Source organism: Lysobacter yangpyeongensis (genome assembly GCF_042655745.1).
Classification (GTDB): Bacteria; Pseudomonadota; Gammaproteobacteria; order Xanthomonadales; family Xanthomonadaceae; genus Agrilutibacter; species Agrilutibacter yangpyeongensis.
In genome coordinates this window covers 1,370,467-1,426,602 of record NZ_JBHSNM010000001.1, presented here as the reverse complement: position 1 = coordinate 1,426,602, position 56,136 = coordinate 1,370,467, and the positions used below count along the sequence as shown (strand labels likewise).

Annotated in this window: 51 protein-coding genes and 2 tRNA genes (2 of these 53 cut by a window edge); 32 read left to right on the top strand and 21 right to left on the bottom strand. The window is 66.3% G+C overall.

The features are described 5' to 3' along the window. Positions 1-785, top strand: the 3' portion of a protein-coding gene (locus ACFPN1_RS06145) for an alpha/beta hydrolase family protein (protein ID WP_386753824.1). It extends 1,210 nt beyond the left edge of the window; only the last 785 of its 1,995 coding nucleotides appear in the window; its start codon lies off the left edge, out of view; its stop codon occupies positions 783-785. Between the two features lie 148 nt (positions 786-933). Beyond that, positions 934-2,922, top strand: a complete 1,989-nt coding sequence (locus ACFPN1_RS06140) for an alpha/beta hydrolase family protein (RefSeq protein WP_386753822.1) — start codon at positions 934-936, stop codon at positions 2,920-2,922. A 129-nt stretch (positions 2,923-3,051) separates the two neighbouring features. On the opposite strand, the gene ACFPN1_RS06135 is transcribed toward ACFPN1_RS06140, so the two are convergent. Next, a complete protein-coding gene (locus ACFPN1_RS06135; RefSeq protein ID WP_386753820.1) occupies positions 3,052-5,052 on the bottom strand; it encodes a peptide MFS transporter in 2,001 nt (666 codons plus the stop codon). Between the two features lie 132 nt (positions 5,053-5,184). Here ACFPN1_RS06135 and ACFPN1_RS06130 point away from each other — a divergent pair, with 132 nt between their 5' ends. Together ACFPN1_RS06130 and ACFPN1_RS06125 are read left to right on the top strand one after the other, a co-directional pair. Continuing rightward, on the top strand, positions 5,185-7,176 hold the full coding sequence (locus tag ACFPN1_RS06130) for an OPT family oligopeptide transporter (protein WP_386753818.1): 1,992 nt from the start codon (positions 5,185-5,187) through the stop codon (positions 7,174-7,176). Positions 7,177-7,273: 97 nt separating this feature from the next. Beyond that, the gene (locus ACFPN1_RS06125) at positions 7,274-9,349 is read left to right on the top strand and encodes a S9 family peptidase (RefSeq protein WP_386753816.1); all 2,076 of its coding nucleotides are present in this window, start codon (positions 7,274-7,276) and stop codon (positions 9,347-9,349) included. 69 nt (positions 9,350-9,418) lie between these two features. Here the strand turns inward: ACFPN1_RS06125 and ACFPN1_RS06120 are convergent, their stop codons facing one another. The 3 genes from ACFPN1_RS06120 to ACFPN1_RS06110 form a co-directional block, all read right to left on the bottom strand. Beyond that, entirely contained in the window at positions 9,419-9,877 is a 459-nt protein-coding gene (locus ACFPN1_RS06120; RefSeq protein ID WP_386753815.1) for a hypothetical protein, read from the bottom strand. Positions 9,878-10,069: 192 nt separating this feature from the next. Beyond that, positions 10,070-11,233 carry a Tle-like phospholipase domain-containing protein gene (locus ACFPN1_RS06115; RefSeq protein ID WP_386753813.1) on the bottom strand — a complete coding sequence of 388 codons (1,164 nt, stop codon included), beginning with the start codon at positions 11,231-11,233 and terminating at the stop codon, positions 10,070-10,072. A 27-nt stretch (positions 11,234-11,260) separates the two neighbouring features. After that, positions 11,261-11,923 carry an ankyrin repeat domain-containing protein gene (locus tag ACFPN1_RS06110; RefSeq protein WP_386753811.1) on the bottom strand — a complete coding sequence of 221 codons (663 nt, stop codon included), beginning with the start codon at positions 11,921-11,923 and terminating at the stop codon, positions 11,261-11,263. 199 nt (positions 11,924-12,122) lie between these two features. Here ACFPN1_RS06110 and ACFPN1_RS06105 point away from each other — a divergent pair, with 199 nt between their 5' ends. Then, positions 12,123-12,299, top strand: a complete 177-nt coding sequence (locus ACFPN1_RS06105) for a hypothetical protein (RefSeq protein WP_386753810.1) — start codon at positions 12,123-12,125, stop codon at positions 12,297-12,299. Between the two features lie 16 nt (positions 12,300-12,315). Here ACFPN1_RS06105 and ACFPN1_RS06100 read toward each other — a convergent pair whose 3' ends face one another. From ACFPN1_RS06100 to ACFPN1_RS06080, 5 genes are all read right to left on the bottom strand, one after another. Then, a complete protein-coding gene (locus ACFPN1_RS06100; RefSeq protein ID WP_386753808.1) occupies positions 12,316-12,522 on the bottom strand; it encodes a YbdD/YjiX family protein in 207 nt (68 codons plus the stop codon). After that, positions 12,519-14,591: a carbon starvation CstA family protein gene (locus ACFPN1_RS06095; protein WP_386753806.1), complete on the bottom strand. Its 2,073-nt coding sequence runs from the start codon at positions 14,589-14,591 to the stop codon at positions 12,519-12,521. The genes ACFPN1_RS06100 and ACFPN1_RS06095 overlap by 4 nt, the downstream gene beginning before the upstream one ends. Before the next feature lie 104 nt (positions 14,592-14,695). Beyond that, a complete protein-coding gene (corA, locus tag ACFPN1_RS06090; RefSeq protein ID WP_386753805.1) occupies positions 14,696-15,688 on the bottom strand; it encodes a magnesium/cobalt transporter CorA in 993 nt (330 codons plus the stop codon). 54 nt (positions 15,689-15,742) lie between these two features. Further along, on the bottom strand, positions 15,743-17,014 hold the full coding sequence (locus ACFPN1_RS06085) for a lipoprotein N-acyltransferase Lnb domain-containing protein (RefSeq protein ID WP_386753804.1): 1,272 nt from the start codon (positions 17,012-17,014) through the stop codon (positions 15,743-15,745). Further along, complete coding sequence (locus tag ACFPN1_RS06080) at positions 17,007-17,870, bottom strand: HlyC/CorC family transporter (protein WP_386753802.1); 864 nt, start codon at positions 17,868-17,870, stop codon at positions 17,007-17,009. The genes ACFPN1_RS06085 and ACFPN1_RS06080 overlap by 8 nt, the downstream gene beginning before the upstream one ends. Positions 17,871-18,031: 161 nt before the next feature. Between ACFPN1_RS06080 and ACFPN1_RS06075 the strand changes: the two genes are divergently transcribed. After that, positions 18,032-18,676, top strand: a complete 645-nt coding sequence (locus ACFPN1_RS06075) for a DNA-binding protein (protein WP_386753801.1) — start codon at positions 18,032-18,034, stop codon at positions 18,674-18,676. Between the two features lie 120 nt (positions 18,677-18,796). Here the strand turns inward: ACFPN1_RS06075 and ybeY are convergent, their stop codons facing one another. After that, a complete protein-coding gene (ybeY, locus tag ACFPN1_RS06070) occupies positions 18,797-19,279 on the bottom strand; it encodes an rRNA maturation RNase YbeY (protein WP_386753799.1) in 483 nt (160 codons plus the stop codon). 43 nt (positions 19,280-19,322) lie between these two features. Then, positions 19,323-20,309 carry a PhoH family protein gene (locus ACFPN1_RS06065; protein ID WP_386753797.1) on the bottom strand — a complete coding sequence of 329 codons (987 nt, stop codon included), beginning with the start codon at positions 20,307-20,309 and terminating at the stop codon, positions 19,323-19,325. A 338-nt stretch (positions 20,310-20,647) separates the two neighbouring features. On the opposite strand from ACFPN1_RS06065, the gene ACFPN1_RS06060 reads away from it, so the two are divergent. The 5 genes from ACFPN1_RS06060 to ACFPN1_RS06040 all read left to right on the top strand — a co-directional run bounded on the left by ACFPN1_RS06060 (position 20,648) and on the right by ACFPN1_RS06040 (position 26,107). Next, positions 20,648-21,358, top strand: coding sequence for a TetR/AcrR family transcriptional regulator (locus ACFPN1_RS06060; protein WP_386753796.1), 711 nt, complete (start codon positions 20,648-20,650; stop codon positions 21,356-21,358). Beyond that, positions 21,355-22,305 (top strand): HlyD family secretion protein, encoded by a 951-nt coding sequence (locus tag ACFPN1_RS06055; protein ID WP_386753794.1) that lies wholly within the window; start codon positions 21,355-21,357, stop codon positions 22,303-22,305. The genes ACFPN1_RS06060 and ACFPN1_RS06055 overlap by 4 nt, the downstream gene beginning before the upstream one ends. 20 nt (positions 22,306-22,325) lie before the next feature. Continuing rightward, a complete protein-coding gene (locus ACFPN1_RS06050; RefSeq protein WP_386754058.1) occupies positions 22,326-23,255 on the top strand; it encodes an ABC transporter ATP-binding protein in 930 nt (309 codons plus the stop codon). After that, positions 23,252-24,361 carry an ABC transporter permease gene (locus ACFPN1_RS06045; RefSeq protein ID WP_386753792.1) on the top strand — a complete coding sequence of 370 codons (1,110 nt, stop codon included), beginning with the start codon at positions 23,252-23,254 and terminating at the stop codon, positions 24,359-24,361. The genes ACFPN1_RS06050 and ACFPN1_RS06045 overlap by 4 nt, the downstream gene beginning before the upstream one ends. Before the next feature lie 81 nt (positions 24,362-24,442). Then, positions 24,443-26,107, top strand: a complete 1,665-nt coding sequence (locus tag ACFPN1_RS06040; RefSeq protein WP_386753790.1) for an amidohydrolase — start codon at positions 24,443-24,445, stop codon at positions 26,105-26,107. 280 nt (positions 26,108-26,387) lie between these two features. On the opposite strand, the gene ACFPN1_RS06035 is transcribed toward ACFPN1_RS06040, so the two are convergent. Further along, positions 26,388-27,848, bottom strand: a complete 1,461-nt coding sequence (locus tag ACFPN1_RS06035; protein WP_386753788.1) for a MiaB/RimO family radical SAM methylthiotransferase — start codon at positions 27,846-27,848, stop codon at positions 26,388-26,390. A 165-nt stretch (positions 27,849-28,013) separates the two neighbouring features. On the opposite strand from ACFPN1_RS06035, the gene ACFPN1_RS06030 reads away from it, so the two are divergent. The 6 genes from ACFPN1_RS06030 (at position 28,014) to ACFPN1_RS06005 (ending at position 33,101) form a co-directional block, all read left to right on the top strand. Then, entirely contained in the window at positions 28,014-28,931 is a 918-nt protein-coding gene (locus ACFPN1_RS06030) for a lytic transglycosylase domain-containing protein (RefSeq protein WP_386753786.1), read from the top strand. A 152-nt stretch (positions 28,932-29,083) separates the two neighbouring features. Then, complete coding sequence (gene petA, locus ACFPN1_RS06025; protein WP_386753784.1) at positions 29,084-29,698, top strand: ubiquinol-cytochrome c reductase iron-sulfur subunit; 615 nt, start codon at positions 29,084-29,086, stop codon at positions 29,696-29,698. Between the two features lie 4 nt (positions 29,699-29,702). Continuing rightward, the gene (locus tag ACFPN1_RS06020; protein ID WP_386753782.1) at positions 29,703-30,974 is read left to right on the top strand and encodes a cytochrome b; all 1,272 of its coding nucleotides are present in this window, start codon (positions 29,703-29,705) and stop codon (positions 30,972-30,974) included. Next, positions 30,967-31,719: a cytochrome c1 gene (locus ACFPN1_RS06015; RefSeq protein WP_386753780.1), complete on the top strand. Its 753-nt coding sequence runs from the start codon at positions 30,967-30,969 to the stop codon at positions 31,717-31,719. The genes ACFPN1_RS06020 and ACFPN1_RS06015 overlap by 8 nt, the downstream gene beginning before the upstream one ends. A 175-nt stretch (positions 31,720-31,894) precedes the next feature. Next, the gene (locus ACFPN1_RS06010) at positions 31,895-32,530 is read left to right on the top strand and encodes a glutathione S-transferase N-terminal domain-containing protein (RefSeq protein ID WP_386753778.1); all 636 of its coding nucleotides are present in this window, start codon (positions 31,895-31,897) and stop codon (positions 32,528-32,530) included. A gap of 73 nt (positions 32,531-32,603) precedes the next feature. Then, a complete protein-coding gene (locus ACFPN1_RS06005; RefSeq protein ID WP_386753776.1) occupies positions 32,604-33,101 on the top strand; it encodes a ClpXP protease specificity-enhancing factor in 498 nt (165 codons plus the stop codon). Positions 33,102-33,166: 65 nt separating this feature from the next. On the opposite strand, the gene ACFPN1_RS06000 is transcribed toward ACFPN1_RS06005, so the two are convergent. Further along, positions 33,167-33,499, bottom strand: coding sequence for a DUF3301 domain-containing protein (locus ACFPN1_RS06000; RefSeq protein ID WP_386753774.1), 333 nt, complete (start codon positions 33,497-33,499; stop codon positions 33,167-33,169). Between the two features lie 22 nt (positions 33,500-33,521). Here ACFPN1_RS06000 and ACFPN1_RS05995 point away from each other — a divergent pair, with 22 nt between their 5' ends. After that, positions 33,522-34,355, top strand: coding sequence for an FHA domain-containing protein (locus ACFPN1_RS05995; RefSeq protein ID WP_386753772.1), 834 nt, complete (start codon positions 33,522-33,524; stop codon positions 34,353-34,355). 67 nt (positions 34,356-34,422) lie between these two features. Here ACFPN1_RS05995 and nadC read toward each other — a convergent pair whose 3' ends face one another. Together nadC and ACFPN1_RS05985 are read right to left on the bottom strand one after the other, a co-directional pair. Further along, entirely contained in the window at positions 34,423-35,310 is an 888-nt protein-coding gene (gene nadC / locus ACFPN1_RS05990) for a carboxylating nicotinate-nucleotide diphosphorylase (RefSeq protein ID WP_386753770.1), read from the bottom strand. Beyond that, entirely contained in the window at positions 35,307-35,576 is a 270-nt protein-coding gene (locus ACFPN1_RS05985) for a Trm112 family protein (protein WP_386753768.1), read from the bottom strand. Before ACFPN1_RS05985 ends, nadC begins: the two co-directional genes overlap by 4 nt. Before the next feature lie 57 nt (positions 35,577-35,633). Between ACFPN1_RS05985 and purE the strand changes: the two genes are divergently transcribed. Together purE and ACFPN1_RS05975 are read left to right on the top strand one after the other, a co-directional pair. Next, positions 35,634-36,137: a 5-(carboxyamino)imidazole ribonucleotide mutase gene (gene purE / locus ACFPN1_RS05980; protein ID WP_386754057.1), complete on the top strand. Its 504-nt coding sequence runs from the start codon at positions 35,634-35,636 to the stop codon at positions 36,135-36,137. A 4-nt stretch (positions 36,138-36,141) separates the two neighbouring features. Further along, the gene (locus ACFPN1_RS05975) at positions 36,142-37,284 is read left to right on the top strand and encodes a 5-(carboxyamino)imidazole ribonucleotide synthase (RefSeq protein ID WP_386753766.1); all 1,143 of its coding nucleotides are present in this window, start codon (positions 36,142-36,144) and stop codon (positions 37,282-37,284) included. 34 nt (positions 37,285-37,318) lie between these two features. Here the strand turns inward: ACFPN1_RS05975 and ACFPN1_RS05970 are convergent, their stop codons facing one another. Beyond that, positions 37,319-37,825, bottom strand: coding sequence for a CcdC protein domain-containing protein (locus tag ACFPN1_RS05970; RefSeq protein ID WP_386753765.1), 507 nt, complete (start codon positions 37,823-37,825; stop codon positions 37,319-37,321). Positions 37,826-37,949: 124 nt separating this feature from the next. Then, on the bottom strand, positions 37,950-38,528 hold the full coding sequence (gene sodB / locus ACFPN1_RS05965; RefSeq protein ID WP_386753764.1) for a superoxide dismutase [Fe]: 579 nt from the start codon (positions 38,526-38,528) through the stop codon (positions 37,950-37,952). Between the two features lie 176 nt (positions 38,529-38,704). Here sodB and grxD point away from each other — a divergent pair, with 176 nt between their 5' ends. From grxD to ppnN, 5 genes are all read left to right on the top strand, one after another. Beyond that, positions 38,705-39,025 carry a Grx4 family monothiol glutaredoxin gene (gene grxD / locus ACFPN1_RS05960; protein WP_386753763.1) on the top strand — a complete coding sequence of 107 codons (321 nt, stop codon included), beginning with the start codon at positions 38,705-38,707 and terminating at the stop codon, positions 39,023-39,025. Further along, a complete protein-coding gene (locus ACFPN1_RS05955; protein WP_386753762.1) occupies positions 39,022-39,765 on the top strand; it encodes an SDR family NAD(P)-dependent oxidoreductase in 744 nt (247 codons plus the stop codon). The genes grxD and ACFPN1_RS05955 overlap by 4 nt, the downstream gene beginning before the upstream one ends. An 11-nt stretch (positions 39,766-39,776) precedes the next feature. Then, complete coding sequence (locus ACFPN1_RS05950) at positions 39,777-40,376, top strand: MarC family protein (RefSeq protein WP_386753761.1); 600 nt, start codon at positions 39,777-39,779, stop codon at positions 40,374-40,376. Positions 40,377-40,579: 203 nt separating this feature from the next. Further along, positions 40,580-43,759, top strand: a complete 3,180-nt coding sequence (locus tag ACFPN1_RS05945) for a TonB-dependent receptor (protein WP_386753760.1) — start codon at positions 40,580-40,582, stop codon at positions 43,757-43,759. Positions 43,760-43,872: 113 nt separating this feature from the next. Next, positions 43,873-45,264 carry a nucleotide 5'-monophosphate nucleosidase PpnN gene (gene ppnN, locus ACFPN1_RS05940; RefSeq protein WP_386753759.1) on the top strand — a complete coding sequence of 464 codons (1,392 nt, stop codon included), beginning with the start codon at positions 43,873-43,875 and terminating at the stop codon, positions 45,262-45,264. Between the two features lie 52 nt (positions 45,265-45,316). Here ppnN and ACFPN1_RS05935 read toward each other — a convergent pair whose 3' ends face one another. After that, the gene (locus ACFPN1_RS05935) at positions 45,317-45,718 is read right to left on the bottom strand and encodes a type IV pilin protein (RefSeq protein WP_386753757.1); all 402 of its coding nucleotides are present in this window, start codon (positions 45,716-45,718) and stop codon (positions 45,317-45,319) included. Between the two features lie 160 nt (positions 45,719-45,878). On the opposite strand from ACFPN1_RS05935, the gene ACFPN1_RS05930 reads away from it, so the two are divergent. The 5 genes from ACFPN1_RS05930 to ACFPN1_RS05910 all read left to right on the top strand — a co-directional run bounded on the left by ACFPN1_RS05930 (position 45,879) and on the right by ACFPN1_RS05910 (position 51,289). Further along, a complete protein-coding gene (locus ACFPN1_RS05930) occupies positions 45,879-46,448 on the top strand; it encodes a GspH/FimT family pseudopilin (protein ID WP_386753755.1) in 570 nt (189 codons plus the stop codon). Then, a complete protein-coding gene (locus ACFPN1_RS05925; RefSeq protein WP_386753754.1) occupies positions 46,442-47,035 on the top strand; it encodes a PilW family protein in 594 nt (197 codons plus the stop codon). Before ACFPN1_RS05930 ends, ACFPN1_RS05925 begins: the two co-directional genes overlap by 7 nt. 19 nt (positions 47,036-47,054) lie before the next feature. Next, positions 47,055-48,734, top strand: a complete 1,680-nt coding sequence (locus ACFPN1_RS05920) for a hypothetical protein (RefSeq protein WP_386753753.1) — start codon at positions 47,055-47,057, stop codon at positions 48,732-48,734. A gap of 13 nt (positions 48,735-48,747) precedes the next feature. Continuing rightward, the gene (locus tag ACFPN1_RS05915) at positions 48,748-51,150 is read left to right on the top strand and encodes a type IV pilus modification PilV family protein (RefSeq protein WP_386753752.1); all 2,403 of its coding nucleotides are present in this window, start codon (positions 48,748-48,750) and stop codon (positions 51,148-51,150) included. Positions 51,151-51,212: 62 nt separating this feature from the next. Continuing rightward, positions 51,213-51,289 (top strand) — tRNA-Asn (locus tag ACFPN1_RS05910). A 63-nt stretch (positions 51,290-51,352) separates the two neighbouring features. Here the strand turns inward: ACFPN1_RS05910 and ACFPN1_RS05905 are convergent. Next, positions 51,353-51,895, bottom strand: coding sequence for a GspH/FimT family protein (locus ACFPN1_RS05905; protein WP_386753750.1), 543 nt, complete (start codon positions 51,893-51,895; stop codon positions 51,353-51,355). A gap of 154 nt (positions 51,896-52,049) precedes the next feature. On the opposite strand from ACFPN1_RS05905, the gene uvrB reads away from it, so the two are divergent. Further along, the gene (uvrB, locus tag ACFPN1_RS05900; protein WP_386753748.1) at positions 52,050-54,080 is read left to right on the top strand and encodes an excinuclease ABC subunit UvrB; all 2,031 of its coding nucleotides are present in this window, start codon (positions 52,050-52,052) and stop codon (positions 54,078-54,080) included. Between the two features lie 218 nt (positions 54,081-54,298). Next, positions 54,299-54,373: transfer RNA gene (locus tag ACFPN1_RS05895), tRNA-Val, on the top strand. Positions 54,374-54,498: 125 nt separating this feature from the next. On the opposite strand, the gene ACFPN1_RS05890 is transcribed toward ACFPN1_RS05895, so the two are convergent. Continuing rightward, positions 54,499-55,800 (bottom strand): dicarboxylate/amino acid:cation symporter, encoded by a 1,302-nt coding sequence (locus ACFPN1_RS05890; RefSeq protein WP_386753746.1) that lies wholly within the window; start codon positions 55,798-55,800, stop codon positions 54,499-54,501. Between the two features lie 26 nt (positions 55,801-55,826). Next, positions 55,827-56,136 carry the 3' portion of a hypothetical protein gene (locus ACFPN1_RS05885; protein WP_386753745.1) on the bottom strand. It continues 134 nt past the right edge of the window, so only the last 310 of its 444 coding nucleotides appear in the window; its start codon lies beyond the right edge, outside the window; it ends in the stop codon at positions 55,827-55,829.

Sequence of the window (56,136 nt, the reverse complement as noted above, 5' to 3'; positions counted from 1 at the left end):
TCCTGCACGGTTACCTGACCGTTCCAAAGGGCGCCAGCGGCAAGAAGATGCCGTTGATCGTCATGCCGCATGGCGGTCCGTTCGGGATCCAGGATGTCTGGGGCTTCGATTCCGAAGTGCAGATGCTCGCAGCTGCCGGTTATGCGGTGATGCAGGTGAACTATCGCGGTTCGGCCGGCTACGGCGCCGCATTCACCCACGCCGGTGCCCGCGAGTGGGGCCTGAAGATGCAGGACGATCTGACCGATGCCACGCACTGGGCCATTTCCGAAGGAATTGCCGAGTCAGGCCGCATCTGCATTTACGGCGGCAGCTATGGCGGCTATGCGTCGCTGATGGGCGTCGCCAAGGAGCCGTCGCTCTACAAGTGCGCGGTCGGCTACGTCGGCGTCTACGATCTGCCCACGATGCACACCGAAGGCGACATCCAGCGTCGCGGTTCCGGCGAAACCTATGTCCGCGAATGGATTGGCGAAAAGGATGCGCTCGCGGCGACGTCCCCGAACCGGCTTGCCCAGTCCATCAAGGTTCCCGTGTTCCTCGCGGCCGGTGGCGAGGACGAACGCGCCCCGATCAAGCACAGCGAGATGATGGAGAAGGCGCTGCGCGCCAACGGCGTCCCCGTGGAAACCCTGTATTACCCGACCGAGGGGCACGGGTTCTACACCGATGCGCATCGCCATGAGTACTACACGCGCCTGCTGGCGTTCCTGGGCAGGCATCTCGGGGGAGCCCTCGCGGCCACTTCAGGTGCCGCCTCCACGACGGGCGCGCAGGCCAAATAGGTCGGGCTTCGTGCCTTGGGTCTGTGGAAACGGCGCCGAACGGCGCCGTTTCCGTTTCTGTCCGGACATGCCCGCGCCGCCTGCGTCCGCCATGAGCTACCCTTGGCCCGGGCCGAGCAAAACACATCAATCTCCAGGGGATAGTGCAATGATCAAGTTGTACGGGGCCGTCCTGGCCCTGCTGTTGCCGGGGGCGGCGACGGCAGCCGCGCCGACCATCCAGGACTTCGTCAAACATCCGACCTACAGCGGCGTGAAGATCTCGCCGACCGGCGAATACCTCGCCATGACCGTCGATCGCGGCGAGCAGGACGTCCTGACCGTGCTGCGCACCAAGGACCTGGGCCTGGTCAAGGTGAACCAGCTGCCCGACGACAAGAGCGTCGGCGAATTCTACTGGGTCAGCCCGCAGCGCCTGCTGTTCAACTCGATCAAGAAGGTCGGGCGATTCGCCAGGCCCTTCGGCACAGGCGAGTGGTACGGCGTGAACGCCGACGGCAGCCAGCCGCGCCCGCTGGTGTATTACGGTCAGCGCGACGCCACGCAGCGCGGCAAGCAGGTCGGCAACGAAGTGTTCTCGCTGCTCGATACGCTGCGCGACGATGACACCAACGTCATCATGTCGGTCAACTATCCGCGTTCGAGCGAAGGCGCCGGCACCGAGATCGTGCTGTTCGATACCCTCAACGGCCGCAGGAAGTCGCTCGCGCGCGCACCGCGGGAAAACTGCGAGATCGCACTGGATGCTGCAAAGGCACCGCGTTACGCGATCTGCTACGACGATGAGAACGCGCAGGGAGAGTTCGATTCGCAGAACGAGCTCTACCGCCGGGACGACGACGGCAAGTGGACCCTGGTCAACAGTTCCAAGACCTCCGGCAAGCATCTTTCGGTCATCGGCACTTCGGGCGACGGCCGCGTCTACGCCACGCAGAGCGACGGCAAGGCGCCGGCCGCATTCGGAACCATCGACACCGCGAGCGGCGAGTTCAAGGAACTGTTCCACGATCCGGTGTCGGATCCCGCCGATTACATCATGTCGGCCGACCAGGACACTATCATCGGCGTCGTGACCGAGGCGGGCGCGCCGCGCGTGAAGCTCGTCGACGAAACGCATCCCGATGCGGAGGTCTATGCATCGCTGGCCAGCGCGTTCCCGGGACAGTTCGTCGACTTCTCCAGTGCGACGAAGGACGGCAAGAAGATCGTGGTGTCGGTACGCAGCGACAGCAATCCCGGCGAGCTCTACCTGTACGACCGCGATACCGGCAAGGCGCGCTTCCTGATGCAGGGACGGCAATGGCTGGATGCCAGGCAGATGGCGCACGTGAAGCCGTTTTCGTTCACTTCGCGCGACGGGCTCAAGCTGCATGGCTACCTGACGATTCCGAACGGTTCGGACGGCAAGGACCTGCCGATGATCGTCAACGTACACGGCGGCCCCATGGGCCCCCGCGACAACTGGGGCTTCAACTGGGAAACCCAGCTGCTGGCCAGCCGCGGCTACCTGGTGATGCAGGTGAACTATCGCGGTTCCGGCGGCTTCGGCAAAGCCTTCGAGGACATGGCCTATGGCCAGTGGGCCGACGGCATCATGAACGACATCATCGATGCCACGAAGTGGACCATCGCGCAGGGCTACGCGAATCCCGACAAGGTGTGCATCTACGGCGGCAGCTTCGGCGGCTATGCCGCAATGATGGCGCCGGCGCGAGACCAGACGCTGTTCAAGTGCGCCTTCGGCTACGTCGGAGCCTACGACGCCGAGGTGCAGATGACTATGAGCGACACCAGCGACCGCGAATCGGGCATCAAGTACCTCAAGCGCGCGCTGGGCGATACCAAGGCCGAGCGTAACGAGACCATGCCGATCAACCACGTCGACAAGATCAAGATCCCGGTCTACCTCGCCGCCGGCGCACGTGATCCGCGCTGCCCGCCCGAAAACACAGAGCGCATGTACAAGGCGCTGTCTGACGCGGGCAATCCGCCGGAGGGGATGATCATCCAGTCCGGCGAGATGCACGGCTTCTACAAGGAAGAGAGCAACCTCAAGCTGTACACCGAAATGCTCGGGTTCTTCGCCCGGCACATCGGCGGCAACGTCACAGTTGGCGAACCTTCTCGTACCAACTGAGCGATAGCGCCTGATCCAGTATCGATGGCCGCCTCCGGGCGGCCATCGTCCTTAGCAGCATGTACAAGTGCACGCCGGCGCAGCTCACTGGCTCTGGCGGCGCGGGCGAGGCACCGCGCCCGCTGGGTCTCACTTCACCCCGTGCATCATCCGCCGCAGCAGCGGCGACGCGAGCATTGCGACGACCGCGCAGCCCACGCCCAGCCACATGAGGAAGGTGAACAGGTCGGCGTACTTCGCGGCGGCGTCGACGATGTTCATGGTCTCGCCCTCGGGGACATCGATGGCGGCGAGCTTGCCGAACAGCGCGGCCAGCGTTTCGGAGAACGCGGTGGCCAGGAACCACGTGCCCATCATCAGGCTCACCACGCGCGGCACCGACAGTTGCGTCACCGCGGACAGGCCGACCGGATACAGGCACATCTCGCCGATTTCGAGCAGCAGGTAGGCGAGCACCAGCCACCACACGCTGGCCATCGCACTGGTCGCGCCCGCGTGTTGCGCCGCCCACACCAGCGGCAGGAAGCTCAGGCCACCGAACAGCAGGCCCAGCGCCGACTTGGTCGGCTTGGACGGATCCAGGCCGCGCCGGTCGAGCCAGGCCCAGATCACCGCGAACAAGGGCGCCAGCAGCACGATGAACAGCGCGCCCAGATACGTGAGCGAGCCGGCCGTCTGCGGCAGCACGACGGCATCGCGCAACAGCGCGACGAGCATGGCCGCCACGGTCGTGCCGAACAGCAGGCGGGGCAGGGAGGAGGCCGGGTTGCGATCGGATACCGAGGCCGCGACGACGAACGAGACCGGCCCGAGCACCAGGGTGTAGGTCGACCACGGCGCGGATGCCAGGAACAGGCTCACGTTGTGGACCCAGTCGGAGGTCCATTGCAGCGCGGGCTGCGCCTGCACCAGCGAGGGCGCGACGTCCTTGGTCAACAGGCGGTCGGTGAAGGTCACCCACGAGCCGTAGGTCTGTTCGTACAGCGTGTAGAACACCAGCGCGGCGAAGATCAGCACCATCATCGCGCCCATGCGCTGCGCCTCGATCCTGCTGCAGCCGCGCGTGACGAAGCCCACGTACCAGAAGCCGAACACCAGGAACACCACCGACATCAGGATCAGCGCGAGGGTGGACTCCTCGATGAAGAAGTCGAGCACGCCGTAGCGCGCGGACAACCAGATCACCGCCAGTCCCAGCAGCGCGAATGCCGCCATGGAAGGTGCGTGCGCGCGCAGCGGCGCGGGCGCGGCATCGTCGCGTCGCCACGAATGCCACATCGACCACAGGATGCCGGCCAGCGCCATGACCACGATCCCGTAGGTCCAGCGCACTACATCGGCGCCCAGCTCGATCGACGTCACCGCGTGCATCAGCCACGCGACCGGCAACAGGCCGACGATGGCCGCGGCATAGAGGCTCCACTCGCGTCGGCGCGTCAGCGGCGCGGGCGGCTCGCCGATGCCGCGCAGGTACCTGCGCCCCCACACGAACTGCGCGAGACCGAGCAGCATGCCGATGCCCGCCGCGCCGAAGCCGTAGCGCCAGCCCAGCGTCTGCCCGAGGTAACCGCACACGATCGAGGCGAACAGCGCCCCGAGGTTGATGCCGGCGACGAACAGCGAAAAGCCCGAATCGCGGCGCGGGTCGTTCTCTTCGTAAAGCTGCCCGACGATCGTCGACACGTTCGGTTTGAGGAAGCCGACGCCCATGATGATCAGCGACAGCGACAGGTAGAAGATCCGCAACGCGTTTTCGTCGCGTACGAGCACACCATTCACGATCGTCGCCGCCTGGCCCTCGAAGGCCATGCCCGCGTGTCCGGCCACCAGCAGCAGGCCGCCGAAGATCACGGCCTTGCGCATGCCCAGGTAACGGTCGGCGATCAGGCCGCCGATGACCGGCACGCAGTAGACCAGCCCGCCGTAGGCGCCCAGCACGTCGAGCCCCGCGCGATCGCCGAAGCGGTGGTGCTGCAGCAGATACAGCAGCAGCAGGGCCTTCATCCCGTAAAAGGAGAAGCGCTCCCACATCTCGGTGAAGAAGCAGACGTACACGCCCTTGGGATGGCCAAGGAACTCGTCCGTGGCGACGACGGTGGCCGGACGGCCGGCGGCGGAAAGAACGGACAAATGGAACCCCCTGTTTTGGGCGCGTCCCTGCGCAACCCGGCCGAGTATAGCCACGCACCGCCAACCCCCATCGACCCCGAATCGCGACCGGTCTGCGATACTGGGGTGTCCATCCTTGGGGGAACTCCAGCAGTGAACCGACCAGACTCCCTGGCCACGCCTCGCACCGAGCTGACCGTCCGCGGCCTGATCCTCGGCGTGATCATCACCGTGGCGTTCACCGCGGCGAACGTGTTTTTCGGCCTGAAGGCCGGCCTCACCTTCGCCACGTCGATCCCGGCGGCCGTCATCTCGATGGCGCTGCTGCGCAACTTCCGCAATTCGACCGTGCAGGAAAACAACATCGTGCAGACCGTGGCCTCGGCCGCGGGCACGCTGTCGTCGGTGATCTTCGTCCTGCCCGGCCTGATCATCATCGGCTGGTGGACGGGCTTCCCCTACTGGGTGTCGTTCGCGATCTGCGCGCTCGGCGGCATCCTCGGCGTGATGTATTCGATCCCGCTGCGTCGCGCGCTGGTGACCAATTCCGAACTGCCGTATCCCGAAGGCGTGGCCTGCGCGGAAGTGCTCAAGGTCGGCAGCCCGGGCGCCGAAGGCACCGCGCATGGCGCCGAGGAAAGCCGCGCCGGCCTGCTCGCCGTGATCTGGGGCGCGATCGTCGCCGGCGTATTCGCCGTCGTCGTCGCCACGCGCGTGTTCGCCAGCGACGTGAAGTCCTATTTCAAGGTCGGCGACGGCGTCAGCGGTTTTGATTTCGCGCTGTCCATGGCCTTGTTCGCGGTCGGCCATCTCGTCGGCCTGTGGGTCGGCATCGCCATGCTGCTCGGCGCGCTGATCGGCTGGGTCTGGGGCGTGCCGCACTTCTCCGCGCTCGCGGGCGCGATGACCGGCGGCCCCGAGGACATCGCAGGCGCCATCTGGAGCCAGCGGGTGCGTTTCGTCGGCGCCGGCACGATCGGCGTGGCTGCGATCTGGACGCTGGGCAAACTGGTCAAGCCGGTGATCTCCGGCCTGGCGTCGGCGATGGCCGCGGCCAGGGTCCGCGCGGCCGGCAATCTCGCCTCGCTGCCGCGCACCGAGCACGACATTCCGATCGGCGTCGTCGGCATGGTGATGGTGGCGTGCTTCATCCCGCTCGCCTTCCTGCTGGTGCAGTTCAGCAACGAAACCGGACTGGGCGCGCACACCACGTCGCTGGTGATCGGTGGCCTGATCTACATCGTGGTGATGAGCTTCCTCGTCTCGACGGTGTGCGGCTACATGGCCGGCCTGATCGGCTCGTCCAACAGCCCGCTGTCGGGTATCGGCATCCTGGTGGTGATCGGCGCCGCATTGCTGCTCGTGTTCGGCATCAAGTCCGCGATGGAGCCCGGGCATGAAAAGGGCCTGGTCGCCTTCGCGCTGATGGTCACCGCGGTGGTCTTCACCGTCGCGGCGATCGCCAACAACAACCTGCAGGATCTGAAGACCGGCCAGCTGGTCGACGCCACGCCGTCGAAGCAGCAGTGGGCGCTGGTGATCGGCGTCATCGCCGGCGCGGCGATCATTCCGGTGATCCTCGACATCGTGAACAAGGCCTACGGCTTCACCGGTGCGCCCGGCGTGGATCCCAAGGTCGCGCTGGCCGCGCCGCAGGCCGGCCTGATCTCGGCGCTCGCCCAGGGCGTGATCGAGAACAACATCGACTGGAGCCTGATCCAGATCGGCGCGGGCATCGGTGTCGTGCTGATCATCCTCGACGAAGTCCTGCGTCGCACGACCAAGAGCGCGCATCTGTCGCCGCTCGCGGTCGGCCTCGGCATCTACCTGCCGACCTCGGCGACGCTGATGGTGGTGGTGGGGGCGGTCGTCGGCTGGATCTACGACAAGCGCGCCGAGCGCACCGCGAATCCGGAGTCGGCCAAGCAACTCGGCGTGCTGCTCGCCTCCGGCATGATCGTCGGCGAGGGCCTGATCGGCGTGGTGATCGCGGGCATCGTCGCGTTCAGCCTGTTCCCGCTGGCGCTGGTCGGCGACGATTTCGCCGAACCGGCAAAGTGGATCGGCGGCGTCGCGTTCGTGATCGCCATCCTGGCGCTGTACCGCTGGATCGAGGGCGTCTCGCGCCGCAACGCGGCCGCCTGACGACTTTGCCGCTCCGGGCCCGTGACCGCCGACCTTTGCGGCGGACCGGGCCCGGCGCCTACCATCGGGACCTTCGTTCGTCCGCACCGGAGTCCCGATGAACCTGCGTCACGCTGTCCTGCCGCTGCTGCTCGCGGCGGCCCTGCCTTCGTTCGATGCCGCCGCCGCGCGCGGTTTCGAGGTCCGCGACCTCGCCACGCTCGATCGCGTATCCGCACCGACGCTGTCGCCCAATGGCCGCCAGCTGGTCTTCGCCAAGCGCGTTGTCGATTTCGCCGCGAACAAGTCGTCCACCTCGCTATGGATCGAGGATCTGTTCGCGCGTGACGCCGCGCCGCCGAAGCGCCTGACGCCGGAAGGCTGGAGCGTGAACTCGCCGTCGTTCTCGAACGATGGCAGTCAGGTGTATTTCCTCAGCGCGAAGTCGGGTTCGATGCAGCTGTATGCGATCCCCGCGCGCGGCGGCGAGCCGGTGCGCCTGACCGACTTCCCCAGCGATATCGGCAGCTACAAGCTCTCGCCCGACGGCAAGCGCCTGGCCTTCAGCGCCGAGGCCTTCGTCGATTGCGGCAGCGATCTCGCCTGCAGCCCGAAGCGGATGGAAGAGCGCGGCAGGCAGAAGAACACCGGCGTGCTCTTCGACCACGTCTTCATCCGTCACTGGGATGCCTGGAACGACGGTCGCCTGAACCGCGTGTTCGTCACGGACCTCGGGTCCGCCAAGGCCATGGTGAAGACCGCGACCCTGGTGGGCGCGGATGTCATCGGCGATGTGCCTTCCCGGCCGTTCGGCGACGAAAGCGAATACGAGTGGTCGCCGGACGGCAGTCAGCTCGTGCTCAGTGCGCGCAAGGCCGATCGCCAGGAGCCGTGGTCGACCAACTTCGACCTCTATCTCGTGACTGCCGATGGCAGTGGCAACGCGAAGAATCTCACCGTAAGCAATCCCGCCTGGGACACGACGCCGGTGTTCAGCGCCGACGGCAAGACGCTCTACTACCGCGCGATGAAGCGTCCCGGTTTCGAAGCCGATCGTTTCGCGCTGATGGCGATGGATCTGGCTTCGGGCAAGTCGCGCGAGATCGCCTCGCGCTGGGATGCTTCGGCGAACGGTATCACCCTGTCCGCCGACGGCAAGAGCATCTACACCACCGCGCAGGAGCTGGGCCAGGATCCGCTGTTCGCCGTGTCGATCGCGAACGGTGAAGTGACCAACGTGTCGGGCCCGCAGGGCTCGGTATCTTCTTTCGTGTTGGCGGGGCCGATCCTGGCCTTCACGCGCAACTCGTTGCAGAGCGGCGACCAGATCTTCGTCACCAGCCCCGACGGCAAGGCGCCGCAGCGCGCGATCACGCCCAGCGCGGGCGACATGCTGCCCGACGTGCGCTTCGGCGAAGCGCAGCAGTTCCGGTTTGCCGGCTGGAACAACGAAGTCGTGCACGGTTACGTGGTCAAGCCGTGGAACTACGAGGAAGGCAGGAAGTATCCGGTCGCATTCCTGATCCACGGCGGTCCGCAGGGCAGCTTCGGTAACGGCTGGAGCTATCGCTGGAATCCGCAGACGTACGCGGGGCAGGGCTATGCCGTGGTGATGATCGACTTCCACGGCTCCACCGGTTATGGCCAGAAGTTCACCGATGCGATCAGCCAGCACTGGGGCGATCGCCCGCTGGAAGACCTGCAGAAGGGCTGGGCCGCGGCGCAGCAGCAGTTCGCGTTCCTCGACGGCGACAAGGCCTGCGCGCTGGGCGCGAGCTACGGCGGCTTCATGGTCAACTGGATCGCCGGCAACTGGAACCAGCCGTGGAAGTGCCTGGTGAGCCACGACGGGGTGTTCGAGAACCAGGCCATGGGTTATGCCACCGAAGAACTGTGGTTCAGCGAATGGGAAAACGGCGGCACGCCGTTCCAGAATCCGCAGGGCTACCAGAAGTTCAACCCGGCCAACCACGTCGACAATTTCCGCGTGCCGATGCTGGTAGTCCACGGGCAGCAGGATTTCCGCATTCCGGTGGAGCAGGGCATCGCGCTGTTCACCGCCTTGCAGCGCAAGGGCGTGGAATCGAAGTTCCTCTACTTCCCCGACGAGAACCACTGGGTGCTCAAGCCGCAGAATTCCGTGCAGTGGCACGACACGGTCAACGGCTGGCTCAGGCAGTACATCGGGCAGTAAGGCCGGTTGCAGGAAGAGAAAGGCGGAGTCGCGCGACTCCGCCTTTTTTCATGCCGGTTCGCGGCGGCGTTACGGCGCGCGCGCGAGCGGACAGCCCAGGTTGTTGATCGAGTCGAAGTAGGTGGCGCGCGTCAGGATCGTCGGCCGGTACTGCGTCTCGATGCGGCTGATCGTGGTGTCGACGACATGGCCCACGCTGACCGGGAAGCTCACGTCCGGCGACGAAGCGTTCAGCAGGGCGGCGACGGCCGCGCGCAGCAGGATCTGCGTCGCACCGCTGACGCCGGGGCCACCCGTATAGTTGAGCGCTTCGAGCAGCGTGTCGTCGGGGATCAGTTCGACGGGCGAGGTGACGAAGACGTCGCGCAGGTTGGTGTCCGGGGTGTAGGGCGGCGTCCAGTTGCCGAAGTGCTGGCTCTGTTTCCAGTAGCCGGGCGTGCAGCCTTCCTTGCAGGTGTCGGTTTCGCCGGCGAATGCGGTGCCGGCTGCCAGGCACAAGGCCAGGGCCATCAGCAGCTTGAATTTCATTGGGGGCTCTCCGGATCGGGGTTGCAACTCCATGGACGCCGCCGTGGAGTTGTGTTCCCTACAACGCGGCGGTTCTGGGGGCGCGGCCAGCGAATTCGTCGTTTCGACGGTTTTTCCCCCGTCCGGGGGAGGAAGGTGCCGCTGCTTTAACGCGGATCGCATTGAAAGCGAGGTCCGCGTTCACTGTTGCACTCAGGGCGTCAGCACGCTGCGTCGATCGCTCGGCAAGGGTTGCGCGATCGAGCCGATGCGCTCCGGCGCCTGGAGCGTGCTCGCAGCGCTTGCGGCCAGCGAACTCTCTTCGAACGAGCGGGCGGCGGCCTGCTGCCCGTTGACGCTGGCGATGCGGTGGCTGGCATTCTGCAGCGGTCCCTCCACGGCGAACAGCGCGCCGTTCGCGCCGACGACCACGTGGTCGATCCGCTTCAGCCCGGCCTCGCGGGCACTGGCGACGAGGCTGCCGGCGGCATTGTGGTACTGGTCTTCGTTCTTATAGCCCAGTGCTTCCGGCCTGAGGCCATGCAGGCCGTCGAGCGCGGCCTGGTACATGGCGTGGGCCGGATGGGCCGGGTCGGCCATCGAGTGCTGCGCCTGTTGCTCGGCACGCAGCACCGAATCCATGCCATGCATCTCGATGCCGTGCCTGAGCCCGCTGCCGGGAATCAGCCTTCGCCACCCATGCAGCGGCTCCGGGTCCGGCAGTTCGATGCGGTGGCCGATGGCATCGGGCAGCAGGCCGCGCGTCAGAAGGTTTTCTTCCTGCAGTGTGGTGAGGATTTCGTGGTCGACGGTGTAGCGGCGGATGAGGCCGTTGCTTGCAATGGCGCGTCTTGTCTCTTCTGGAGAGAAGTCGAGCCGCTGCATGGAGTTATCGTGAAGTCCGGCGGAGTTGAAGGTGACAGCGGGCGCACCTGTGGCGAGCGCACCCACGCTGGCCAACCCTCCTCCGAGCGAGTGACCGGTCAGTACAAGATTGTCCCCAAAAGCGAGTCGCGCCGTTCGGGACAGATCTATGGCGCGATCATATTGGGCGTCCTCCAATCCGACGCCCTGTCGGAAATTGTGCTTCCAGTCCCTCGCCTGGTTGGTGCCGCAGAACGCAAGCACATAGTGTCCTTCGCCGTCGGTGTAAACGCGGGCTCGGAAGCCTGCGTGCGAGTTCTTCAGATCCGAGGGGCGAATGTTGGCGCCTGCCAGTTCTGCGGCAGGAGCGGGATACCACCGCCCTACGCGTGTGCCCAATGGTTCATAGACATCCGCATTTATGCGCGCCAACTCCAGGTCGATCGGCTGCGCATTGGTGCTACGGACTTGATCTGCGAATGTTGGGTGGGAAGCTTCCATGCTTTCGTCCATGTCTCGATCCATGAGCTGGTTGCGTGGTTACCGATGCGTATCGGTTACGGGTACCCCGTGTTGCGTGAGCCAAGCCCGTATCGCGTCCCGGTTTCGCCGGGCCTTTTCAGTCAGAAATTGGGGGTCGGACATGAACAGAAAGTCCTGAAATGTCGCCTTCTGCGCATTCATCGCTCTGGGGTCAGCACCAGCCTCCAGCAGGAAGCGCACACGTTCGAAGTCATTCACGAGCGCAGCTTGGTGCAAAGGAGTATTCCCACCGTTGTCGGCGACGTTAATGCTCGCTCCTGCCGCCAGCAATGCGTGGAACTGCTGATCGCGTCGGGTGGCGATAGCAGTGAATAGAGGGGTTTGCCTGTCGCCGTTGAGAACGTTGGCAGAAACTCCGCGCTTCAGGAGTAAGTCCAGGTACCGCGGGTCCTTCACCATTGCCGCGGTATGTACCACCGTATAGCCATCCATTCCCAAATGTGCGGGGTCCGCCCCAGCGTGTATCAATGCATCCAGGGCGGGGAGGCTTTCATTCAAAACCGCCCATTGCATGAGTGTGACGTTGTCGTTTCCGGTGGCCTCGATGTTTGTGGCAGCTGCGAGGCGCCGTACCTCTGCTTCATCGCCGTCCGCTATGGCGGAAGCCAACTCGGCAACATGGCTATCGACAAAAACTTCGTGCACATCGACCTTGTGCATCAGGGCCTCCTTGGCGCATCCAGGGCCGGTGAGTCCGGCGAGTATGACGAGCAACATCTGGCGCAATGCAGGTGTTCGCATAAGTGTCGTCCGATGACAGCGTGCCGCCCAGACTACCCGAGCAGCGGATCGAAGCAAACCCGGCAGCGGCCCGGCTTTGGGCGTATGCTCCGCCCCGGGGTGAATCGAGGGGAGCGAGATGACCGACGATTTCCGCAAGCCGCCGGAGCCGTACAAGGGCCCGGAGCGCCGCAAGGGCGGCGATCGCCGGCAGGGGCATGACCGGCGCGAGATGATCCGGTTCGAGCCGGACAAGGACGACCGCCGCAGCGGCAAGGACCGCCGCAAGCGCTCCGGTTGGGACACCGTCCGCTAGCAGTCTCCGCGGCGCTTCAGCAGCAGCGCGACCGGCCCTTTCCGTAGCGGGCGGACATGCGCTCGCGGAAGAATGTGTTTCTGTCCATGGGTTCGTGCAGCGGGTGGTGCTCGCGCATGTGCGTGACGTAGGCCTCGTAATCGGGGACGCCGATCGCCAGCCGGGCGGCCTGCGTGGCGTTCGACCACACGTGGCGCAATAGCGCGAGCAGCCCTTGCGTCATGGCCGCGAACCTGCGATCAGGCTGTCCAGCGCCACGTATTCGCTTTCCCGCGCACTCGAGGTTTCGCTGCGTCGCGCCGCCGTCGCGGCGCGCAGGCCGAAGACCACGGTGGACAGCACGACCACGATAAAGAGCGCACACAGCACCGCGTCCACGTGGTAGTTGAACACCAGACGCCGCATTTCGCCGAGCGATTTCGCCGGTGCGATGAGCTCGCCGCGCGCCGCGGCTTCACTGAACCTGCGCGCCGCAGCGAGGAAGCCGATCTTCGCGTCGTCGTGGAAGATTTTCTGCGCGCTGGCGGTCAGTGTGCACAGCAGCAGCCACGCGGTCGGCAGCAGCGGGATCCACAGGTACTTCTCGCGCTTCATCTTCACCATCACCACGCAGCAGAAGACCAGCGCGATCCCCGCAAGCATCTGGTTGGCGATACCGAACAATGGCCACAGCGTGTTGATGCCGCCGAGCGGATCGACCACGCCCTGGTACAGAAACCAGCCCCAGCCCCCGACCGCGAGGCTCGTGCACAGCACGTTGGCGAGCCAGTTTTCCGTATGTGCCAGCGAGGGATGGGCCATGCCGAGCATGTCCTGGATCATGAAGCGCGCCACGCGTGTGCCGGCATCCAGCGTGGTGAGGATGAAGAGCGCCTCGAACAGGATCGCGTAGTGATACCAGAACGCCATCATCCCGCCGCCGCCGGCGATGCCATGGAGAATCTGCGCCATGCCCACCGCGAGCGTCGGCGCGCCGCCGGTGCGTGACAGCAGGGTTTCCTCGCCGATCTCCTTCGCCGTCGCTGCCAGCACGTCCGGCGTGACGACGAAGCCCCAGTTCGAGATGGCCGCCGCGGCGGAATCGACCGTGGAGCCGATCAGCGCGGCCGGTGCGTTCATCGCGAAATACACGCCGGGCTGGAGCACGCAGGCCGCGACCAGCGCCATCACCGCGACGAAGGCTTCCATCAGCATGCCGCCGTAGCCGATGGGGCGGATATGGGACTCGCTGGCCAGCATCTTGGGCGTGGTGCCCGAACTGATCAGCGCATGGAAACCCGACACCGCGCCGCAGGCGATGGTGATGAAGAGGAACGGGAACAGCTTGCCGGCGAACACCGGCCCGGTGCCATCGACGAAGCGCGAAATCGCCGGCATCTGCAGGTCGGGCATGGCGACGAAGATCGCAACGGCCAGCAGCAGAACCGTGCCGATCTTGAGGAAGGTACTGAGGTAGTCGCGCGGCGCGAGCAAAAGCCACACGGGCAGCACGGAAGCGACGAAACCGTAGCCGATCAGGAGCCACGCCAGCGTGGTCGCTTCGAGGCGGAACACCGACGACCAGTGCGGATCGACGGCGACCTTGCCGCCGAGCCAGATGGTGAGCAGCAGCAGGGCGAGGCCGACGAGGGAGACTTCGAGGATGCGGCCCGGCCGGACGAAACGCAGGTAAAGCCCCATCAGCACTGCGATGGGAATCGTCATCGCCACGGTGAACGTTCCCCACGGACTCTGCGCGAGCGCCTTCACCACCACCAGCGCCAGCACCGCCAGCAGGATGACCATGATGAAGAGGATGCCGACCATCGCGGTGACGCCGGCCGCGCTGTCCATCTCGCCGCGGATCATCTCGCCGAGCGAACGGCCGTCGCGACGCGTGGAGAAGAACAGCACCAGCATGTCCTGCACCGCACCGGCGAACACCACGCCGGCGAGGATCCACAAGGTGCTGGGCAGGTAACCCATCTGCGCGGCCAGCACCGGTCCCACCAGCGGACCGGCCCCCGCGATCGCGGCGAAGTGGTGGCCGAACAGGACCGTGCGTTCGGTCGGCACGTAGTCGAGGCCGTCGTTGCGGCGCCAGGCGGGCGTCGCCCGTGTCGCGTCCACGCCCAAGGCGGTCTCCGCGATGTAGCGCGAGTAGAAGCGGTAGGCGATGGCGAACACCGAGATCGCCGCGGCGACGAGCCACATCGCGCTGATGGTTTCGCCGCGGTGCAGGGCGAGCGTGCCGAGGCTCGCGACCGCGACCACGGTCAGGGCCAGCCAGATGATCCAGGAAAAGCGCTGCATGACGTCCCTCCGGAGGAGGCCGAAGCGTCGCGCGCGGGACCGCCCCAGGTCAATCCGCGCTGCAACCAGCGCGCACGCCCATGCGTATCGGGGGATTCAGCGGCTCACAGCCAGCGGGCGCGCTTGAACATGCCGTACAGCACGCCGCAGATCACGACCATGGCGCCGATCAGGATCCCGTAGCTGTAGCGGCCGGCCAGTTCCGGCATGTGGGTGAAGTTCATGCCGTACCAGCTCGCGATCAGGGTCGGCGCCGCCAGCAGGGCCGCCCAGGCGCCCAGGCGCTTGACCGTTTCGCCCTGCTGCACGGTGACCAGCGACAGGTTCACGGTCATCGCCGCGGTCAGCATTTCGCGCAGCGTGTCGGTGCTCTCGTTGAGGCGCACGGTGTGGTCGTGCACGTCGCGGAAATACAGCTGGATTTCCTCGTCGATCAGCGGCGTGCGCGCGCGCGCCAGCTGGCCGAGGATGTCCTGCAATGGCGAGACGGCCAGGCGCAGGCGGGTGAGTTCGCGCTTGAGGTCGTACAGCTTGTGCACCGTGCCCTTGCTGAAGTCCTCGGCGAAGATGTCCTGCTCCAGTTCGTTCAGTTCCTGGCTGAACTCGTCGACGATGGGCATGTAGTTGTCGACCACCATGTCCAGCACCGAATACAGCGCGGCGCCCGGGCCGTGCGCCAGCATCTCGGGCTCGCGTTCCATGCGGGCGCGCGCCGGCGCGTAGCTGCTGGAGGCGCCATGCCGCACGGTCACCAGGTAGCGCGGGCCTACGAAGAGGTGCGTCTCGCCGAAACGGATGTGGCTGTCGACCGATTGCGCCGTGTGGATCGCGACGAACAGCGAGTTGCCGTACGTCTCGAGCTTCGGCCGCTGGTGCGCGTTGTGCGCGTCCTCCACGGCCAGGTCGTGCAGGCAGAACTCTTCCTGCAGCTTGTCGAGGATGTCTTCGGCCGGCTCGTACAGGCCCACCCAGACGAAGGAACCGTCGTCGTTCGCCAGGACGTCGCTGATCGCATCGAGGCTGATGTCGGTGCGTTTTCCCTCGCGGCTGTAGGCAGCGCAGTTGACGACGCAGTGGGGCAGGGTCTGATCTTTCATGCGCGGCATCGTGCGCCCGGATCGCGATGCCGCGCAACACGCCTTGCGCGTGCGCTACGCCCGGTTTCGTGCGGCGAATGCCCACGCGATGGCGGCATGCACCGGCAGCAGCAGTGCGATCCAGTGCAGGTTCGCCTGCGGCTGGGCGCTGACCCAGCGCAGCAGCAGTCCCAGACCGGCGCACGCCGCGATGGCCTGCGTGACCAGCACCGTCCAGCGACCCGGTGCGCGACCGCGCAGCATCCGCACTGCGCCCGGCAGTGCCAGCCAGGCCAGCGGGTTGAGCAGGAACAGGTTGTGGTTGGCCCAGCCCATCACGTGCGCGGTGCCAAACCACAGGAACAGCAGCACGGCGCCGATCGCGCCCGACAGTATCCAGAACACCAGCGTCATCGCGCCGAGCGCGCGTGGCTGGCGCCTGCCCAGCCAGCCGATCGCGATGGCGAAGGCAATGCCGGACAGCCCCCAGAGCCACCAGCGCAGACGCTGCGCGTCCGGCTCGGGCGCGATGCGACGCGGCAGGATGTCCTGGCGCGAGAGCACCAGCGGCCGGCCTTCGTTGTCTTTCGCCTCCACGAGGATGTCCGCCAGCCGGCGTGGCACGAATGCCTGCTCCCAGAGCGTCATCGGCTGGTCCGCCGCCGGCCCGAGACCGAGATCGAAGCCCAGCCACATCCAGGGGGCCGGCGATGCCAGCCGCAATGCTTCATCGCGCCAGGTCAGGCCCTGCGAACGGCCCTGCACCTGCTTGAGCAGGCGGCCCTGCAGCGCGCGATCGATCACGTCGCGCACGCGCGTGGAGCAGTTGTCCCTGAAGTAGTCGTAGCGGTAGTAGGCGTTTTCGGGGCGCGCGTTTTCCGCCAGTGCGGCAGCGATTTCGCGCGCCTGCGTCGCGTCGAGATCGAGCCACAGTACCTCGACGCCGCGGCCTTCCTCGCGGTACAGGACGAGGTCGTCCGCATACGGCACGGCCGCCAGCCGGTAACGCATGTCGCCGCGCACGAAGCGGGCGATGAAGTCGGGTTCGCCCGGATCGAAGAAACCGAAGTTGTACGAAATCGTCTCGCCGGTCGCGGGATCGGCCACCAGCACCGAGTCGTGGCCGAAACGTTCCCAGAAAATCTCGCCCGGCTGCATCACCATGATGCCGATGCGCGGCGCGTCAACGCCTGCCCGCGACGACTCGCCCGTCGGAGTTGCGGGGGCGAGGGCAGTCTGCGCGAACGCGCACAGCGGCAGCAGCCACGCGAGCACGAAGGCCAGCCAACGACTTTTGCGACCCGCCCTTCCGCGCGCGACCGGGAAGGGGATGGCGGCTTCACGCATCGCTGAGCACGTCGACGTGGAAAGCGTGCACGCGGCGCACGTCCGCCGAAGCGACGCGGAACACGAAGCGGCCCAGCGACAGTTCCTCGCCGGCTTCCGGCAGATGGCCGATCGCGGCGGTGACCAGGCCGCCGATGGTGTCGTATTCGTCGTCGTCGAAATCCGCGTCGAAGCGTTCGTTGAAATCGGAGATCGGGGTCAGCGCATCGACCACGAACAGGCCATCGGCCTGCGCGCGCATCAGCGCCTGCGGGTCTTCCGCTTCGTCGTGCTCGTCGTCGATGTCGCCGACGATCTGTTCGAGCACGTCCTCGATGGTGACCAGCCCGGCGACGCCGCCGTGCTCGTCGATCACGATCGCCATGTGGTTGCGCGACTGGCGGAACTCGCGCAGCAGCACGTTCAGGCGCTTGGATTCGGGGATCAGCACCGCCGGACGCAGCAGCGCGTGGATGCTGCCCGGGCCGTTGTCGGCGACCACGCCGCGCAGCAGATCCTTGGCCAGCAGGATGCCGAGGATCTCGTCGCTGTCCTCGCCATGCACCGGGAAGCGCGAGTGGCCGGATTCGACCACCTGCTTCATCAGCTCGAGCAGCGAGGCCTCGGCGGGCAGCGCGACCATCTGCGCGCGGGGAATCATCACGTCGCCCACGGTGAGGTCGGAGACGGCGATTGCGCCTTCCATCATCCGCAGCGTGTCGGCGGCAATCAGGCCATCGGCCTGGGCATCGCGGAGCAGCTCGACCAGGTCTTCCCGGGTGCTGGGCTCGCCGGACAGCATCGTGCTGATGCGTTCCAGCCAGCCGCGACGTCGTTCCTGGTGTTCCAGCTGGGTACTACTGTCGTCCTCGGACATGGGGTTTCGGCAACGCCCGGGGGGTGGGCGGACCCGGAAAGTCTAGCGCGGAAGCGGGGAAGGGCGCTGGCGGCACGGCCGGTGGTTCACGGCGACGTGGCGGGCGGGCTTCGATAATCGGACTTCGGCAATTGAGGCCGGCCCACGCGGAGGAGTGCGAAATGCCTGAGAAAAGCACCATCAGGAAGGCCCGCCAGGACAAGCGCGAAGGCAAGTCGGCCAGCACACAGGCCGGCGAGTTCGTCCACGAGGAAATCGAGCACATCCGGGAAGGCAAGCACGGGGCGCGCTCGACCAGGCAGGCGATCGCCATCGGTCTGTCGAAGGCCCGCCGCGCGGGCGTGGACCTGGCGCCGCCCAAGGCGGGCGAAGCGTCCGAAGAGACGCGACGCAAGGCCCGGCGCGACAACGAGGCGGGAGCCCGTCGCACGCGCAAGACCGCCGCAAAGAAGTCGGCCCGCAAGGCCACTGCCGGCGCCTCGGCACGGAAAGCGGCATCGAAGCGGACAACGACCGGCAGCAAGTCGGCAGCCACCAGGCGGGCAACGTCGCCCACCCGCTCGCGCGCGACCAAAAAGGCGCTCAAGCGCGAAGGTCATGCGGCCGCAAGCACCACGGCGCTGAAGCGCCAGGCCAAATCTGCCGCCCGCAAACGCACGGCGAGCGAGCGTTCGGCTGCGGCGGAGAAGGCGGCGCGCACCAAGGGCGCGGAAGGGCGTTCGCAAGCGGCGAAGAAGGCGGCACGGACGCGCGCGCGCCACGAAGGCGACCGGCGCCGGCACAACGGCGCGAGCGCGCACGCCTGACGATAGCGTTCGAAACGATGCGGCCAAAACGATGCGGCCAAAACGATGCGGCCAAAACGATGCGGCGCCTGCCGATGAGGTCAGGCGCCGCGCAGATTCAATCGATGATGCGCATCGTCGTCAGGCGATGACGTACGGGTCCTCGATGCCCATCCCGGCCAGGATCTCGCGTTCCAGCTGCTCCATGCAGATCGCGTCGGCCTCGTTTTCGTGGTCCCAGCCGAGCAGGTGCAGGGCGCCGTGCACGGTCAGGTGCGCGTAGTGCTCGACCAGCCGCTTCTTCTGTTCCTTGGCCTCGCGTGCGACCACCGGCGCGCAGATCACCAGGTCGCCGAGCAGGGGCAGCTTCACCCCCTTGGGCAGGCCGTCGGGCAATTCGGCGGGAAAACTGAGCACGTTGGTCGCGTAGTCCTTGCCGCGGAAGTGGCGGTTGAGCGAACGCGCCTCCTTGGTGCCGACGATGCGGATGGCGAGGTCGGCTTCGCGGATGCGGTTTTCCAGGGCCGCCGCAACCCATTTGCGGAAACTCACGGCGGAAGGAACACCATTGCGGGGAACGGCGTAGCTGACGCTGACATCGAGACGAACCGGGCCGATGGTCATGCGTGGTAGTCCTGGTCGGGGTGGAAGGGAGTGAACCGTTGGCTCAGGGAGCCGGCCCGGTCTGCGCGTCCGCTGCGTCGCGCGCGTCGTAGGCATTGACGATGCGCGCGACCAGCGGGTGGCGGACCACGTCGCGCGATTCGAAGAAGGTGAAGCTGATTCCGTTGACGTTGCGCAGGACTTCCAGGGCGTCCTTGAGTCCGGACTTCTGGTGCTTGGGCAGGTCGATCTGGGTCATGTCGCCGGTCACCACCGCGGTGCTGCCGAAGCCGATGCGGGTCAGGAACATCTTCATCTGCTCGATCGTGGTGTTCTGCGCCTCGTCGAGAATCACATACGCGTCGTTAAGCGTGCGTCCGCGCATGTACGCCAGCGGGGCGATCTCGATGACGTTCTTTTCCAGCAGCTTGACCACCTTCTCCACGCCGAGCATTTCGTACAGCGCGTCGTAGAGCGGGCGCAGGTAGGGGTCCACCTTCTGGGTCAGGTCGCCCGGCAGGAAGCCGAGCTTCTCGCCGGCTTCGACCGCGGGCCGCACCAGGATCAGGCGCTGCACCCGCGCCTCGTTGAGCGCTTCCACGGCCATCGCCACCGCCAGGAAGGTCTTGCCGGTGCCCGCCGGACCGATGCCGAAGTTGATGTCGTGGGTCGCGATCGCATGCAGGTATTTGGCCTGGTTGGCGCCGCGCGCGCGCAGGGTGCCGCGCTTGACCCGGATGACGACTTCCTGCGGTTCGATGTCGCTGGCGACGGTTTCGTCGGCTTCGTATTCGGTGAGGTGGAGGTGGATGTCGGGCTCGCTGAGCGTGCTGTCGCCGGCCTCGTCCCACAGCTCGCGCAGCAGCTTTTCGGTCTTGTGCACCGATGCTTCCGGGCCATCGACGCGGAACACGTTGCCGCGGTTGGCGATCTCCACGCCCAGGCGCAGTTCGATCATCCGCAGATGGCTGTCGAAGGGGCCGGTGAGGTTGGCCAGGCGCTCGGCTTCGGCCGGGTCCAGGGCAAATTCGGAAACGGTGCGTGAAGGCATCAGGGAGTGCTTCGTGGTGGGGGCGCCCTGGAAGGGAAGAAAGCTTGCGCCTGTACAGGCGTTTTGCAAAGCCGCGCACAGGCAGCGGCGCTGCGTGCCGGCCCGCGTCGGTGACTACGCTGACAGTCGTCGCGCTGGCGTGGAGTGAACGAAGACGGCAGTCGATGTGCAGCGTGCGGGCCGGTAGTGGGCGCGGCTTCCTGCTACGGCAATACCGGCTGTGAACCGTCTCGCGGACGCTGATGTCGTCGGGGTCGCATGGCCCAGCCGGGCCGAGCCGGGCGACCGTTCGTCGGCCCGCACTGGAAATAATTTATCAATCAATTAATTTAGCGGACATGGAAACGCCGAGCCACAAATCCAGGCCCCCCGCCAAGGCCGTCGCCGGCCGTAAGGACCGCCAGCGCACCCCCGGCCGGCCTTCCGGCGATGCCCCGGACCTGCGCGCGCGCGTCCTCGATGCCGCGATCGACTGCTTCGTCCGCCAGGGCGTCGCGGCGACCTCGCTGCGCGCCATTGCCACCGAGGCGCACGTCACTCCGGCCTTGCTCCACTACTACTTCGGCGACAAGGAGCAGCTGGTGGCCGCGCTGGTCGAGGAGCGGGTGATGCCGGCCTTCGCCGTGGTGCGCGGCGCCATTCTCGGCAGCGACGACGATGTGGCCGGACTGATCGCGGGCTTCGTCCGCGACATGGCCGAAGCCGTGTCGCAGCATCCCTGGCTGCCCGCGCTGTGGGTGCGCGAAGTGCTGTGCGAGGGCGGGGCGTTGCGTGAAGTGGTCTTCGCCCAGTTGGCTCCGATGCCGCAACTGCTCGCGCAGAAGTTCGCCGCCGCGCAGGCGCAGGGGCAGCTCAACGCCGAGCTCGATCCGCGCCTGCTGGTCATCTCGCTGGTCGGGCTCACCCTGTTTCCCGCGGCCGGCGCGCCGATCTGGCGCCGCATCTTCGATGCGAACGATATCGACGCCCACGCCTTGCGTGACCACACCATCGCGCTGCTCGACCGCGGTCTCGCCATTCCCGATCCGACCACCAAGGATTCCCCATGATCCGCACACGACTCCTGCTGCCGGCGATCCTCGCGGCCGCCCTGGCCGCCTGCGGCACCGATGCGCCGCAGGCGCTGGGCACGCTCGAATACGACCGCATCACCTTGCCCGCGCCCGCGGCCGAACGCATCGTCGAGATCAGCGTGCGCGAAGGCCAGTCGGTGCGTGCGGGACAGTCGCTGCTCAAGCTGGAGAACACGCGGATCGATGCCACGACGAAGGTCGCGCAGCAGGAAGCGCAGCGGCAACGCGACGCATTACGCGAACTCGAAGCCGGCGCGCGCAGCGAAACCATCGCCCAGGCGCGCGCGCAACTGGCGGCGGTGCAGGCGCAGGCGCGCGATGCGGCCGCGTACTACGAACGCGTGCGGCCACTGGGAGCGCGACAGCTGATCGCCGCCTCCGAAGTGGATCGCGCGCGCGCCGCCGCCGGCAATGCCAACGCGCAGGTCCGCGCGGCGCAGGCGGCCCTGCTCGAACTGGAAAACGGTACGCGGCGCGAACGCATCGCCCAGGGCGAGGCCGCGGTGCGTGCGGCCGAAGCGCAGGCTGCGGCGCAGGAAGTCACGCTCGACAAGTTGAACGTCGTCGCGCCGCGCGCCGGACGCGTGGACAGCCTGCCGTACCGGCTGGGCGACCAGGCGCCGGTCGGCGCGCCGCTCGCAATCCTGCTGGCGGGTAACGCGCCCTACGCGCGCGTGTACGTGCCCGAGCCGATCCGCGCGAACGTGAAGGTCGGGCAGAAGGTGAGCGTCTTCGTCGACGGCCGCGACGGCGCCATTCCCGGCACGGTGCGCATGATCCGCAGCGAGGCCAGCTTCACCCCGTACTACGCGCTGATCGGCGAAGACGCGGCACGGCTGAGCTATCTCGCGGAAATCCGGCTCGGCGATGCCGGCGCCGACCTGCCGGCGGGGCTGCCGGTCCGGGTGGAATTCGCGCCATGAACGCGGCGAACGACATCGCGATCCGCGCCCGCGGCCTGACGAAGAAGTTCGGCAGTCTCACCGCCGTCGACCACGTCGATCTCACTGTCGCGAAGGCGCACGTCTACGGCTTCCTCGGCCCCAACGGTTCGGGCAAGACAACCACCATCCGCATGCTGTGCGGCCTGCTCGCGCCCACGGCGGGCGACATCGAGGTGCTGGGCCTGCGCATTCCGGACCAGTCCGAGGCGCTGCTGCGGCGCATCGGCTACATGACGCAGAAGTTCTCCCTGTTCGAGGACCTGAGCGTGCGCGAGAACCTCGAGTTCCTCGCCGCCGTGCAGGACATGCCGAAGGCGAAGGCCGCGCAACGCATCGACGAACTCGTGCAGCGCTACCACTTCGAGGACCGGCAGAAGCAGCTCGCCGGCACCATGAGCGGCGGCCAGAAGCAGCGCCTCGCCCTGGCCGGCGCGGTGATCCACGAACCGGAGCTGTTGTTCCTCGACGAACCGACGAGCGCGGTCGATCCCGAGTCGCGCCGCGACTTCTGGGAAAAGCTGTTCGAACTCGCCGACGCAGGCACGACGATCCTCGTTTCGACCCACTACATGGACGAAGCGGAGCGCTGCCATCGCCTCGCGATCCTCGACCGCGGCACGCTGGTGGCCGACGGCACGCCGGCCGAACTGACCGGCGAACTCGCTGGCCGCACGCTGCTGGTCAGTGCGCCGCAACCGCGCCTCGCGCAGGCGCTGCTGCTGCAGCAACCCGGCGTGATCAGCGTGGCGCAGATCGGCAACACCCTGCGCGTGCTTACCTCCGCGAACGGCGACGCCGCGCCGCGGCTGCGGGCCGCGCTCGCGTCCGCGGACGTGCAGGGCGAAGTCGAACCGGTGCACGCCAACCTCGAGGACGTCTTCGTCGCCGCCACGCGCGGCCGCGAAGCCGCGGAGGATCGTGCCGCATGAACTGGCGCAGGCTCGGGGCGATCATGCTCAAGGAGTTGCGGCAGATGCGCCGCGACCGCATCACGCTGGCGATGATCATCGGCATCCCGGTGATGCAGCTGGTGCTGTTCGGCTACGCGATCAACCTCAACCTGCGCGGCCTCGACGCCGTGATCGTCGACCAGGCGGGGACCAGCGGCTCGCGCGCGCTGGTGATGGACATGCTCGCCACCGGCGTGATCCGCCCTACGCAGCAGGCTGCGACGCCGCAGGAGGCGATGGAGCTGCTGCGGCGCGGGCGCATCAGCGTCGGGGTGGTGGTGCCGTCGGATTTCGAGCGTCGCCGCGTGGACGGCCGCGAAGCCGTGCAGGTGCTCGTCGACGGCAGCGACACGGTGGTGCAGAGCGCCGCCATCCAGCTCGCGCAGATGCCGCTGGACAGTTCCACCTACGTTTCGCAGTTGACCGGCGCGCGCGAAGTCACGCCGCGGCAGATCGGCGTCGTCAGCTTCTACAACCCCGAGCGGCGCTCCGCGGTGAACATCGTGCCCGGCCTGATCGGCGTGATCCTCACCATGACGATGGTGCTGTTCACAGGCGTCGCCATCGTGCGCGAACGCGAACGCGGCAACATGGAGCTGCTCATCGCCACGCCGCTGAGTCGCAGCGAACTGATGGTCGGCAAGGTGCTGCCTTACGCGGTGATCGGCCTGGTCCAGACCACGGTGGTGCTGGCGCTGGGGCTGACGCTGTTCCGGGTGCCCATCCGCGGCAGCGTGCTCGACGTGTATCTCGCCGCGGTGCTGTTGATCTTCGCGAACCTCACGCTGGGCCTGCTGATCTCGACCAAGGCGAAGTCGCAGTTCCAGGCGATGCAGATGACGTTCTTCGTGTTCCTGCCGTCGATCCTGCTGTCGGGTTTCATGTTCCCGTTCGCGGGCATGCCCAAGCTCGTGCAATGGCTGGCGGAAGTTCTGCCGCTGACGCATTTCCTGCGTCTGATCCGCGGCGTGATGCTGCGCGGCGCCGGCCTGGTGGAGCTGTGGCCGGATGTGCTCGCGCTGTTGGCTTTCACCGTGGTGATGATGACGCTGGCGATCAGCCGGTTCCGCAAGCGCCTGGACTGATCCGGAGCGTACGCGCCCGGATCACTTGCGCGTTCGCGCTTCCGTGGCCAAAGTCGCCGCTTTCGGACACGGAGGCGGGGCATGGGCACGATCCAGCGGGCAGTGGCGTCGGTATTGCTGGGAATGCTGGTAGCCGCACCCGCGGCGGCGGAAGTCACGGTGCTGACGGCAGCGCGCATCCACACGATGGATGCGGCACGGCCGCGCGCCACGGCAATGGCCTTCGACGATACCGGCCGCATTCTCGCGCTCGGCGACACCGCGGAGTTGCGGCAACGCTATCCCGATGCGCGCCGGCTCGATGTGGGCGACGCGACGGTGATCCCCGGCCTGATCGACGCGCATGGGCATGTTTCCGGCCTCGGCATGACCCATCTCACCGCCGATCTCGTCGGCACGCGAAGCAAGGAGGCGGTGCTGCAGCGACTGCGCGAGTTCGCCGCCAGCCTTCCAGACGATGCGTGGCTGGTCGGTCGTGGCTGGGACCAGAACGACTGGCCCGAGAAGCGCTTTCCGGCCGCGGCCGACCTCGATGCGGCTTTTCCCGATCGACCGGTCTGGCTCGAACGCGTCGACGGCCACGCCGGCTGGGCCAACAGCGCGGCGCTGCGCGCGGTGAAGCGCGACCTCGCGGGCGACTGGCAGCCCGACGGCGGACGCATCGAGCGCGATGCGAAAGGGCAGCCGACCGGAATACTCGTCGACGCGGCGATGGCGCTGGTCGAGGACGCGCGCCCGCCGCTGGACGCAGCGACCGCCGAACGCGCGCTCGCGCTGGGCATGGGCGACGCGGTGAAACACGGCCTGACCGGCGTCCACGACGCGGGCATTCCGTTCGCCGAACTGGAGCGCTATCGCCGGCTCGCCGATCGCGGCGAGATGCCGCTGCGCGTGACCGCGATGGCAGCCGGCGACGGCGACGCGCTGGCGAAGCTGTGCCGCGACGGCTTGTACCGGCACCCGTCCGGACGCCTGCAGATGCGCACGGTGAAGCTCTACGCGGACGGCGCGCTGGGCAGCCGCGGCGCGGCGCTGCTGGCGGACTACAGCGACGATCACGGCAACCGCGGCCTGATGCTGACCTCGCCGGCCGACCTGCTGCGCATCGCCGTCAAGGCCAAGGGCTGCGGCGTGCAGGTCGCCACGCATGCGATCGGCGACCGCGGCAACCACGAGGTGCTGCAGGCCTACGCGAAGGCGTTGGGCGCCGACGCCTCGGGCGATCATCGCTGGCGCATCGAACACGCGCAGGTGCTCGCCGCGGACGATCTGCCCCGCCTGGCGCAACTGCACGTGATCGCGTCGATGCAGCCGACCCACGCCACCAGCGACATGCCATGGGCGGAAGAGCGCATCGGTCCGCGGCGCATCGTCGGCGCCTACGCGTGGCGGCAATTGCGCGACAGCGGCGCGCGCCTGGCGTTCGGCTCGGACTTCCCGGTCGAATCCGTCGACCCACGCCTGGGGCTGTACGCGGCCGCGACCCGCACCGACGTCGAAGGCAAGCCGGTCGGCGGCTGGATGCCGCAGGAGAAACTGACCACCTTCGAAGCCCTGCGCGCATTCACCCTCGACGCCGCGTACGCCGGTTTCGCCGAGAACGAAGTGGGTAGCCTCGCGGCCGGCAAGCGCGCGGATTTCGTCGTCGTCGCCGGGGACCCGCTGGCGCTCGATCCGTCGACGCTGGCTTCGCTCACCGTGCAGGCGACGTACGTCGACGGCAAGGCGGTGTATCGCGAGGATTAGCCGGCACCGGCTTGCTGGCCGCCTGCTTTTGCTGTTGCTCGTCATTCCCGCTAAAGCGGGAAGCGATTTGCCACGGCGAAGCCGGCAACCCGGTGCCCTTGGCCGTTGCTGTTGCCTTTGATCGTCATTCCCGCGAAAGCGGGAATCCAGTGTCTTTTGCTGTGGTTCGGCACTGGTGTCAGGAACAAGACGGGATGCGCTTTACAACAACGAAGCCGTCACATGGAACCCTTGAATCGCCGCGCAGTGGAACGATAGGCAGCGCCACCGCCGCCCGGCTTCACGCCACCGCTTCCTCCGCCACCACCACGCGCCCGCGCAGCGAATTGCTCATCGCCTCGGTGATGACGATGTCGACGAACTGCCCGACCAGGCGCGGATGCCCCGGAAAGTTCACCGAACGCATATTCTCGGTCTTGCCGGTGAGCTCGTTCGGATTCTTCTTCGAAGGCCCTTCGACGAGCACCTTCTGCACGCTGCCGACCATGGCCTCGCTGATCTCGCGCGCCTTGGCGTTGATGGTCGCCTGCAGGCGCGAAAGGCGTGCGTGCTTCTCCTCGCTCGACACCGTGTCTTCGAGGTCCGCCGCGGGCGTGCCGGGACGGCGCGAGTAGATGAAGGAGAAGGACTGGTCGAAGCCGACATCCTCGATCAGCTTCATCGTCTTCTCGAAATCCGCATCGGTTTCGCCCGGAAAGCCGACGATGAAGTCCGACGAGATCGAGATGTCCGGACGCACCGCCCGCAGCTTGCGGATCTTCTGCTTGAACTCGAGCGCGGTGTAACCGCGCTTCATCGCGGCGAGCACGCGGTCGCTGCCGGCCTGCACGGGCAGGTGCAGAAAGTTGGCGAGCTTGGGCACGTCGCGATAGGCCTCGACCAGCGAGTCGGAGAACTCCAGCGGATGCGAGGTGGTGAAGCGGATGCGGCCGATGCCTTCGATTTCGGCGATGGCGCGGATCAGCAGGCCCAGGTCGGCAACGAGCGGTTCGCTCGGGCCGAGGCCCTCGCACGCGCCGCTGGGCTGGTCGTCCTCGCCTGCGCCTTCGACCGGCGCGATCGGGCCGCGGTAGGCGTTGACGTTCTGGCCGAGGAGGGTGACTTCGCGCACGCCCTGCGCGGCGAGGTCGGCGACTTCGACCAGCACGTCCTCGAACGGGCGGCTGATCTCCTCGCCGCGGGTGTAGGGCACCACGCAGAACGAGCAGTACTTGCTGCAGCCTTCCATGATCGAGACGAAAGCGGACGGCCCCTCGGCGCGTGGCTCGGGCAGGCGGTCGAACTTCTCGATCTCGGGGAAGCTGATGTCGACCTGCGGCTGGCCGGTTTCGCGCCTGGACTGGATCAGCTCCGGCAGGCGGTGCAGGGTCTGCGGGCCGAAGACCAGGTCGACGAAGGGCGCGCGCTTGATGATCGCCTCGCCTTCCTGCGAGGCCACGCAGCCGCCGACGCCGATCACGACGGGCTTGCCCCCCTGCTTGAGTTGCTTCCAGCGGCCGAGCTGGCTGAAGACCTTCTCCTGCGCCTTCTCGCGGATCGAGCAGGTGTTGATCAGGATGACGTCGGCTTCCTCGACGTTCGTGGTCAGTTCGAGGCCATCGCTGGCGGCGAGGACGTCGGCCATCTTGGCCGAGTCGTACTCGTTCATCTGGCAGCCGTGGGTCTCGATGAAGAGCTTGCCCCTGGCTGGCAGGCGCGGGTCGGGGGTGTTCGCCTCGGGGGCGATGGTCGTGTCATTCATATGTTCGGGAGCCGGGAGGGCGGCGGTTACTCCGCACCGGGGCGCGCATTGTAGCCGCCCCGCCACGCCGGTCGCTCCGATGCCCCTGACCGAAACGCGATCACCGTCGCGTTCATACAAATCAAAGACTTGTAAAGCATTCCGAATCCGGGGATAGTCCGCCGCATGAAGGGGGCATGGGGAATTCTGGCCGTATTGGGTGCGCTGGCTTCGACGCCTGCGTGGGCCGGCAGCCTTTACCGCTGCGACGCTCCCGACGGCACCCGCGCCTATGTCAGCAAGCGCGTTGCCGGTGCGAAGTGCACCGTAATCAGTTATCGGGCCGACCAGCCCCGGCCGGCACCGGCACCGGCGCCCCCCAAGGCCGCCGTGGGCAATGCGACGCCGGCGATGGCCGTGTCCGGATCGCCGGCGACGCTCGGCGCCGCCCCGGGCAGCGAGACCGGGATGAAGGCGCGGTTCCTGCGCATGGGCTCCACCGTCACCTACTCGTATATCGACGGCAACGGCGTCCGCAACTACAGCAATCGGCGTCCCCGAGGGGTCGCCAATGTCAAGGTGACACGGGTCGAGTTCCCGATATTCCAGATCGAGAACTGCTACGCCTGCGGGGCGCTGCCAGGCGTCAACTTCGGGCGGATCCGCCTCAATACCGACGCCTACCGATCGGAAATCGCCAGCGCTGCGGCGCAGTTCGGCGTCGAGGAAGCGATCGTGCGGGCGATCATCCACGCCGAGTCGTCCTATAACCCGGGCGCGCTGTCGCGCGTCGGAGCGCAGGGCCTGATGCAGCTGATGCCGGCCACTGCACGCCGCTTCGGCGTCAGCAATGCCTTCGATCCCGCGCAGAACATCCGCGGCGGCGTCCAGTACCTGGGCTGGCTGCTCAAACGCTTCAACGGCGATCTCAAGCTGGCGGCCGCGGGATACAACGCGGGCGAAGGCGCGGTCGACAAGTACAAGGGCGTCCCGCCGTACGCGGAAACCCAGCGCTATGTCCAGCGTGTGGCGCTGCTGGCCGACCGTTACCGCAGCGCCGGCGCACCGGTGGCCGCGGGCGGAGCGGGCACGGGCTCGCGCTGAGCGACGCAAAGCCCCGCGGCGGTTCACATTCCGCCGGATTGTCGGGTCATTCACCCTTCCGTTACACTTCGCCGTCTTTTTTCAGCCGCGAGCCGTCGCCAGTGGCGGCGGCCGTGTGAACTTCGTTTTTCAGAAGCTTTGCGGAGTGCCGGATGGCCAACCAAGGGGACAGCCCCGTCAATCAGGGCCGCCGCCGTTTCCTGACCGCGACCACCACCGTGGTCGGCGCAGTCGGGGCGGGATTTGCGGCGGTACCGTTCATCAAGTCCTGGAGCCCGAGCGAACGTGCCAAACAGGCCGGCGCACCGGTGTCCATGGACATCACGGCGTTGCAGGAGGGACAGCAACTCACGCTTGCGTGGCGCGGCCAGCCGGTATTCGTGTCGCGGCGCTCCAGAAAAATGCTCGACGTGCTGCCGTCGCTCGACGGCCTGCTGCTCGATCCCAAGTCGGATAACAGCGACCAGCAGCCCAAGTACGCGCAGAACGGCACCCGTTCGATCCGTCCGGACATCGGCGTGCTGATCGGCGTGTGCACCCACCTGGGTTGCGCGCCGGAGTTCAAGCCGGAGATCAAGCCGGAGCCGTTCGATCCGGAGTGGAAGGGCGGTTATTTCTGCCCGTGCCACAAGTCGCGCTACGACGCGGCGGGCCGCGTGTTCAAGAACATGCCCGCCCCGGCCAACCTGCCGGTACCGCCGTACCACTTCGAGGGCGACAACACGCTGGTGATCGGCGTGGATCCGTCCAATGCAGGAGCCGCGTGAGCCCATGAGCAACGTGATTACGCGCACCGCCAACACCGTCGCCAACTGGGTCAATGATCGGGCACCGGCGCTCATGCCGATGTACCGCAAGCACATGACCGAGTACTACGCGCCGAAGAATTTCAACTTCTGGTACTACTTCGGTTCGCTCGCACTGCTGGTGCTGGTCAACCAGATCGTCACCGGCATCTTCCTGACGATGCACTTCAAGCCGAGCGCCGCCGAAGCGTTCTCCTCGGTCGAGTACATCATGCGCGATGTGTCGTGGGGCTGGCTGATCCGCTACATGCACAGCACCGGCGCCTCGCTGTTCTTCATCGTCGTCTACCTGCACATGTTCCGCGGCCTGATGTACGGCTCGTACAAGAAGCCGCGCGAACTGGTGTGGATCCTGGGCATGCTCATCTACCTCGTGCTGATGGCCGAAGCCTTCATGGGCTACGTGCTGCCGTGGGGCCAGATGTCGTTCTGGGGTGCGAAGGTGATCATTTCGCTGTTCGGCGCCATTCCCTACATCGGAACGGGCCTGACCGAGTGGATCATGGGCGACTACATCCCCTCGGATGCGACCCTCAACCGCTTCTTCGCGCTGCACGTGATCGCGATGCCGCTGGTGCTGCTGCTGCTGGTCGTGCTGCACCTGGGCGCGCTGCATGAAGTCGGGTCGAACAACCCCGACGGCGTCGACATCAAGAAGGGCCCGAAGGGCAACCGCTGGGATGCGAACAAGGCGGCCGACGGCATCCCCTTCCATCCGTACTACACGGTGAAGGACCTGTTCGGCGCCGGTTTCTTCCTGATCATCGCGGCGTTCATCATCTTCTTCGCGCCGACCTTCGGCGGCTGGTTCCTCGAGCACGACAACTTCACCGCGGCCAACCCGCTGGTCACGCCCGAGCACATCAAGCCGGTGTGGTACTTCACCCCCTACTACGCGATGTTGCGCGTGGTGCCGTCCTTCTTCGGCATCAAGCTGTGGGGCGTGCTGGTGATGTTCGGCGCCATCGTGCTGCTGTTCCTGGCGCCGTGGCTCGACCGCGCTCCGGTGAAGTCGTTCCGTTACCGCGGCAAGCTCTCGTGGGCGATGCTGGCGATCTTCGTCATCTCGTTCCTGTGGTTGATGAAGATCGGCGCCGGCCCGGGCACGGACCCGGTCGAGACCATCATCGGTCGCGTGCTGACTTTCCTGTACTACGCCTTCTTCATCACCATGCCGGTGTGGACGAAGATCGATTCCACCAAGCCTGTGCCGGAACGGGTGACGACGCATGACTAAGATGAATTTCGTCCGCACTCTTACTGTCTTCGCTGCCGGCCTCCTGGTTTCCGCCACGGCGGCGGCGAGCGAGGGTGGCAACCTGCTGCACTCGGGTACGGACCTGGGCGACCGTGCGTCGCTGCAGCGTGGCGCCCAGTTGTTCATGAACTACTGCTCGGGCTGCCATTCGCTCAAGTATCTGCGTTACTCCCGCATGGGCGAAGACCTGGGGCTGACCCCGGACCAGGTGATGCAGAACCTCAACTTCACCGGCGGCAAGATCGGTGACCAGGTGCAGGTGACGCTGACCGAGGACGACGCCAAGCAGTGGTTCGGCAAGATGCCGCCGGATCTCAGCCTGATTGCGCGCGTGCGCGGCAGCGACTGGATCTACACCTACCTGAAGTCGTTTTACCTGGACGAGTCGCGCCCGCTGGGCTGGAACAACACGCTGTTCCCGAATGCCTCGATGCCCAACCCGCTGTGGCAGATGCAGGGCCTGCAGCACGCCGAGTACGGCGAGCCGGACAAGGCGACGGGCGAGCGTCCGGTGCATGGGCTCAAGATCACCACGCCGGGCACGCAGACGCCGGAGCAGTTCGACCAGTCGGTCCGCGACATCACGACCTTCCTCGAATACGCCGGCGAGCCGGCAGCGCTCAAGCGCGAGAAGGTGGGGGTGTGGGCGGTGCTGTTCCTGGCGTTCTTCACCTTCATGGCGTACCTGCTCAAGCACGAGTACTGGAAGGACGTGCATCACTAAGCGCTTCGCCAACGACGCCCGGCCCTGTGCCGGGCGTTTCGTTTGAGGGCTGCGGGGGGCGACTTTTTCCGGCAGTAACGCTAGTCTCGGGAACCCGGGCGACCGACCGCAGGGGGCGGGCGGCGCCAAGACCGGTGCATGGAACCGGTCGAACCGACTGCAGGAGCAATCGATGATGGCGGCTAGTCCACGTATGCGTAATGCCCTGACCCTGTTCTCGTCCACCGACTGCGTGTTGTGCCACCGGGTACGGCTGGTGCTGGCGGCCAAGGGCGTCACGTACGACCTGATTCCGGTCGACCCGCAGAATCCGCCCGAAGACCTGGTCGACCTCAACCCGTACCACTCCGTGCCGACCCTGGTCGAACGCGATCTCGTCCTGTATGCGGCGAGCGTGGTCAGCGAATACCTCGACGAGCGTTATCCGCATCCGCCGCTGATGCCGGTCGACCCGCTCTCGCGCGCCCGCCTGCGCCTGGCGATGCTTCGTCTCGAACACGACTGGGTGCCGCAGGTCCAGGCGATCCAGCTGGGCAACAAGGTGCAGGCCGAAGCAGGGCGCAAGCGCCTGAAGGAACTCCTGACGGCCTCGGTGCCGCTGTTCAAGGCCAGCAAGTTCTTCCTCAATCCGGAGATGAGCCTGGCCGACTGCGCGATGGCCCCGATCATCTGGCGCCTGCCGGCCCTGGGCGTGCCGCTGCCGAAGGACGGCAAGGTGATCGAGGACTACGGCAACCGGATTTTCCGGAACCCCGGGTTCACCCGCAGCCTCACGGACGCCGAGCGCAAGCTGCGCGACATCCCGGCCTGACGGCACCGTTGCCGGCCGGAAAGGAGCCGTGCCCCCGTCTTCCGCCGCCGGCGCTCGGCGCTACACTGCCGGCATGAGTGAAGACAGCAACACCATGACGAGCCACCGCCCGTATCTGCTGCGGGCGTTGTACGAGTGGATCGCCGACAACGGCATGACCCCCCACCTGCTGGTGGATGCCACGCGCCCGCACGTCCAGGTGCCGGCCCATGCGGTCAAGGACGGTCGCATCGTCCTCAACGTCGCCGAGCGCGCCGTGGCCGGCCTGCAGATGACCAATGATGTCATCCGCTTCAGCGCGCGCTTCGGCGGAGTCAGTCACGCCGTATCGGTGCCGATCTCGGCCGTGCTCGCCATCTATGCCAGGGAAACGGGGCAGGGCATGGCACTACCGGAGGAATCCCTGGCGGGCGACCCGGCCGAAGAGGCGGAGATGGAGGTCGAGGCCGGCGACGAGGAGGCCGCGCATTCGCCCCTCAGCATCGTGCCCGACGACGGTGCCCCCGACGATGGCGACGAGCCGCCGACGCCCACCCCGCGCCGCAGCGGCCATCTGCGCATCGTCAAGTGATGCCCCCTCGCGTGCGCCGCGTTGCTCGGCCGTATTGCGTGCGCTGAGTGTGCGCTCTGGCCCGCTTAGTGCTGCGGCCTCATCGGAACCGGCGAAGGCATTACCGGGCCACTGAACGCCACCAGCCGATCGCCACGCAACACCAGGCGTCCGCTGTGGCGATCGTCGCCGTTGTGCGAGTAGTCGAAGCGGAACGTGCGTTCGAAGCCGAGCCACCCGTTTTCCTGCCGGCATACGCGCAGTCCGGTGGCGTGCACGCTGTGGTCGAGCCATTGCACGCCGGCATTGCGACAGGCGTCACGTCCGAGCGTTTCGGCGCGTTCGGCGGCGGCGCGGCTGGCGTTCCAGAACGCGAACGCCATCGCAGACACGATCATCAGGATGATTAGAGTCGGCATCGGTTCAAGGTAGTGGCGCAGAATGCGCGCCACAAGTTTACGTTCGCCGGGGAGGGGCGGCGTGTCGATGAAACTGGTATTTCCGGGTGGGGAACACCCACAGGTCCTGCTGGGGCAGGGTGTCAACCGGGTCGGCTCCGATCCTCGCTCGAACATCGTCCTGGATACGCCAGGCGTGCTCCCGCAGCATTGCCAGCTGCATGTGAGCGCTACCGGCGTGATGCTGGAAGTGCCTTCCGGAACCACCGTCAGCGTCAACGGTCGCCATGTCGATGGGCTGATCGCGTTGCGACCCGGCGACAGCGTCACTTTCGATCACGTGCTCGCGCGGCTGGCCGCGGTCGATACGATCGCGGTCCGTGGCTCCGACGAAGCCAATGGCATCGGCTATCCGCACGCGGCGAACGACGATCCGGGCGTGACCGCCGTGCGCCAGGTGGTGCCGATGTACGTCCTTCGCGGCCTCACCGGCGGAGTGTTCGGGCGCAGCTATCCGCTGCATGGCCCCGTCACCATCGGTCGGTCGCCGGAGTGCGACATCCATATCAACGATCTGGGATTGTCGCGCGTCCACGCACGCCTCGTGCCCGGCGAAAATGGCGTCCACATCGAGGATCTGAACTCCACGAACGGCACCTTCCTCAACGACCGTCGGGTCATGAAGGACACCGCGCGCAAGGGCGACGAAGTCGGTTTCGACAAGCTGCGTTTCCGCCTTTCCGGCGCGGCGGGCCAGGAGCCGGTGCACATCGTCGCCACCCGGGCGACACAATCCCCGTCCCGCGGCGGGAACTGGTTGTGGATCGGCCTGATCGTGGCGGTGGCCGCGGCGGTGATCACGATCGTGGTGGGCTGAACTTCCGCCTTGCCATCGCACGAAAGCGGGCCGGTCGGCCCGCTTTTTGTTGCGGGAAGTTCGCCCGTCAAGCCGCCGGTGGCGGCCCCAGCTTCAGCGACAGATCGATCGCGTGGACGTGCTTGGTCAGACCGCCGATCGAAATGCAGTCGACGCCGTCCTCGGCGATCGCGCGCAGCGTGGTCATGTCGACGCCTCCGGACACCTCCAGCGGGATGCGGCCCTCATACGGCGCCGCATGCGCGATACGAACCGCCTCGCGGCGCATGTCCGCGTCGAAATCGTCGATGAGGATGCGGTCGCAGCCTTCGCGCAGGGCTTCTTGCAGTTGCGCCAGCGATTCGACTTCGACGATCAGGGGCAGGGCCGCGTGCATCGCACGCGCCGCGCGGATCGCTGCCGTCAGCGAACCGGCGGCACGCACGTGGTTTTCCTTGAGCATCACCGCGTCGTAAAGGCCCATGCGGTGGTTGACGCCGCCGCCTACCCGCACGGCGTACTTCTGCGCCAGCCGCAGGCCGGGGAGGGTCTTGCGCGTGTCCAGGATGCGCGCGCCGGTGCCGCGCACGGCGTCGACATGGGCCGCGGTGACGGTCGCCGTTCCGGACAGCGTCTGCAGGAAGTTGAGCGAGGCCCGTTCGGCCGTCACCAGCGCGCGTGCGCGGCCCTGCAGCGTCGCGAGCACGGTGCCCTTGCGGACCCGGTCGCCTTCGCGCACGCGCCAGTCGATCCGCACCTCCGGATCGAGCGCGCGATGGCAGGCGTCGAACCAGGGGCGGCCACAGAAGACGCTGTCTTCCTTGCACAGCAGGTAGGCAGTGTCGGCGGCATCCGGCAACAGCGCCGCGGTCACGTCGCCGCCGCCGATGTCTTCGGCCAGCGCGCGGGCGACGTCGGCCTCGATCGCCTCGGCCGGCGGAAGCAGGATCTCTTCGCGCAGCTCCGTGCCGCTCATGCCGCAGGGAATCCCGCGACCTGGTTCGTCGCCAGCGCCTCCTCGGCCAGCAGCACCGGGATCCCGTCGTCGACGCGATAGACCGTCTTGCGGTCGCGGGTCACCAGGGCTTCGCGCAGCGCCTCGGTCTGGGGACTGCCGTCGCCACGCACCAGGCCGCCAGCGGCGATCGCGGCGTTCAGGGCCTGCAGGCTGCGGTTATCCAGCAGTGCCAGGGGCTGGCGGGTGGTGGGACAGACGAGCAGATCCAGCAGTTTGCGGTCCATGGCGATGAAGGCGCGGCGGAAGGCCGGTAGAATACCGTTTTGACGATTGGAACCGTCATGGCAGCAACCGAAGAACGCCCGTTGGTCGGCATCGTCATGGGCTCCCGCTCCGACTGGGAGACGATGCAACACGCCGCCGCGCGGCTCGAGGCACTGGGCGTTCCCCACGAAGTACGCGTCGTCTCCGCGCACCGGACTCCGGACGTGCTCTTTGCCTATGCGGAAACGGCGGCCGGGCGCGGCCTGCGGGCGATCATCGCCGGCGCGGGAGGCGCAGCCCATCTGCCCGGCATGCTCGCGTCGAAGACGGCCGTGCCGGTCCTGGGCGTCCCCGTGCAGAGCAAGGCGCTGAACGGCATGGACTCGCTGCTGTCGATCGTGCAGATGCCGGCGGGGGTGCCGGTCGCGACGTTCGCGATCGGCAATGCAGGTGCCGCGAACGCCGGCCTGTTCGCGGCGGCGATGCTCGCCAGCGAGTTCCCCGCGATCGGGTCTGCGCTCGAAGCGTTCCGCGCCAAGCAGACCGACGACGTGATCGCCAACGACGATCCGCGCAAGTGACGCCATGACGACGGTCGGAATCCTGGGCGGCGGACAGCTCGCCCGCATGATGGCCCTCGCAGGCGCACCACTCGGCCTGCGCTTCCTGGTGATGGATACGGTCGCCGATGCCTGTGCGGGACAGTTCGCCCCGTTGATCGTCGGCGACTGGCGCGACGAAAGAGCGCTCGGCGAATTCGCGTCGCGCATCGACGTCGCCACGTTCGATTTCGAGAACGTGCCGGCCGAATCCGCGCAGTGGCTGGCCGAGCGCGTTCCGGTCTTCCCGCAGCCGCGCGCGCTGGCCGTGGCGCAGGACCGCCTCGCCGAGAAGACGCTGTTCCGCGAACTCGACATTCCGGTGCCCGAATTCGCAGCGGTCGCTACGCGCGAAGAGCTCGATGACGCCATCGCGAAACTCGGCACGCCCTGCATCCTCAAGACACGTCGCCTCGGCTACGACGGCAAGGGTCAGTTCCGCATCAGGACGTCCGCCGATGCCGCAGCCGCCTGGGATGCGCTCGGCGCCCAGGCCGGCACCGTGGGCCTGATCCTGGAAGGCTTCGTCGCGTTCGAACGCGAACTCAGCGTGGTCGCCGTGCGCGGCCGCGACGGCGAATTCCGCACCTGGCCCCTGACCGAAAACTGGCATGTCGATGGCGTGCTGTCGGCCAGTCTCGCGCCCGCGGAGGTGGATGCGGCGATGGCGCAGACCGCCTTCGCGCATGCGAAGAAGCTGGCCGAAGCCCTCGACTACGTCGGCGTCTTCGCGCTGGAACTGTTCTGCCGCGACGGCGTGCTGCTGGCCAACGAACTGGCGCCACGCGTGCACAACTCCGGCCATTGGACGATCGAGGGCAGCGAGACCTCGCAGTTCCAGAACCATCTGCGCGCGGTGCTCGGCCTGCCGCTGGGCGATACGCGCATGGTGGGCACGGCCTGCATGCTCAACTGGATCGGGCAGATGCCCGACGCGAACGCAGTCCTGCGCGAAGCGGGTGGACACTGGCACGACTACGGCAAGGAAGCGCGCGCGGGCCGGAAGGTCGGCCATGCGACGCTGCGCGCGGACTCGGCGACCGACCTTGCTGCGACGCTGCAGCGGGTGGGGGCTGCGCTGGGTCGTGAGGCGCAGGTCGCGGCGGTGATTGCTTCCCTTCAGGCGTAAGGCGCAATACAGACGACCCAGCCGCCCCTTTCGCTCACGCGATCGACGAATCGGGAACCAGCCGGCGCATGCGCAGCGCCAGCGCGATCGAATAGGTCAGGTAGTAGCCGATCAGCGCGGCCGCGAAGGCCAGCGTGAGGGGACTCGCGCCCCCGGGCTGTGCCTGGACGAAGCCGCCGTGCATGAGGCGCCAGGCCAGGCGCCCGACCAGCAGCAGCGACAGTGCACCGCCAATCCACGGATTGGGCAGGTAACTGCGCTGCCCATCGACCAGCTCGATGCGGGTCTGCGAAATGCCGTACATGCCGAGCGCCGCACCCAGGGCCAGAGCCGTCGCGACAGCCAGTGCCGCTCCCGGCACGAAGATCCCGGCAAGCACCAGGGAAGCCAGGACCAGCGCCAGCAACGCGATCCGCACCATCGTGCGCCTGGGTTGCCACGGCTGCCGGCCGAACTGGCGGCGGATGCGGCGGTAATACATCAGGCCGATGCCGGCGGTCATCGCGTAGGGAAGCAGGGCAGGGAGCGCGGGTGCGGCCATGGTCGGTCCTCGGGAAGTTGCGGCAGGGTAGCCGCTCCCTGGCAGCGCGCTAGGTGCCAAAGGTCAGATCCGGCAAAGAAAAACGGCCGGGTCGCCCCGGCCGTCGGTTTCCGCGCGTGCTGGATCAGCGCAGGTTGGATGCCACGAAATCCCAGTTGACCAGGTTCCAGAACGCCTCGACGTACTTCGGGCGCGCATTGCGGTAGTCGATGTAGTACGCGTGTTCCCACACGTCGCAGGTCAGCAGCGGCTTGTCTTCGCCGGTGAGCGGCGTGCCCGCGTTGGAGGTGCTGACGAGAGCCAGCGAACCGTCCGGACGCTGCACCAGCCAGCCCCAGCCCGAGCCGAAGGTGCCGACCGATACCTTGGTGAATTCGTCCTTGAACTTGGCGAAGTCGCCGAAGGCCTTGTTGATCGCCTCGGCCAGCTTGCCTGTGGGTTCGCCGCCGCCGTTGGGCTTCAGGCAGTTCCAGTAGAACGTGTGGTTCCACACCTGCGCCGCGTTGTTGAACATGCCGCCCTGCGACTTGCGGATGATGTCCTCGAGCGACATGTCGGCGAACTCGGTGCCCGCGATCATGTTGTTGAGGTTGGTCACGTAGGCCTGGTGGTGCTTGCCGTAGTGGTATTCGAGCGTTTCGGCCGAAATGTGCGGCTCGAGCGCGTTGCGGTCGTACGGAAGCGGGGGCAGTTCGATGGCCATGGCTGGCTCCTTGCTGGCGTGTGGGAATGGGGGCGCCCGTGCCAGACCGGCGGACGGGAGCGGGGCGAAAGCTTTTACAATGCGCATTGTATCCCCACGTTCAGCGGCCCGGCCTCACACGCCGGGGACGCGCCATTCCAGCGGCGTCCATCGCAGCCATCCAGCAGGAGCAGTCCATGTCTGTCATTGAGCGGATCCAGGCCGAAGTCGAAGGCCATCCGATCGTCCTTTTCATGAAGGGCACCGCGCAGTTCCCCATGTGCGGCTTTTCCAGTCGCGCCGTGCAGGCGCTGAAGGCGGCCGGCGCCAGCCAGCTGCACACCATCAACGTGCTCGAGGATCCGGAAGTGCGCGCCAACCTGCCGCGCTATTCCAACTGGCCGACGTTCCCGCAGCTCTTCATCAATGGCGAGCTGATCGGTGGCTGCGACATCACCATCGAGCTGTTCGAATCGGGCGAGCTCGCCCGCATGATCAGCGAAGCGCAGCAACAGTGAGCGCCGCATCGGAGGCCGCTTCGCCGCAGGCCCTGAAGGATCGCGTCGTCCTGGTCTCCGGCGCGCATGGCGGGCTGGGCTCCGTCGCGAGCGTTGCCTGCGCGCGTGAGGGCGCCACGGTCGTGCTGCTCGGTCGCAAGGTCCCGCGTTTGAATCGCGTCTACGATGCCGTCGCCGCGGTCGGCGCCGAGCCGTTGCTGTATCCGCTCGACCTCGAGGGCGCTTCCGCCGACGATTACGCCGAGATGGCCGAGCGCATCGGCTCCGGGCTCGGCCGGCTCGACGGCGTGCTCCATTGCGCCGCCAACTTCGCCGGCCTGACGCCGTTGTCGCAGACCGATCCCGCAGCGTTCGCGCGCGCCATCCATGTGAATCTGACGGCGCGGTGGTGGCTCACCCAGGCCTGCCTGCCGCTGCTTCAGAAGGCCGACGATGCTGCCGTGGTTTTCGCACTGGATGATCTTTCGCGCGTGGGGCAGGCCTACTGGGGCGGTTACGGACTGGCGCAGCACGCGCTCGCGGGCCTGGTCGGCATGCTGCAGGCGGAGCTGGCCAGTTCGAATGTCCGCATCAGCGGGCTGCAACCCGGGCCCATGCGCACGCCACTGCGCGCCAGGGCGTTCCTGGAGGAAAGCGATCGGGTGGCACGCGACCCCGAGGCCTATGCGGCCGCCTGCATTACCCTGCTGTCCGCCACAGGCGATGCCCATCGCGGCGCGATCTGGGCCCCCGACGCCTGAGCGACGCACCGATGACCATCGCTTCCGCCGCCCTGCTGCTGTTCCTGATCCTGGATCCGCTGGGCAACATCCCGGTCTTCCTCAGCCTGCTGCGGGGCCTGCCAGCTCGGCGGCAGCGGGTCGTGCTGGCGCGCGAGCTGACGATCGCGCTCGGGGTGCTGATGGTGTTCCTGTGGGGCGGCAAGTACGCGCTGGAGCTGATGCACCTGCGCCAGGAGTCGGTCTCGATCGCCGGCGGCATCGTGCTGTTCCTCATCGGCATCCGGATGATCTTTCCGCCGCCGGAAGGGCTGATGGGCGAGTTGCCCGATGGCGAGCCCTTCATCGTCCCCATGGCCATCCCGCTGGTGGCAGGCCCCTCGGGCATGGCCGCGGTGATGCTGATGGGCAGCAACGACCCGGGCAGGCTGGCCGACTGGAGCCTGGCGCTCCTGTTGGCCTGGGGCGCGACCGCCGCGATCCTTTTCAGCGCCACCTACCTCTACCGGTGGCTGGGCACCCGGGTCCTTACGGCCGTCGAGCGCCTGATGGGCATGCTGCTGGTTGCCATCTCGGTCCAGATGTTCCTCGACGGGCTGGGGACCTACCTCCAGATCGCGCCGGCGCCCTGATCCGGCTCATCAGGCCGAGAGACACGTGGCAACGGTCAAGGAATTGACATCGGTTCGCCACAGTATGGGTTAAACTGGCGTTAACCCGGCCAGGCTTGGCGGGTCAGGGGTTCATAAGTTTTCGCCATGAGGCCGGCACGGATGCGGCCTGTCGCCGCTTGCTACCGATTTTTTCAATTCCGAACTTTCGAGGCATCCAGACAATGACTCATTCGAACCGCGTCCGCATGTCGAAGCTCACGCTCGGCCTGCTCGCCGTCCTCGCCACCGCGCCGGCCTTCGCGCAGAGCACCGCTGCCGGTATCGGCGGCCGTGTCGTCGGCGCAGACGGCAAGCCCGTCGCTGGCGCAGAAGTCACCATCACGCACACCGAGTCCGGCACCGTCAGCCGTGCCGTGACCGATGCCGATGGCCGCTACAACGCCCGCGGCCTGCGCGTCGGTGGCCCGTACACGGTCAGCGTGAACAAGGCCGGCGAAGGCTCGAGCAGCCAGGACGGCATCTACCTCAACCTCGACAAGGTCAACCAGGTCGACGCGGCGCTCAATGCCGAAGTCACGACGCTCGAGGCCGTCCAGGCGGTCGCCGGCGCCGGCTCGGAGCTGTTCAGCGCCAACAAGATGGGCGCCGGTTCGAACATCACCCGCGAGCAGCTCGCGACGATGCCGACCATCAACCGCAACCTGCAGGATTTCGTGCGCCTCGATCCGCGCGTGGCGCAGACCGACAAGGCGCGCAACGAGATCTCCGTGGGCGGCCAGAACCCGCGCTTCAACGTCGTCCGCGTCGACGGTATCAGCACCAACGACTCGTTCGGCCTGGAATCCAACAGTCTGCCGACCCCGCGTCAGCCCTTCTCGATGGATACCATCGACGAAGTCGCGATCGACGTCGCCAACTACGACGTGACCATTTCCGGCGGCACCGGCGGCGTGATCAACGCCGTCACGAAGTCGGGTACCAACGAATTCCACGGCTCGGTCTACGGCATCTACCGCGACAACGACTGGTCGGGCAAGAACGACAACGACATCCGTCCCAAGCTGTTCGAGAGCGAAACCACCTACGGCGCCACCTTCGGCGGTCCGCTGGTCAAGGACAAGCTGTTCTTCTTCGCCAACTACGAGAACTACAAGGGCAAGGGCCTGTTCACCGGCAACTCCGGCTTCGGTCCGATCGGCTCGGGCGAAAGCAACATCGTCAACATCGATCCGGCCGACATCGCCGAGATCATCGACATCTCGCGCAACGTCTACGGCTTCGACCCCGGCACGCTGACCAAGCCGGCGCTCGACACCGAGAGTGAGGAGTACGGCCTCAAGATCGACTGGAACATCAGCGACGCCCACCGCGCCAGCTTCCGCTACGGCAAGACCGAGCAGAACACCCCGTTCCTGCAGGGCTTCGGCAACTCGTCGCTGGCGTTGAACACGTACCACTACGTCCGTGACTTCTCGCTCGAGACCTACACTGCCCAGCTCTTCAGCGACTGGACCGACACGTTCTCGACCGAAGCCAAGGTGTCCTACCGCGACTACTCGGCCGTGCGCAATCCGCTGGCCGACCTGCCGGCCGTCGCCATCCGCCTGGGCGGTCAGACGCTGAACTTCGGCACCGAAGAAAACACCCACGCCAACGTCCTCGAGACGCAGACCTGGAACGGCTTCTTCGCCGGCAACCTGTTCCTCGGCGATCACACGGTGAAGTTCGGCGCCGACTACGAGTCGAACGAGGTCTACAACCTGTTCGGCCGTCGAGTGAACGGTGTCTACACGTTCAACAGCATCGACGACTACGCCAACGGCATCTCCAGCCGCTACCAGCTGTTCTATCCGCAGGGCGGCAACCTGGACAACATGGCCGCCGTGTTCACCCAGCGCAACCTGGGCCTGTTCCTGCAGGACAGCTGGGCGATCAACTACAACCTGACGCTGAACTACGGCCTGCGTTACGACCGTTCGATCGTCGACGACAAGCCGGCCTTCAACGCCGCCGCGTCGCAGACCTTCGGCGTCCGCAACGACAACACCATCGACGGCACCGAGCTGTGGTCGCCGCGCGTGGGCTTCAACTACACCTTCGACGATGAAGCCCGCACGCAGCTGCGCGGTGGCTTCGGCCTGTTCAAGGGCGCCGCGGCGACGGTGTGGCTGGCCAACCCGTACGCCAACAACGGCATCTCGTACACGGACTACATCTTCAACAACGGCATCACGCAGTTCTCCCCGGATCCGTCGGAGCAGATCAACCTGTTCACGCCGGGCGCCGGTGCGACGCAGTCGGTCGACTTCATCGACGACGACCTGGCCCAGCCCTCGGTGTGGAAGGCCAACCTGGCGTTCGACAAGGAGCTGCCGTGGTGGGGCCTGGTCGGTTCGGCTGAAGTGGTGTGGACGTCGGTCAAGGACGGCATCTACTACCAGCAGCTCAACCTGGGCGCCGCGAGCGCGGTGGGCCAGGACGGTCGGCTGATCTACTGGAACCCGAATGGACTTGATCCGACCCGCTGGAATCAGCAGGGCACCGGTTCGGGCGTAACTGCGCGCGGCAACCGCAACACGGCGTACAACGACGCCATCATCGCCAAGCAGACCAGCAAGGGCGGCAGCGAGCAGCTGACGCTGTCGCTCAACAAGCCGTTCAACGACGGCGACTGGAGCTGGACGCTGGCCTATACCTACACCAACGCGAACGAAGTCAGCCCGCTGACCAGCTCGACCTCGAGCTCGCAGCTCGGCAACGTGGCGGTGTTCCAGTCCAACGAGGAAGTCAACGCAACGTCCAGCTACGAGATCAAGAACCGTTTCACCGCGGCCCTGACCTGGAAGCACGCGTTCTTCGGCGACAACAACACCACCGTGTCGATGTTCTACGAAGGCCGCACCGGCCGTCCGTACAGCTACACCTTCGACAACGACGCCAACGGCGATGGCCGCCTCAACGACCTGCTGTACATCCCGACGGCGCCGGGCGACGTGCTGTTCGGTTCGCCGACCGAGGAAGCCGCGTTCTGGGACTTCGTTTACAACAACGAATACCTGAACTCGCACCGCGGCCAGGTGGCCGAGCGCAACGCGGCGCATAGCCCGTGGGTCAACCAGTTCGACATGCGCATCGCACAGGAGCTCCCGGGCTTCTGGAAGGGCCACAAGGCCGAGCTGGCGATCGACATCCTCAACGTCGGCAACCTCCTGAACAAGGATTGGGGGCAGGTCGAGGAAGTGGCGTTCCCGGCCATGCGCGGCGTGGTCGAGTACGGCGGCATCGATCCGGCGACGGGCAAGTACGTGTACCGCTTCAACACGCCCGACAGCCTGAACATCTATGACGACAAGGGCATCTCGCGCTGGGCCGCGCAGGTGAGCTTCCGTTACAAGTTCTGATCGCGCCTGCAGTCTGCTTCGAAGAACGGCCGGGGAAACCCGGCCGTTTTTTTGTGGGCGCCGCTGCGCTAGAGTCCCCCGGAACCGAGAAGAAAAGAACGCGAAGAAGCGAAATGAAAGCCAGCATCGAATCGATCGACACCCGTCTCCCGACGGTGAACACCCACATCTATCCGCGAGGCGGCCTGGACGTATTGTCGCGGACCGAAGTTGCGCGCCTGCGCGATGCATCCGCCGGGGGCATGCACGACCTGCTGCGCCGTTGCGCACTGGCGGTGCTCACGAGCGGCAGCGCTTCTGACGATCCGCGTGCGGCGCGCGAGCTGTATCCCGACTTCGATATCGAAGTCCAGCAGCAGGATCGCGGCGTCCGTATCGATCTGCGCAACGCACCGGCCATGGCGTTCGTCGACGGGGAGATCATCCATGGCGTCGCCGAACTGCTGTTTGCCGCCGTTCGCGACCTGGCGTACATCGCGATCGAGCTTGGCGAAGATGCAGGCAGGGATCTGGAATCGAGCGAAGGCATCACCGATTCGGTGTTCGGTCTGCTGCGCAACGCGCGTCTGCTCAGACCGGCGGATCCCAACCTGGTGGTGTGCTGGGGCGGGCACTCGATTTCGCGCGAGGAATACGTCTATACCAAGCAGGTCGGGTACGAGTTGGGACTGCGCGGCCTGGACATCTGCACGGGCTGCGGTCCGGGTGCGATGAAGGGTCCGATGAAGGGCGCGACGATCGCGCATGCCAAGCAGCGTCGTCGCAACACGCGCTACATCGGCATCACCGAGCCGGGCATCATCGCCGCCGAATCGCCGAACCCGATCGTCAACCACCTGGTGATCATGCCGGATATCGAAAAGCGCCTCGAGGCGTTCGTACGGCTTGGCCACGGCATCATCGTCTTCCCGGGTGGCGTGGGCACTGCGGAGGAGATCCTCTATCTGCTCGGGATCCTGCTGCGCGAGGAGAACGCCGAGCTACCGTTTCCGCTCGTCTTTACCGGCCCGGGCACGTCGGCGCCGTATTTCGAACAGATCGATCGCTTCATCCGTCTGACGCTGGGCGACGAAGCGACGCGTCGTTACCAGATCATCACCGGCGACAGCGCGGAAGTGGCCAGGCGCATGACGACGGGAATACGAAAGGTGCGCGAGCACCGCATCGCCCAGAAGGACTCGTTCTTCTTCAACTGGTCGGTCGAGATCCCCGAGGCGTTCCAGCGTCCGTTCGTTCCCACCCACGAAGCGATGGCGGCGCTCGATCTTCACCATGGCCGGAAGGCCCACGAACTCGCCGCGGACCTGCGTCGCGCGTTCTCCGGCATCGTCGCGGGCAACGTCAAGGAAGACGGGATGCGGCGTATCGAGGAGCGCGGGCCGTTCGAGATCCACGGCGATGCCGACATCATGCAATCGCTGGACGCGCTGCTACGCGCCTTCGTCGAGCAGCGCAGGATGAAGATCGCGGGTGAATACAAGCCCTGCTACAGGGTCGTCGCCTGACCCGGCTGCAATCGCCTGCTGACAGCGCAACTGCAGCCGGTGATGGCTGCAGTCAGTTGCAGCTGGCCGTTGCCCACTGCGGCTTTGCGGACAGATCGCCCGCGAAGGTGTAGGTCAACGTTCCGCAACGGTCGTCGGCCTGCGCGCCCGCTCTGGTAGCGGTCACGGTGTAGCCGGTCGCCGATTGCCCCGACAGCGCAAACGTGTAATACGAGCTCGTGGGTACTGCGGGGTACGAGGCCGAAGGAACGGCGCTATTGGCGTACGACGGATTGTCAGCACGCCAGCGCTCCATCGCGAGTTGCATGCGGCCCATGGCGCTTACGGCTTCGGAGCGGCGGCTCTTCTGCACATATTCCTTGTAGGAAGGCAGCGCGATCATCGCGAGGATTGCGATCGCAGCCACGACAATCATGAGTTCGATCAAGGTAAAACCGCTCGACATTCTGCGCATGGCGCCCTTCCCCCAGGTGTCCGGCTCCGAGTGTATATCGTAGGGAGCCCCCGGGCCTGCCCGCAGCCGCTTATCCAAGATGACGGCCCGGTCATCGGTCCCGGGGCCAATTGCCCGCCGAAGATGGCTAGGATGCAGCCTGCAAAAGGGGAGAAGCGCTGTGCAAAAGTCGCAAGGCTTCACGCTGATTGAGCTCATGGTCACAGTTGCGGTGCTGGCCGTCCTGCTGACGTTGGCGTCGCCTTCTTTTTCGGATTTCTTCCAGCGGTACCGGCTGCGCGGCGCCGCCGACAAGGTCGTCAACACGCTGGCGAGCGCCCGGGCCGAGGCGGTCATGCGCAATCGTGACGTGTCGATCGACTTCAAGGGCAGTGCCGGTTCCTGGTGCATGGGCGCCAACGCCGCGCCAGATCCGGCGACGCTCGGCGAGCTGGTCGGTTCGGCTGACGCGTGCGACTGCACGGTCGCCAACAGCTGCAAGGTGGCCGATGGCCGTGAGCTTGTAGTCACGACTTCGCAGGTCGAGGGGGTGACCCTGTCGGCCAATCCGGGCGCGCTGCTGTTCAGCAGCCGCACCGGGGCTACGTCTCCGGTGGGCACCACTGCCACCACGACGCTGGCGTCTCCGAACGGGAAATTCAAACTACGGCTGGATGTGTCGGCGTTGGGCAGGGCAACCCTCTGCGTGCCCTCCGGCGAGCCGGCCATGGCGGGGTTCAAGTCATGCTGAAACGGGTCCATGCGAAGCACCAGGCAGGCGTCACCCTGGTCGAGCTGATGATCGGCCTGACGCTCGGGCTGATCGTGTCCGGCGCCGCGATCTCGCTCGTGGCATCGATTTCCCAGTCGAACGGCGAAACCATCCGCGCCACGCGCCTGACCCAGGAGCTGCGATCGCTCTCCGACATCGTCACGCTGGAGGCGCGCCGCGCGCATGGAGTGACCGATCCGCTCGCCAACGTCGGCATGGGCGACGATGCCCCGGTGTCGGCCTGCGATATCGCGCCGGTCGCCAGCGCCAGCTGCCTGAAGATCGGATACGACTGCGACACGGCTGCGGGCACCGGCAAGTTCCGCACGTTCTCGTACGCGAATGGTCAGATGCTGCTCGCGACGGCCACCGATGCGGCACCGGCCTGCGGTACGGGTTCGGTGCTCAACAGCTCCGAGCTGGCACTGGATGCCGTAAGCATTTCCGCCGTGGCGGATGGCTCGATCAATCTGGTGCTGACCGGACACCTCACGTCCGACGCCACCTCCACCTCCCGCACGCTGAAACGGACGATCTGGCCGCGCTCGGCCCTGGTCGCCCCCTAAGTCTCAGAAGGACATGGCCATGTCGAATCGAAACCCACAAACCGGCAACGTGCTGCTGGTGGTCGTCCTGCTGCTGTTGCTGGTCAGCGTGATGACCCTGTTCGCACTCAATGTCGGCCTGTTCGAACAGCGCAGCTCGGGCAACGACCTGAGGGCCAAGCTGGTCACCGAAGTGGCGGAGGCCGGCCTTGCCGAGGGCATGGAGTACCTGCACCAGAACGCGAACTTCATCACCGACGAAAGCAAGTGGACGGCCTGCGACGATGCCGACACCACGTTCCCCTGCGGCGCGATCCAGCCGAATTCGCAGGTGCAGACGGTGGATGCCGGCGGCAACAAGATCACCGTGACGGTGACGCGCCGCTCCACCATGCGCTACTGGAACGGTGGTGGGTACGATTTCGACGGCAGCGGCGCCGTTTCCGGCTGGGAAGCCAAGATGCTGCCGTTCAACCATGCCATCGCCACCACGGGCAACGGTTTCCCGGCGCGGTATGGCGTGGGTCCCGTGTTGTGCCGCGTGGCGTACAAGGAAAAGGAAACGGATCCCACGGTGTGCACCGACGATCCGGCGAAGATGTCGCCCACCAGCGTGCTCACCTTTGTCAGCGTAGGCAGCCTGCCGGATGAGGGCGCCCGGTCCACGCTCGTGCAGATCGTGGGCAGCTACAACATCCTCAACAATCCGCCGGGCAAGCCGCCCGTCGTGGCATCGGGTAGCGTCGACGTGACCGGCGGCCTCCAGATCGTGACCAACCCGAATGCGGCCGGCCCGGGCGTCCCCGTGTCCGTCTGGACGCGCAAGGACATGACCAAGACGGGTACGCCGAATACCTGCTACTACGACGAGTTCACCCGCTTCACCAAGGGCAGTGTCACGCCGACCATCGAAGACGGCATCGTCGTGTGCGACGACTGCCAGTGCCAGGAAGAGCACTCGATTTCCTACGACAAGTCCGGCAACACGCAGGACGAGGACATCGACATCCTCGATATCGATGGAAACAGTGGCGTCAACCTGGATGTGCGGCCGCAGGACTTTCCCTGCGATCTGTTCGAGTTCGTTTTCGGGGTCAGGTCCTGGGAAGACACGGACGGCGATTATTTCTGCGAAACCAAGCTCATGACGCAGTACAAGAACCCGAATACCGGGGCCATGGTGACCATGGGCACGGACGAGGCGTTCCTGTTCAAGAATGCAACCCACGTCATTCCTTCTGCCGCGACTACCGCAGCGAACCTGCTGTCGCCCGGCCAGGGCACGACCTCGGCCTATCTCAACTCGAATGCATCGGGTCTGATCTGGTGCCAGACAGCCTGCGATGTCGGTTCCAATGTGCAGGTCGGTACGCCGTCGCACCCGGTGCTGCTCGTGATCGATGGCTCCGCCAGGATCCAGGGGCGGGTCTTCGGCCTGATCCTGCTCCGCTCGCTGGCCGGTGGCGCCACGCTGACGCCGTCCACGGGTTACAAGATGTCGGCCACCGAAGTCCAGAACGGTGGTAACGCCACGCTGGACATGAATGCAGGCGCCGCGGTGTATGGATCGATCGTCGTGCAGGGCAAGATCGACAAGGCCAACGGCACCGCGGCGGTCATCTACAACTCCGACGTCCTCGTCAATCTCGCCAACGATCCGAGCAACCAGAAGTTCTCTGGCGTGCCGGGTGGCTGGGCGGACGATCGCGTCAGCTACTGACCGGAGCAAGGACATGGTGAATCACAACAATCGTTTGATCCGGAACGGTCGGGGCTTCTCGCTGATCGAGGTCATGATCGCGGTGGTGGTCCTCTCCACCGGCCTGCTGGCGCTGGCGGCCCTGCAGGCCAACCTGGTGCGTACTGCGGCGGATAGCAAGGCGCGCTCGCGTGTCGCCGCCTTGGTCAGCAGCCACATGGATGCCATGCGTGCCGGTGGATACGACGGTGCGCAGAGCATGGCGGCGACCGGTTGTGCCAGCGGCAATGATGTCTGCCAGGCTCAGACCGAAGGTGCGGTGGGCGGCCTCACGATCGCCCACGAAGTCAACGAGGTCGCACTCAACGCCACGGCGCACTACAAGACGGTGCGCATGGTCGCCCAATGGACCGATGCCGGTGGCCAGGCCCGCAGCCTGTCGATGAACACCGTGCTGAGCCCGACGGCGCTCGACGCCTCGGCCACCCTGGTGGACAAGGACCTCTCGGGCGACAGTTCCAAGCAGCCCATCGTGCGCACGACCAATCCGGCGACGCCGGGCATGATTCCGATTGCCGTAAGCGCGACGGATTCGACCGCGGCGACCAACCCGCGTCCGGAACTGCTATCGAAGGGAAACAATTCGATCGTCGGTACCAAGTTCGACGTGCTGACGTATACCAACGAAACCGGCGGCAACGTCCAGATCCAGCGCCGCGTGGAAACCACGGTTGTCGCCTGCACCTGCCAGTACGGTGCTGGCGGTACCAACCTGCCGGAGATCTACCGGGAGGCCCAGTGGCCGGCGATCTGGACCGGCGAGCGCTACGACATCTACAAGCCGGATTCCTCGACGCTGAAGCCACCGGGCGCCACCGCGCTGACGGGCCCCGCCTCTGGTGTCGAGCAGAGTCCGTTGTGCACCGAATGCTGCCGCGACCACCACGATTCGGATCGTACGGACGTGGCCAAGTTCGATCCGGAGCGCGTGCTGCAACAAGGCGAGGCGGTGGACTCGCATTACACGCGGGACAAGAACGGCACCCTCGTCCTGGCCGATGCGGCCAACAAGGGCACGTATGAAGAATCGTGCCGCATGATCCGCGTGGACGGCCTCTGGCGCACCGCGGCGGACATGTACAGCCGTTACACGGCATTGATCCCCACGGGCGTTGCCAGCGGCAAGACCGCCCCAGCCACGACCGGCGTTCCCGATGCTACGGCTGCGGACAACTACGGCGGGAGCCCGAGCAAGGGCATCAGCGGGTTCGTGAAGGATTACCTGGCGGAGTTGATGCAGACGGCTTCCTCCTCTGTCGGCGCCGACAAGCTGTACGACGATTACGGACTCAACAATCCCGCCGAACTCGCCATCCAGCGGCCCACCGGCAGCACGACCGACGAGCGTTACCTGCATCTGCGCGGGCTGTACGTCGACCATCTCGAGGAAAAGGCGAAGGAGCGCATCAAGACCGCACTGCTGCCGACCAACTGTCCCGGCAACAAGACGGAATGCGTCCTGCCTTACGTGCCCTTCACTACGGTCAATCTCACCGAGCTTGCCTACTGGAAATCGCAGGTGCTCAAGAGCGGATCTTTCATCGATGACAGCTCGATCCTGAAGGTCGAAACCGCCAGTTCGCTCACTTACAACGCTACGGAGCCGTACCGTGGCCGCACCAATGCGTTGACCAATGCGAACAACACGGACGCCGCTTATGCCACGGCGACGATCACCCGATCCAATTCGGGTGTTGCAGTCATGCAGCAGGGCGTGGACCCCGATGACGACACCGTTGCAAGCGAGTTGCCGGACCGCCAGTTGTTCACGGTCAGCGCAAGCGGTAGTGGCTCCAATGGCGCCAAGTTCACCGTGAACCTTGCAGGCTTGCCGCAGACGAGCGACAACCTGACGACGAACGATCCCAGCGTCGACTGGCTGGTTTCGAGCAACACGGGCTCCTGTGGCGGCACTCTCAGCAGCAAGCAGGATGACGATCCGAACGACTATTCATGCAACAACGTCACTGCCCTGGACGTGGCGGGCAGCGTGATTGTCAGCAACTACTACCGCGAGCATGACTCGACTTCGACCAAGTCGTTTACCTTCACATGCAGTTCGAGCGCCGGAGACGTCTCCGTTACCGGCAATCTCACTTATCCGCAGTTCGACAACTACAAGGTCCTGTCGGCTGTCGTTGGCACCACCAAGGCAACAGGCGTCGCGGGAGTCCCGCAATCGCCGAGCAACGACAAGAAGAAGACCGAAAAGACCCAGATCGATTTCACGAACATTCCCGCCAATTCCACGGTCTGGGTCGACTTCGCCAAGGAGGAGACCATCGATGCGACGATCCTGTCGTGCACGGCGACGCGGCAGAACGCCAACAAGCCGTGGGTGTTCGGCAACGTGACATGGAACCGGCCTTGGGAGTGATGGTGTAGCTCTGGCCGGACCGTTGACTTGGGCAGAGGACCGCAGGCATCATATGCGGCCTCGCCCGAATAGCTCAGCCGGTTAGAGCACTTGACTGTTAATCAGGGGGTCGTTGGTTCGAGTCCAACTTCGGGCGCCAGATTCAAGAAGCAGAACCCGCCGCAAGGCGGGTTTTGTTTTTTCCGGCCCCATGCAGGCCACGCTAACCCCCGTAGACACAGTCCCACGCCGCACTGGTCGTCGGCTGGCCGCTGCGGAGGTTGCCTTCGTTCGACAGCACCAGGGTGGTGGCGCTTTTGGGACCCCGGGAATCGCACAGGGTGAAGGTGACGTTGGAGCCGGCGTTGCCGCCGTTGGGCTGGAAAACCAGCCGCGTCCTGCCGGCGGTGCTGCGCAGGTGGACCTGGCGCGGGAGCGCCGTATGACCGGCCAGCCGGGTTTCGTTCGCATCGGGTACCCGGTTGCCGTTGATGTCCGCGAAGGCCATCCAGCCCTGGTCCCAGTTGGCCGAGCGACTGCACTGTCCCGGCGCTGAGACTGGACAGACCACCACTTCGCTGCCCGTGATGGCGGAGTGCCGCACTGCGTCCAGCACGGTGACTGCGAGGTCGGCTCGGACGGAGCCCAAGTTGGCCGCCGCCATCGCATGGGAGCACGCCGGCACGGCGATGGCGAGCAGGATGGCGGCGACCGCCACGGCAACCAGGGCTTCGACGAGGGTGAATCCATTCACGACGCGGCGCATTGCGGGACTCCAGTCACGGACTGGCGGCATCCTCGCTGACCCGTTCACGTACGCCAGTCGGTGAGTGCATGCCGTGCGGGTAGGAAAAGTCCGCGACTGCCCTCATGACCCGTACTGGCTACACTCAGCGATTGCCTTGTCTCCCCCGCAGGCCATGAACGAACTGATCCATCCCGCAGGCTTCCAGCTGGTATCGCCCTACCAGCCGTCCGGCGACCAGCCGCAGGCGATCGAGAAACTGGTGGCCGGATTCGAGAACGGCCTTGCCCACCAGACGCTGCTGGGCGTCACCGGTTCGGGCAAGACGTTCACGATCGCCAACGTCGTGCAGCAGGTGCAGAAGCCGACGATCGTGATGGCGCCCAACAAGACGCTCGCCGCGCAGCTTTACGGCGAATTCAAGGCGTTCTTCCCGCACAACGCGGTCGAGTACTTCGTCAGCTACTACGACTACTACCAGCCCGAGGCCTACGTCCCGTCCTCCGATACCTACATCGAGAAGGACAGCTCGGTGAACGAGCATATCGAGCAGATGCGCCTGTCCGCGACCAAGGCACTGCTCGAACGCAAGGACGCCCTGATCGTCTGCACGGTATCGGCGATCTACGGCCTGGGCGATCCGAACGAGTACTTCAAGATGGTGCTGCACATGGTGCGTGGCGAACGCATCGAGCAGCGCGAGCTGATCCGACGCCTCACCGAGATGCAGTACACCCGCAACGACACCGAACTGCGCCGCGCGACCTACCGCGTGCGCGGCGAGGTGATCGACGTGCATCCGGCTGAAAGCGATGCCGAGGCGCTGCGCATCGAACTGTTCGACGGCGAGATCGAGAACCTCACCATGTTCGATCCGCTCACCGGCGAGACGCTGCGCAAGCTGCCGCGCTACACGATCTATCCCGGGTCGCACTACGTGACCTCGCGGCGCACCGTGCTGGACGCGATCACCGCGATCAAGGAGGAACTGCGCGAACGGCTGGAGCAGCTCTACGCGCAGAACAAGCTGGTGGAGGCCCAGCGTCTCGCGCAACGCACGCAGTTCGACCTGGAGATGCTCGCCGAGGTCGGCTACTGCAATGGCATCGAGAACTACAGCCGTCATCTCACCGGCCACATGCCGGGCGAACCGCCGCCGTGCCTGTTCGATTACCTCCCGCCCGACGCGCTGCTGGTGGTCGACGAATCGCACGTCACCGTTCCGCAAGTCGGCGCGATGTACAAGGGAGACCGTTCGCGCAAGGAGACGCTGGTCGAATTCGGCTTCCGCCTGCCCTCGGCGCTGGACAACCGGCCGCTCAAGTTCGAGGAGTGGGAGGGTCGTTCGCCGCGCGCGATCTTCGTCTCCGCCACACCGGGGCCGTACGAATTGCGTCATTCGGAAGGGCAGATCACCGAGCTGGTCGTGCGTCCCACCGGCCTGGTCGATCCGGAAGTGGAAATCCGTCCGGTGGCCACCCAGGTCGACGATGTGCTCGGCGAGATCAACGCGCGCGTCGCCATGGGCGACCGCGTGCTGATCACCACGCTGACCAAGCGCATGGCGGAAAACCTCACCGAGTACCTGGGCGAGCACGGCATCCGCGTACGCTACCTGCACTCGGACGTGGACACCGTGGAGCGCGTGGAGATCATCCGCGACCTGCGTCTGGGCAAGTTCGACGTCCTGGTCGGCATCAACCTGCTGCGCGAGGGCCTGGACATGCCCGAAGTGTCGCTGGTGGCGATCCTGGATGCGGACAAGGAAGGCTTCCTGCGTTCCACCGGCTCCCTGATCCAGACCATCGGCCGCGCCGCGCGCAATCTGCGCGGCAAGGCGATCCTGTACGCGGACAGCGTGACGAAGTCGATGAAGGCGGCGATCGAGGAAACCGACCGTCGTCGCCAGAAGCAGGTCGAGTACAACGCCGCGCACGGGATCACGCCGAAGTCGGTGGCCAAGCCCATCGTCGACATCATGGAAGGCGCGCGCGTCGATCCGGATGCGCTCAAGGCCAGGGGCAGGGCGCGCAAGGTGGCCGAGGAAGCCGCCGAATACGCGGCGCTCAGCCCGGCCCAGTTCGCGGCCCGGGTCAAGGCGCTCGAGCAGAAGATGTACAAGCACGCCCGTGACCTCGAATTCGAGGAAGCGGCGGCAGTGCGCGACCAGTTGCGGCGGCTGCGCGAGGCCGGGTTCGCCGCCTGATTCCGCCGCGCGGGAGCGCGGCATGAGCGCGAACCCGGGGCCTGTCGAGACGGTCACGCCCCGATGACGGGTTCGACAAAGGTGATCGCGCCCGTGGGGCGCTCCTACGTGCGCATCGCAGGCGGACGCGCGCGAAACGGCGATCATCGAACGCTTGCCGCGCGGGGCGCTGACGGGCTACACTGCGCGCCCCTCGCAGCAGGGTTTCCGGCTGCAATGGGCGGTTAGCTCAGCGGTAGAGCACTACCTTGACATGGTAGGGGTCACAGGTTCGAACCCTGTACCGCCCACCAATTAAATCAACGGCTTAGGCCGTTTTTAATTGCCTTCCCCTGATGTGGAAGGAGTATGGAAAAACGCCCCTGATCGGGGCGTTTTTCGTTTGCGGCGAAGGTCAATCGACGTACCCGCCGTGTCGTCAGGGCGGCGTCGAAGCCTTTTCCGGAAGGACGTCCCGCCTTTCGCTCAGGGGCGCCTCCTGTGTGCCTTCGCCGACGCCGCCCCGCCGGGCGACCACGCTCGTCGCCGTGAGGTCGGCCGTGACGTTGCCGACGGTCGCGAACACATCCGGGATCGTATCCAGCGCCAGCAGCACGCCCAGCGGTTCTACCGGCAGGCCCAGGGCCTGGGTGACGGGCATGTTGGTGGCCATGAAGCTCACCTGGCCGGGCAATCCGACCGACCCCATGCTGATGACGACCGCGAGCGCGGCGCCGGCGACCAGCTGCATCGCACTCAGGTCGACGCCGTTGGCCCAGGCGATGAAAGCCGCCACGCCCACGTACTGCATCGGACTGGTGATGCGGAACAGCGATACCGCCATCGGCAGCACCAGCGAGGTGACAGGCAGGGGATAGCCGAGTCGCGCGCCGGCGCTTTCGATCATCGCCGGTAGCGAGGCGAGCGAGGACTGCGTGCTGGCCGCGATCGTCTGCGCGGGCAGGATGGCCGAAGCGAAGCGACTGACGCGTTCGCCCCCCGCGAGTGCCGCGACCGGGTACATCAGCAGGATCACCGCGCCGTACAGCGCGACCTGCAGGCCGATGTAGGTGCCGAACACGCCGAGCATGCCGCCGCCGACGCGCGCGCACACCGCCAGCACCAGCGCGAACACGCCCAGCGGCGCGGCCCACAGCACCCAGCGCACGATCACGATCATCACGTCGACGATGGCCTGCACGAGTTCGAGCAGCTGCTGGCGACGCGCGGGTTCGATGCGCGCGACGGCGAAACCGAAGAACAGCGCGAACACCACCAGCGGCAGCATCGCGCTCTGCGCGGCCGCGGCCAGCGCATTGCTCGGAATGATCGCGGTGAACCATTCGCCCAGCGACGAAGGCACGCTCAGGCCCGCCGCGCCGGCGTCGCCCGCGCGCAGCGATTCGGCCAGCCCCTCCGGTCGCGGCAGCAGCGACAGCAGTGCCGGTGCGCCGATGGCGGCCAGCGCGGCGCCGACCGAGAGCAGGACGAGGAAGCAGACGATCGCCTGGCGCGCGATGCGTCCGGACGCCGCCGCGTCGCGGGCGGTGTTCACACCCAGGATCACCAATGCCGCGACCAGCGGCACCACCGTCATCTGCAGTGCGTTGAGCCACAGGCGGCCGATCGGTTGCAGTGCATCCGCGGCCTGCACGGCGATGCCCGGGTTCCACCAGGCCAGCAACAGGCCGATGGCGGCGCCAAGGAGAAGTCCGAGCAGTACGCGGGCGGTGGTGGACATGGTTGTCTCTGTTGGGTGGGGGTGGATCAGGTGAGGCGAAGGAGGCGCGAGTTTCTGTCGTTCCCGCGGCTTTCAATGGACGCATGTCCGGTCAGGCGGGAGCCGCTTCCGCGATGAATGTCCGCTCGTTCAGGGCCTTTCGCTCTGTCTTGGAGGCCCTCCATCTCGGCCGTCCGTTCGTTGACGCGAACAGCAAAGACACTGGATTCCCGCTTTCGCGGGAATGACGAGCAACAGCGACGGCAACGGCAAAGCAACAGCAACAACAACGGCAACAGCAACAACGGCAACAACGGCAACAACGGCAACAACAGCAACAACAGCAACAACAGCAAC

Bases quoted from the DNA above. Each gene is read 5' to 3' on its own strand.
- ACFPN1_RS06035 (WP_386753788.1), bottom strand. From the start codon at position 27,848: ATGAATGACACGACCATCGCCCCCGAGGCGAACACCCCCGACCCGCGC.
- ppnN (WP_386753759.1), top strand. From the start codon at position 43,873: ATGAAAGCCAGCATCGAATCGATCGACACCCGTCTCCCGACGGTGAAC.
- ACFPN1_RS05905 (WP_386753750.1), bottom strand. From the start codon at position 51,895: ATGCGCCGCGTCGTGAATGGATTCACCCTCGTCGAAGCCCTGGTTGCC.
- ACFPN1_RS06040 (WP_386753790.1), top strand. From the start codon at position 24,443: ATGGGCACGATCCAGCGGGCAGTGGCGTCGGTATTGCTGGGAATGCTG.
- ACFPN1_RS06140 (WP_386753822.1), top strand. From the start codon at position 934: ATGATCAAGTTGTACGGGGCCGTCCTGGCCCTGCTGTTGCCGGGGGCG.
- ACFPN1_RS06000 (WP_386753774.1), bottom strand. From the start codon at position 33,499: ATGCCGACTCTAATCATCCTGATGATCGTGTCTGCGATGGCGTTCGCG.
- ACFPN1_RS06055 (WP_386753794.1), top strand. From the start codon at position 21,355: ATGATCCGCACACGACTCCTGCTGCCGGCGATCCTCGCGGCCGCCCTG.
- ACFPN1_RS05950 (WP_386753761.1), top strand. From the start codon at position 39,777: ATGACCATCGCTTCCGCCGCCCTGCTGCTGTTCCTGATCCTGGATCCG.
- ACFPN1_RS06005 (WP_386753776.1), top strand. From the start codon at position 32,604: ATGAGTGAAGACAGCAACACCATGACGAGCCACCGCCCGTATCTGCTG.
- ACFPN1_RS06075 (WP_386753801.1), top strand. From the start codon at position 18,032: ATGCCTGAGAAAAGCACCATCAGGAAGGCCCGCCAGGACAAGCGCGAA.
- ACFPN1_RS05890 (WP_386753746.1), bottom strand. From the start codon at position 55,800: ATGTCCACCACCGCCCGCGTACTGCTCGGACTTCTCCTTGGCGCCGCC.
- ACFPN1_RS05935 (WP_386753757.1), bottom strand. From the start codon at position 45,718: ATGCGCAGAATGTCGAGCGGTTTTACCTTGATCGAACTCATGATTGTC.
- ACFPN1_RS06100 (WP_386753808.1), bottom strand. From the start codon at position 12,522: ATGACGCAAGGGCTGCTCGCGCTATTGCGCCACGTGTGGTCGAACGCC.
- ACFPN1_RS05970 (WP_386753765.1), bottom strand. From the start codon at position 37,825: ATGGCCGCACCCGCGCTCCCTGCCCTGCTTCCCTACGCGATGACCGCC.
- ACFPN1_RS06080 (WP_386753802.1), bottom strand. From the start codon at position 17,870: ATGTCCGAGGACGACAGTAGTACCCAGCTGGAACACCAGGAACGACGT.
- ACFPN1_RS06105 (WP_386753810.1), top strand. From the start codon at position 12,123: ATGACCGACGATTTCCGCAAGCCGCCGGAGCCGTACAAGGGCCCGGAG.
- ACFPN1_RS06095 (WP_386753806.1), bottom strand. From the start codon at position 14,591: ATGCAGCGCTTTTCCTGGATCATCTGGCTGGCCCTGACCGTGGTCGCG.
- ACFPN1_RS06125 (WP_386753816.1), top strand. From the start codon at position 7,274: ATGAACCTGCGTCACGCTGTCCTGCCGCTGCTGCTCGCGGCGGCCCTG.
- ACFPN1_RS06015 (WP_386753780.1), top strand. From the start codon at position 30,967: ATGACTAAGATGAATTTCGTCCGCACTCTTACTGTCTTCGCTGCCGGC.
- ACFPN1_RS06110 (WP_386753811.1), bottom strand. From the start codon at position 11,923: ATGCACAAGGTCGATGTGCACGAAGTTTTTGTCGATAGCCATGTTGCC.
- ACFPN1_RS05995 (WP_386753772.1), top strand. From the start codon at position 33,522: ATGCGCGCCACAAGTTTACGTTCGCCGGGGAGGGGCGGCGTGTCGATG.
- ACFPN1_RS06020 (WP_386753782.1), top strand. From the start codon at position 29,703: ATGAGCAACGTGATTACGCGCACCGCCAACACCGTCGCCAACTGGGTC.
- ACFPN1_RS06030 (WP_386753786.1), top strand. From the start codon at position 28,014: ATGAAGGGGGCATGGGGAATTCTGGCCGTATTGGGTGCGCTGGCTTCG.
- ACFPN1_RS05975 (WP_386753766.1), top strand. From the start codon at position 36,142: ATGACGACGGTCGGAATCCTGGGCGGCGGACAGCTCGCCCGCATGATG.
- ACFPN1_RS05945 (WP_386753760.1), top strand. From the start codon at position 40,580: ATGACTCATTCGAACCGCGTCCGCATGTCGAAGCTCACGCTCGGCCTG.
- uvrB (WP_386753748.1), top strand. From the start codon at position 52,050: ATGAACGAACTGATCCATCCCGCAGGCTTCCAGCTGGTATCGCCCTAC.
- petA (WP_386753784.1), top strand. From the start codon at position 29,084: ATGGCCAACCAAGGGGACAGCCCCGTCAATCAGGGCCGCCGCCGTTTC.
- ACFPN1_RS05920 (WP_386753753.1), top strand. From the start codon at position 47,055: ATGTCGAATCGAAACCCACAAACCGGCAACGTGCTGCTGGTGGTCGTC.
- grxD (WP_386753763.1), top strand. From the start codon at position 38,705: ATGTCTGTCATTGAGCGGATCCAGGCCGAAGTCGAAGGCCATCCGATC.
- purE (WP_386754057.1), top strand. From the start codon at position 35,634: ATGGCAGCAACCGAAGAACGCCCGTTGGTCGGCATCGTCATGGGCTCC.
- ybeY (WP_386753799.1), bottom strand. From the start codon at position 19,279: ATGACCATCGGCCCGGTTCGTCTCGATGTCAGCGTCAGCTACGCCGTT.
- ACFPN1_RS05925 (WP_386753754.1), top strand. From the start codon at position 46,442: ATGCTGAAACGGGTCCATGCGAAGCACCAGGCAGGCGTCACCCTGGTC.
- ACFPN1_RS06065 (WP_386753797.1), bottom strand. From the start codon at position 20,309: ATGCCTTCACGCACCGTTTCCGAATTTGCCCTGGACCCGGCCGAAGCC.
- ACFPN1_RS05915 (WP_386753752.1), top strand. From the start codon at position 48,748: ATGGTGAATCACAACAATCGTTTGATCCGGAACGGTCGGGGCTTCTCG.
- ACFPN1_RS06085 (WP_386753804.1), bottom strand. From the start codon at position 17,014: ATGCGTGAAGCCGCCATCCCCTTCCCGGTCGCGCGCGGAAGGGCGGGT.
- corA (WP_386753805.1), bottom strand. From the start codon at position 15,688: ATGAAAGATCAGACCCTGCCCCACTGCGTCGTCAACTGCGCTGCCTAC.
- sodB (WP_386753764.1), bottom strand. From the start codon at position 38,528: ATGGCCATCGAACTGCCCCCGCTTCCGTACGACCGCAACGCGCTCGAG.
- ACFPN1_RS06010 (WP_386753778.1), top strand. From the start codon at position 31,895: ATGGCGGCTAGTCCACGTATGCGTAATGCCCTGACCCTGTTCTCGTCC.
- ACFPN1_RS05985 (WP_386753768.1), bottom strand. From the start codon at position 35,576: ATGGACCGCAAACTGCTGGATCTGCTCGTCTGTCCCACCACCCGCCAG.
- nadC (WP_386753770.1), bottom strand. From the start codon at position 35,310: ATGAGCGGCACGGAGCTGCGCGAAGAGATCCTGCTTCCGCCGGCCGAG.
- ACFPN1_RS06120 (WP_386753815.1), bottom strand. From the start codon at position 9,877: ATGAAATTCAAGCTGCTGATGGCCCTGGCCTTGTGCCTGGCAGCCGGC.
- ACFPN1_RS06045 (WP_386753792.1), top strand. From the start codon at position 23,252: ATGAACTGGCGCAGGCTCGGGGCGATCATGCTCAAGGAGTTGCGGCAG.
- ACFPN1_RS06115 (WP_386753813.1), bottom strand. From the start codon at position 11,233: ATGGACGAAAGCATGGAAGCTTCCCACCCAACATTCGCAGATCAAGTC.
- ACFPN1_RS06060 (WP_386753796.1), top strand. From the start codon at position 20,648: ATGGAAACGCCGAGCCACAAATCCAGGCCCCCCGCCAAGGCCGTCGCC.